At 65.5% G+C, this 56622-nt stretch carries 47 protein-coding genes and 2 tRNA genes (1 of these 49 only partly in view); 30 read left to right on the forward strand and 19 right to left on the reverse strand.

All coding sequences use genetic code 11. The features are described from left to right. Positions 1 to 225: 225 nt before the first annotated feature. From NVS32_RS10290 to NVS32_RS10305, 4 genes are all read right to left on the reverse strand, one after another. A tRNA-Phe gene (locus NVS32_RS10290) sits at positions 226 to 301 on the reverse strand. Positions 302 to 894: 593 nt separating this feature from the next. Further along, a complete protein-coding gene (locus tag NVS32_RS10295) occupies positions 895 to 1149 on the reverse strand; it encodes an RDAC family protein (protein ID WP_258499732.1) in 255 nt (84 codons plus the stop codon). Continuing rightward, positions 1146 to 1934 (reverse strand): DNA glycosylase, encoded by a 789-nt coding sequence (locus NVS32_RS10300; RefSeq protein WP_258499733.1) that lies wholly within the window; start codon positions 1932 to 1934, stop codon positions 1146 to 1148. The genes NVS32_RS10295 and NVS32_RS10300 overlap by 4 nt, the downstream gene beginning before the upstream one ends. A gap of 8 nt (positions 1935 to 1942) precedes the next feature. Next, positions 1943 to 2293 carry an acylphosphatase gene (locus NVS32_RS10305; protein WP_258499734.1) on the reverse strand — a complete coding sequence of 117 codons (351 nt, stop codon included), beginning with the start codon at positions 2291 to 2293 and terminating at the stop codon, positions 1943 to 1945. Between the two features lie 144 nt (positions 2294 to 2437). Here NVS32_RS10305 and NVS32_RS10310 point away from each other — a divergent pair, with 144 nt between their 5' ends. Further along, on the forward strand, positions 2438 to 3385 hold the full coding sequence (locus NVS32_RS10310) for a DegV family protein (protein WP_258499735.1): 948 nt from the start codon (positions 2438 to 2440) through the stop codon (positions 3383 to 3385). Between the two features lie 67 nt (positions 3386 to 3452). Beyond that, positions 3453 to 5420: a subtype A tannase gene (locus NVS32_RS10315; protein ID WP_258499736.1), complete on the forward strand. Its 1968-nt coding sequence runs from the start codon at positions 3453 to 3455 to the stop codon at positions 5418 to 5420. A gap of 146 nt (positions 5421 to 5566) precedes the next feature. Here NVS32_RS10315 and NVS32_RS10320 read toward each other — a convergent pair whose 3' ends face one another. Further along, positions 5567 to 7351 (reverse strand): beta strand repeat-containing protein, encoded by a 1785-nt coding sequence (locus NVS32_RS10320; RefSeq protein WP_258499737.1) that lies wholly within the window; start codon positions 7349 to 7351, stop codon positions 5567 to 5569. Between the two features lie 228 nt (positions 7352 to 7579). Here NVS32_RS10320 and NVS32_RS10325 point away from each other — a divergent pair, with 228 nt between their 5' ends. The 5 genes from NVS32_RS10325 (at position 7580) to NVS32_RS10345 (ending at position 11954) form a co-directional block, all read left to right on the forward strand. Beyond that, positions 7580 to 8332, forward strand: a complete 753-nt coding sequence (locus NVS32_RS10325; protein WP_303646633.1) for a peptidylprolyl isomerase — start codon at positions 7580 to 7582, stop codon at positions 8330 to 8332. A 151-nt stretch (positions 8333 to 8483) separates the two neighbouring features. Beyond that, positions 8484 to 8984: a CarD family transcriptional regulator gene (locus tag NVS32_RS10330; protein ID WP_258499738.1), complete on the forward strand. Its 501-nt coding sequence runs from the start codon at positions 8484 to 8486 to the stop codon at positions 8982 to 8984. A 202-nt stretch (positions 8985 to 9186) separates the two neighbouring features. Beyond that, positions 9187 to 9483, forward strand: a complete 297-nt coding sequence (locus NVS32_RS10335; RefSeq protein ID WP_059053440.1) for an ACT domain-containing protein — start codon at positions 9187 to 9189, stop codon at positions 9481 to 9483. Positions 9484 to 9556: 73 nt separating this feature from the next. After that, the gene (locus NVS32_RS10340) at positions 9557 to 11086 is read left to right on the forward strand and encodes a citrate synthase (protein ID WP_258499739.1); all 1530 of its coding nucleotides are present in this window, start codon (positions 9557 to 9559) and stop codon (positions 11084 to 11086) included. After that, entirely contained in the window at positions 11076 to 11954 is an 879-nt protein-coding gene (locus NVS32_RS10345; protein WP_258499740.1) for an HAD family hydrolase, read from the forward strand. Before NVS32_RS10340 ends, NVS32_RS10345 begins: the two co-directional genes overlap by 11 nt. A gap of 62 nt (positions 11955 to 12016) precedes the next feature. On the opposite strand, the gene NVS32_RS10350 is transcribed toward NVS32_RS10345, so the two are convergent. Both NVS32_RS10350 and NVS32_RS10355 read right to left on the reverse strand, forming a co-directional pair. After that, on the reverse strand, positions 12017 to 12760 hold the full coding sequence (locus tag NVS32_RS10350; RefSeq protein WP_258499741.1) for a GntR family transcriptional regulator: 744 nt from the start codon (positions 12758 to 12760) through the stop codon (positions 12017 to 12019). A gap of 209 nt (positions 12761 to 12969) precedes the next feature. After that, the gene (locus tag NVS32_RS10355; RefSeq protein WP_258499742.1) at positions 12970 to 15303 is read right to left on the reverse strand and encodes a KUP/HAK/KT family potassium transporter; all 2334 of its coding nucleotides are present in this window, start codon (positions 15301 to 15303) and stop codon (positions 12970 to 12972) included. Between the two features lie 285 nt (positions 15304 to 15588). Here NVS32_RS10355 and NVS32_RS10360 point away from each other — a divergent pair, with 285 nt between their 5' ends. Continuing rightward, positions 15589 to 17106, forward strand: a complete 1518-nt coding sequence (locus NVS32_RS10360; protein ID WP_258499743.1) for a S10 family peptidase — start codon at positions 15589 to 15591, stop codon at positions 17104 to 17106. 116 nt (positions 17107 to 17222) lie between these two features. Here the strand turns inward: NVS32_RS10360 and rlmKL are convergent, their stop codons facing one another. Further along, a complete protein-coding gene (gene rlmKL, locus NVS32_RS10365; RefSeq protein ID WP_258499744.1) occupies positions 17223 to 19493 on the reverse strand; it encodes a bifunctional 23S rRNA (guanine(2069)-N(7))-methyltransferase RlmK/23S rRNA (guanine(2445)-N(2))-methyltransferase RlmL in 2271 nt (756 codons plus the stop codon). Positions 19494 to 19765: 272 nt separating this feature from the next. On the opposite strand from rlmKL, the gene NVS32_RS10370 reads away from it, so the two are divergent. Then, complete coding sequence (locus tag NVS32_RS10370; protein ID WP_117651678.1) at positions 19766 to 21490, forward strand: phospho-sugar mutase; 1725 nt, start codon at positions 19766 to 19768, stop codon at positions 21488 to 21490. A 95-nt stretch (positions 21491 to 21585) separates the two neighbouring features. Here NVS32_RS10370 and NVS32_RS10375 read toward each other — a convergent pair whose 3' ends face one another. Together NVS32_RS10375 and NVS32_RS10380 are read right to left on the reverse strand one after the other, a co-directional pair. Further along, positions 21586 to 22374, reverse strand: coding sequence for a tyrosine-protein phosphatase (locus tag NVS32_RS10375; RefSeq protein WP_258499745.1), 789 nt, complete (start codon positions 22372 to 22374; stop codon positions 21586 to 21588). 13 nt (positions 22375 to 22387) lie between these two features. Then, positions 22388 to 22678: a hypothetical protein gene (locus tag NVS32_RS10380; protein ID WP_258499746.1), complete on the reverse strand. Its 291-nt coding sequence runs from the start codon at positions 22676 to 22678 to the stop codon at positions 22388 to 22390. Positions 22679 to 22825: 147 nt separating this feature from the next. Here NVS32_RS10380 and NVS32_RS10385 point away from each other — a divergent pair, with 147 nt between their 5' ends. The 5 genes from NVS32_RS10385 (at position 22826) to NVS32_RS10405 (ending at position 29770) form a co-directional block, all read left to right on the forward strand. Then, the gene (locus NVS32_RS10385; protein ID WP_258499747.1) at positions 22826 to 23407 is read left to right on the forward strand and encodes a low molecular weight protein-tyrosine-phosphatase; all 582 of its coding nucleotides are present in this window, start codon (positions 22826 to 22828) and stop codon (positions 23405 to 23407) included. Positions 23408 to 23409: 2 nt separating this feature from the next. Next, positions 23410 to 24591, forward strand: a complete 1182-nt coding sequence (locus NVS32_RS10390) for a U32 family peptidase (protein WP_117651682.1) — start codon at positions 23410 to 23412, stop codon at positions 24589 to 24591. Between the two features lie 186 nt (positions 24592 to 24777). Continuing rightward, a complete protein-coding gene (nox, locus tag NVS32_RS10395) occupies positions 24778 to 26130 on the forward strand; it encodes a H2O-forming NADH oxidase (protein WP_258499748.1) in 1353 nt (450 codons plus the stop codon). 164 nt (positions 26131 to 26294) lie between these two features. Continuing rightward, positions 26295 to 28841 (forward strand): ATP-dependent helicase, encoded by a 2547-nt coding sequence (locus NVS32_RS10400; RefSeq protein WP_258499749.1) that lies wholly within the window; start codon positions 26295 to 26297, stop codon positions 28839 to 28841. A 167-nt stretch (positions 28842 to 29008) separates the two neighbouring features. After that, positions 29009 to 29770, forward strand: coding sequence for an IclR family transcriptional regulator (locus NVS32_RS10405; RefSeq protein WP_258499750.1), 762 nt, complete (start codon positions 29009 to 29011; stop codon positions 29768 to 29770). A 57-nt stretch (positions 29771 to 29827) separates the two neighbouring features. On the opposite strand, the gene NVS32_RS10410 is transcribed toward NVS32_RS10405, so the two are convergent. Further along, complete coding sequence (locus NVS32_RS10410) at positions 29828 to 31261, reverse strand: aldehyde dehydrogenase family protein (protein ID WP_258499751.1); 1434 nt, start codon at positions 31259 to 31261, stop codon at positions 29828 to 29830. A gap of 53 nt (positions 31262 to 31314) precedes the next feature. Then, on the reverse strand, positions 31315 to 32493 hold the full coding sequence (locus NVS32_RS10415) for an FIST signal transduction protein (RefSeq protein ID WP_258499752.1): 1179 nt from the start codon (positions 32491 to 32493) through the stop codon (positions 31315 to 31317). Positions 32494 to 32738: 245 nt separating this feature from the next. Here NVS32_RS10415 and NVS32_RS10420 point away from each other — a divergent pair, with 245 nt between their 5' ends. From NVS32_RS10420 to NVS32_RS10430, 3 genes are read left to right on the forward strand one after another with little or no spacing between them, the layout of a single operon-like run. Further along, entirely contained in the window at positions 32739 to 33602 is an 864-nt protein-coding gene (locus NVS32_RS10420; RefSeq protein WP_258499753.1) for a mechanosensitive ion channel family protein, read from the forward strand. A gap of 12 nt (positions 33603 to 33614) precedes the next feature. Continuing rightward, a complete protein-coding gene (locus NVS32_RS10425; protein ID WP_258499754.1) occupies positions 33615 to 34139 on the forward strand; it encodes an S-ribosylhomocysteine lyase in 525 nt (174 codons plus the stop codon). Continuing rightward, positions 34132 to 34845, forward strand: coding sequence for a 5'-methylthioadenosine/adenosylhomocysteine nucleosidase (locus tag NVS32_RS10430; protein WP_258499755.1), 714 nt, complete (start codon positions 34132 to 34134; stop codon positions 34843 to 34845). The genes NVS32_RS10425 and NVS32_RS10430 overlap by 8 nt, the downstream gene beginning before the upstream one ends. A gap of 138 nt (positions 34846 to 34983) precedes the next feature. Here NVS32_RS10430 and NVS32_RS10435 read toward each other — a convergent pair whose 3' ends face one another. Beyond that, positions 34984 to 35844, reverse strand: a complete 861-nt coding sequence (locus NVS32_RS10435; RefSeq protein ID WP_258499756.1) for a DegV family protein — start codon at positions 35842 to 35844, stop codon at positions 34984 to 34986. Between the two features lie 136 nt (positions 35845 to 35980). On the opposite strand from NVS32_RS10435, the gene NVS32_RS10440 reads away from it, so the two are divergent. Together NVS32_RS10440 and nhaA are read left to right on the forward strand one after the other, a co-directional pair. Then, positions 35981 to 36661 (forward strand): DUF1836 domain-containing protein, encoded by a 681-nt coding sequence (locus NVS32_RS10440; RefSeq protein WP_258499757.1) that lies wholly within the window; start codon positions 35981 to 35983, stop codon positions 36659 to 36661. Positions 36662 to 36744: 83 nt separating this feature from the next. Continuing rightward, a complete protein-coding gene (gene nhaA / locus NVS32_RS10445; protein ID WP_258499758.1) occupies positions 36745 to 38127 on the forward strand; it encodes a Na+/H+ antiporter NhaA in 1383 nt (460 codons plus the stop codon). A gap of 448 nt (positions 38128 to 38575) precedes the next feature. On the opposite strand, the gene NVS32_RS10450 is transcribed toward nhaA, so the two are convergent. Beyond that, positions 38576 to 40015, reverse strand: coding sequence for a lipopolysaccharide biosynthesis protein (locus NVS32_RS10450; RefSeq protein WP_258499759.1), 1440 nt, complete (start codon positions 40013 to 40015; stop codon positions 38576 to 38578). A gap of 256 nt (positions 40016 to 40271) precedes the next feature. On the opposite strand from NVS32_RS10450, the gene NVS32_RS10455 reads away from it, so the two are divergent. Both NVS32_RS10455 and NVS32_RS10460 read left to right on the forward strand, forming a co-directional pair. After that, a complete protein-coding gene (locus NVS32_RS10455; RefSeq protein ID WP_258499760.1) occupies positions 40272 to 43034 on the forward strand; it encodes a phosphoenolpyruvate carboxylase in 2763 nt (920 codons plus the stop codon). 475 nt (positions 43035 to 43509) lie between these two features. Beyond that, positions 43510 to 43584, forward strand: a tRNA-Val gene (locus tag NVS32_RS10460). A gap of 165 nt (positions 43585 to 43749) precedes the next feature. On the opposite strand, the gene NVS32_RS10465 is transcribed toward NVS32_RS10460, so the two are convergent. The 3 genes from NVS32_RS10465 to NVS32_RS10475 all read right to left on the reverse strand — a co-directional run bounded on the left by NVS32_RS10465 (position 43750) and on the right by NVS32_RS10475 (position 46053). Continuing rightward, positions 43750 to 44901, reverse strand: coding sequence for a tyrosine-type recombinase/integrase (locus NVS32_RS10465; protein WP_258499761.1), 1152 nt, complete (start codon positions 44899 to 44901; stop codon positions 43750 to 43752). Positions 44902 to 44903: 2 nt separating this feature from the next. Next, entirely contained in the window at positions 44904 to 45278 is a 375-nt protein-coding gene (locus NVS32_RS10470) for a helix-turn-helix domain-containing protein (protein ID WP_258499762.1), read from the reverse strand. Positions 45279 to 45363: 85 nt separating this feature from the next. Then, positions 45364 to 46053, reverse strand: a complete 690-nt coding sequence (locus tag NVS32_RS10475; RefSeq protein ID WP_258499763.1) for a helix-turn-helix domain-containing protein — start codon at positions 46051 to 46053, stop codon at positions 45364 to 45366. Positions 46054 to 46332: 279 nt separating this feature from the next. On the opposite strand from NVS32_RS10475, the gene NVS32_RS10480 reads away from it, so the two are divergent. The 3 genes from NVS32_RS10480 to NVS32_RS10490 all read left to right on the forward strand — a co-directional run bounded on the left by NVS32_RS10480 (position 46333) and on the right by NVS32_RS10490 (position 49925). Then, the gene (locus NVS32_RS10480) at positions 46333 to 46539 is read left to right on the forward strand and encodes a helix-turn-helix domain-containing protein (RefSeq protein ID WP_258499764.1); all 207 of its coding nucleotides are present in this window, start codon (positions 46333 to 46335) and stop codon (positions 46537 to 46539) included. Then, the gene (locus tag NVS32_RS10485) at positions 46529 to 49297 is read left to right on the forward strand and encodes a phage NrS-1 polymerase family protein (protein ID WP_258499765.1); all 2769 of its coding nucleotides are present in this window, start codon (positions 46529 to 46531) and stop codon (positions 49295 to 49297) included. Before NVS32_RS10480 ends, NVS32_RS10485 begins: the two co-directional genes overlap by 11 nt. A gap of 214 nt (positions 49298 to 49511) precedes the next feature. After that, on the forward strand, positions 49512 to 49925 hold the full coding sequence (locus NVS32_RS10490) for a hypothetical protein (protein WP_258499766.1): 414 nt from the start codon (positions 49512 to 49514) through the stop codon (positions 49923 to 49925). A 3-nt stretch (positions 49926 to 49928) separates the two neighbouring features. Here NVS32_RS10490 and NVS32_RS10495 read toward each other — a convergent pair whose 3' ends face one another. Further along, complete coding sequence (locus tag NVS32_RS10495; protein ID WP_258499767.1) at positions 49929 to 50378, reverse strand: hypothetical protein; 450 nt, start codon at positions 50376 to 50378, stop codon at positions 49929 to 49931. Positions 50379 to 50469: 91 nt separating this feature from the next. Here NVS32_RS10495 and NVS32_RS10500 point away from each other — a divergent pair, with 91 nt between their 5' ends. After that, positions 50470 to 50955 carry a helix-turn-helix domain-containing protein gene (locus NVS32_RS10500; RefSeq protein WP_258499768.1) on the forward strand — a complete coding sequence of 162 codons (486 nt, stop codon included), beginning with the start codon at positions 50470 to 50472 and terminating at the stop codon, positions 50953 to 50955. Continuing rightward, positions 50945 to 52228, forward strand: coding sequence for a PBSX family phage terminase large subunit (locus tag NVS32_RS10505; protein WP_258499769.1), 1284 nt, complete (start codon positions 50945 to 50947; stop codon positions 52226 to 52228). Before NVS32_RS10500 ends, NVS32_RS10505 begins: the two co-directional genes overlap by 11 nt. Positions 52229 to 52335: 107 nt before the next feature. Here NVS32_RS10505 and NVS32_RS10510 read toward each other — a convergent pair whose 3' ends face one another. After that, on the reverse strand, positions 52336 to 53004 hold the full coding sequence (locus NVS32_RS10510) for a GIY-YIG nuclease family protein (RefSeq protein ID WP_258499770.1): 669 nt from the start codon (positions 53002 to 53004) through the stop codon (positions 52336 to 52338). Between the two features lie 426 nt (positions 53005 to 53430). On the opposite strand from NVS32_RS10510, the gene NVS32_RS10515 reads away from it, so the two are divergent. The 4 genes from NVS32_RS10515 to NVS32_RS10530 form a co-directional block, all read left to right on the forward strand. After that, a complete protein-coding gene (locus tag NVS32_RS10515; RefSeq protein WP_258499771.1) occupies positions 53431 to 54786 on the forward strand; it encodes a hypothetical protein in 1356 nt (451 codons plus the stop codon). A gap of 180 nt (positions 54787 to 54966) precedes the next feature. After that, the gene (locus tag NVS32_RS10520) at positions 54967 to 55494 is read left to right on the forward strand and encodes a hypothetical protein (protein ID WP_258499772.1); all 528 of its coding nucleotides are present in this window, start codon (positions 54967 to 54969) and stop codon (positions 55492 to 55494) included. A 531-nt stretch (positions 55495 to 56025) separates the two neighbouring features. After that, a complete protein-coding gene (locus NVS32_RS10525; RefSeq protein WP_258499773.1) occupies positions 56026 to 56322 on the forward strand; it encodes a transposase in 297 nt (98 codons plus the stop codon). Between the two features lie 35 nt (positions 56323 to 56357). Further along, positions 56358 to 56622, forward strand: the start of a protein-coding gene (locus NVS32_RS10530) for an IS3 family transposase (protein ID WP_258499776.1). 602 nt of this gene lie beyond the right edge of the window; the window shows 265 of its 867 coding nt (coding positions 1-265); it begins with the start codon at positions 56358 to 56360; the stop codon falls past the right edge of the window.

A 56622-nucleotide genomic window follows, 5' to 3' on the forward strand; every position in this document is an offset into this window, starting at 1 on the left:
CGAAGTGTCGAAAACCTGCTGAGCGTTCCGTCGACTCCTACGTTAGCGAATACACGCAACCCGGGCCAAACCCCAGTGCCGCCGTGGTTCCGCAGGGCCTCGCGCGGCTCCCTGCCAACTGGGCTTTTGCAATCCTAAGCTAACCCGTGAAGCACATTTGAAGCACATGGTGAAGCACATAACAAAGCAGGCCAGAGCAGCTAGTGCCCTGACCTGCGCGTTTACTGGTGGCGGGGAAGGGAGTCGAACCCCTGACACGGGGATTTTCAGTCCCCTGCTCTACCAACTGAGCTACCCAGCCAAAGGCTTGCTCTTGCAAGCTCGTTTACTATACCAAACCCGGAGAAAAGGTCAACGAGAATCTTTGCAATGCCGAGAAAATCACCGTGTGGAGCCGCGTTAGAAGGCAAAGCGTTGGTGGCATTGAAGGTCTGCGCTGCTTCTAGGTTGCATCGAACTGCCCCTCGTTGCACTAAATTCCTTGCGATTGCGCCGAACTGCGCCTCGTTACATGTCTTATTCGCGACCGGGGCCGCCCTCGGAAGTGGTTGCGCATTTGATTTGCTATTCTACCTGGGCGTTCGCGGCACCCTCGGACTGCCGCTAACTGGGGTGTGCCCGAATCCGTGTATAACGAAGGACAGTTCGGTGCACGAGAACCCAGAAATGTGTAACGAGGGCGAGTTCGATGCGACTTTATTGCTCCGCCACGCTCCCGTCTGGCATTGCGGACCAGAAGAGTAACAGTTAACCTGCGAGGCCAGACACGGTTGGGTTACAAAGTGCTCAGATACCACGGCGCTGCACCCGGCATGTGCGGCGAGGAGACGCCGCCCTGCTCCCACTCCCGCTTCCGCAAGCCGTAGGCCGGTATTTCTGAGACTCCGTTGGCCCCTACGCCAGGCGGAAGGACTTCCCATCCTCGTCGAACGCCACGGGCTTCGACCTTCCGGCAAAGTACGAGCTCACGACCTCGCGCGCCGCCGCCAGCACGGCGTCATCGTCCTTCGCGGCAACCGCCTCGCGGCTTACCTCCACCCATAGCGACTGTCCACCGCACGCGTCGCGCAGACGCACGCGCGCGGGCACCCTGGCATTGAGTAGAGCCTCGTTCACATCGGCAATCTCAAGGATGTTGACGACCTTCATTTTCCACGCCCCTTCTCGCGCATCCACGCGAAGAAAAACTGCTGCTGGATTCCGCCCCACCGCGAGTCCCACGTTACGTGGTGTTCGCGCTCCGCCCGCTTGATCCAGGTGTCGCGCGGCACCGCCTCGAGGTACCCCAGCCCAAAGAGGCAGATGCAGCTTGCCACCTTGGGGCCAATGCCGGGGCTCTCCTCAAGTTCCGCCATGGACTCCTCAAGCGAGACGTCCCGCCGGTCAATCCGCGCGGGATACCAGGCCTGCGCCCGCGCCGCAAGCGCCTCGAGGTAGGGCCTTCTGTACCCCAGCTTGAGTCCCGTTGCAAACGCCTCGTCGCCGAGAAGCGCCGACAGCCGGCCTGGCCCCGGTACGCATCCTCCGCCGGCGTCGAGCAGCGCGTCCATCGTCCGCTGGATGCGCACGATGTTCGAGTTTTGCGACACCACAAAGCTCACGGCCGTGTCCCACCAGTCCTGGGCGAGCACCCTAATCCCGGCACCCACCTCCATGACCTCGGCTGGCATGGCAAGCTCGTCCAGAATCTTCTGGTAGTCCACATCCAGGGCCAAGTAGTGGCGCCAATAGGCAAGCTCGTCGGCGTTGACGTCGCTTCCGTCCGCGCGCCGTACGAAGACAACGCCCTTCTCGGCATCGCCCTCCTGCGAGAGCAGACACCGCCTTCCTCCGCTGGCCACGAGCCATCCGTCCTCGGTGCGCCGCCACGTAAACACCTGGCCCGACGCGGCTATGGCGTCAAGCGAGAAGAGCGTTGTTGCAATCGCTGCCATGCGGCCGCCTAGAAGCGCACGGAGAACTCGGCCTCGTCCGGCACGGGCGGGATGTCCTCCTTGGAATCGATGGTGTAGCTGATGGGGAAGCGCCGGTAGCTCTCGAGCAGCCGCGTGAAGAACGTGGCCACGGCCTCGCTTGGACCCTGGAGCTCCATGCTTACCGAGCCGTCGGGCTCGTTTCTCACCCAGCCGGTAAGCCCCAGGTCAAAGGCCACGCGCTGGCTGGTCCACCTAAAGCCCACGCCCTGGACCTGCCCCACGAAGCGCACGTGGATCCGCCGCGTGTCGCCGCCCGCAGCCGCGCCGCCCGCAGCCGCGCCGTTTTCGACCTCGTTCCTGTTCCTTCTCGCGAACATAGCGTCTCCCTTGAGTGCTTGCCGCCATCACGCTCGCCCGGCAGTAAGCTCTCCGTTTATCGTGGTTGTTGCCTGTGCAAACGACCCCACGCGCGGGTACGCTTACAATACTACCCGGACAACAAGGGCGACCGAGGAGACCACATGGCGACCAAGTGCAACATCATGACGGACTCGTGCTGCGACTTTTCTGCCGAGGAGGTCGAGCAGGCGGGCATCACGTGCCTCTCGTTCACCTATACCGAGGCAAGCAAGCCCGACGGTGGCCTCTCCGGTGTCGATGACCTCTTCCAGTCCCGCTCGGCCCACGACTTCTACTCCGCCATCGAGAACGGCGCCTGCCCCATGACCTCGCAGCCCTCCCAGATGGTCTACGAGGAGGCGTTCGAGAAGGCCATCGCCTCCGGCGTCCCTACCGTGCATTTTGCCCTCTCGAGCGGCATCTCCGGCGCGTACAACGGTGCCGTGACGGCGCTTGACCGCGTGCGCGAGAAGCACGGCGGCACGCTTCCCACGCACATCTACGTGGTCGACTGCCTCATAGGATCCACCACGCAGAACCTCTTCATCCACGCTGCCATCGAGAAGCGCGACCAGGGCTTCACGGCCGAGGAGCTGGTTGCCTGGGCCGAGGATGCCCGCTTCCACGTCCACACCATCTTCATGGTGGACAACCTCGATGCGCTCCACCGCGGAGGCCGCATCCCCAAGTCCGTCGCCGTGGTCGGCGGCCTTCTCGACGTGAAGCCGCTCCTCACCTTCAACCTCGATGGTTCGCTGGCAATCATGGGCATGGCACGCGGCCGCAGGAAGGCCATGCGCAAGATGGCCGAGTTCTACGAGGGCTTCCACGACTCGTCCTACGAGGGCCACGTGGTGGCAATTGGCGACGCGGACTGCGTGGCCGATGGCGACTCGCTTGCCCGCATGCTCAAGCCCACCGAGCACGAGCTCAAGGTCTACCGCTCGAGCATTGGCCCCACCATCGGCTGCCACGTGGGTCCTGGCATGTACTCCTGCTGCTTCTGGGGACCGGATCGCCGCGACGACAAGTACAACGACGCCAAGAACAAGGGCAAGGCGGCCAAGTAGGCGCCATGCCTCTCACTAACGTTTTCCGGGCCGCACCGCGGCCCGTTACCATCTCAGGGGGTCAGCGATGAGCTGGACACGAAGGGAATTCCTCGAGCTTGCATCGGCCGGTGCCGCAAGCATGGGCCTTGCCGCCTGCGGCGCTCCGGCGCGACAGCAGGCCGACAACAGCTCCGACCAGTCCTCGAACACCACGACGCAGCCTGCCGACAACGTGGATCTGGGCGAGTTCAAGAGCCTGGCGCTCGACACCAACGCCTGGAAGTACGACAAGGACAACGACGTCTACTACCAGCTGGGCCTTACCTACTGCCTGAAGCCCGCCACGACGGCCTACGAGTCCCTGGCGATCTTTGTTCCCGGCAAGTTCTTCACTGCCGAGAAGAAGGGCGACACCTACTCCTGCACGGTGAACGAGAAGGCCGTGGTGGGCGGCTTCACGCCGTCCACGGCGCCGGTCCTTTTGCCCATCAACAGCGGCACGCTCTCCCCGCAGGCAAGCCCCACGAAGTACGGCTATGACGGCCTGGGGACCTTCCTCGACGCCGGCTGCATCTACGTGTACGCGGGCTTCCGCGGGAGGAGCGCTGGCTATGACTCCTCGACCGGCTCCACCGACCTCTATCCTGGTGGTGCACCCTGGCCTGTGGTCGACCTCAAGGCCGCCATCCGCTACCTGCGCTACAACAAGGACGCGCTTCCCTGCGACACCTCGCGGGTCTTCTCGTTTGGCTTCTCTGCCGGTGGCGGCGTGAGCGCGCTGCTCGGCTCTGCTGGAGATGCTGAGATTTACAAGCCCTACCTGGACTCCATTGGCGCCATCACGCACGATGCCGAGGGCAACGCCGTCTCGGACGCCGTCTTTGGCAGCGCGTCGTGGTGCCCGGTCACCTCCTTCGACACGGCCGACGCGTCCTACGAGTGGATGATGGGGCAGTTCTCGACGGCTGGGAATCGTGCGGACGGCACCTGGACGTCTGCCCTCTCGCAGGGCCTGGCCGCAGACTATGCGAGCTACATCAACGCGATGGATTTGCGTGACTCCGACGACTCCCAGCTCACGCTCGACGAGTCCGAGGGCGGCGTCTACACGCTCGGCTCCTACGCGAGCCAGCTCATCTCCATTCTTAATGACTCGGCGACCAGCTTTGTCTCGGACACCACGTTCCCGTACACGTACACGCCGCAGCACATCGACGACCCAAGCTTCCCGGGCGACCCCAACCTCGCTACCGCGCGTGCTACGGAGGCCGCCGTGGCGGCTGCCAAGCAGGAGGCGCAGTCCTCTGCTGCTGCGGATGCCCAGGGTGACGCTGCCAGCACGGACGCCACAGGCTCGACGGGCGACACCGCTACCACGACTACCACGACGCTCCCAACGGGCACCACGCAGGTGCAGTCCACCATCTACGACACCGTGCAGAACTACTTTGCGGCGCTGAACTCCGACTACTGGTGGATCAACTACAACGTGAGCCGCCAGACGGTCTCCATCTCGAGTTTGCGTGACTTCTCGACGCACCTGCGTCCCGCCGAGCTCTCGGTTCCCGCCTTCGATGCTGCCGACCGTTCCACGAAGACCAACCAGCTCTTTGGTATTGGCGAGGAGAGCACCCTGCACTTTGACGAGACGGTTGGCGAGCGCGTGGCCGCAAACGCCGACGCCTACGCCTCGCTTGAGGGCTGGGACGAGTCCTACGCCACCGCCTGGCAGGATGACCTCGAGAAGTTCGACTCCCTCGACTCGGACATCACCACGCGCGTCTCGATGTTCAACCCGCTCTACTTCCTGAGCGGCACCTACAGTGGCTATGGCACTGGCTCGGTGGCGCCGCACTGGCGCGTAAACGAGGGCGTCTTTGACACTTCGACCTCGCTTGCCACCTCCGCCAACCTGGTGCTTGCGCTGCGTCACTTCAGCGGCGTCGAGGACGTCACCTATGTGCCCGTGTGGGGCCAGGGCCATGTGATGGCCGAGCGCTCGGGCACCGCGAGCGACAACCTCCTCTCCTGGATCGCTTCCTGCTGCGAATGAGACAAAGGGACAGTCCCTTTGTCTCATTGAGACAGGGGGAGTCTTTCTCGTCTCATGAGTGCGCCCCCGGCAGTTCAATGGGATGCCGGGGGCGCTTTTGTGTGGCAGCAAGGCTGGGGGAAAGGAAGGAAAGGAAAGGGGACAGCCTACCTGCCGGTGAAGAAGTCAACGATGGCGTTCCAGATGTCGAGAAAGACGTTGCCGGTGCTGGCGCTTGTGGCGTCGTTCGTGCTCGCGGTGGCCTCCGCTGAGGAGCTCGGGGCCGTGCTTGCCTGCGCGACGTCGGACGCGCTGACGGAGGTGCTATCGCCCATGGCAAACGTGGTGCTCGTGCCGTACTCCGCGTCAAAGGCGCTGCGGTCGATGCGGTCTGGACTTACGGTCGAGGCGCCACTGCCGTCGTAGGTGGTGGAGTAGGAGCCCGTCACGGTGACGGTAAGGCTCGAGTCGCCCTGGACGACGGTCTGCCCGTTGGCCACGATGGTCACGGTTTTGCCGCTCTCGTCCACCACGCTCCCGCCAGAGGCTACGTTGAGCGCCAAGACGGTCGAGTCCGCCGTCACGACCCAGGTTGACCCGTCGTCCACGTTCACGGTGATGGGGGAGTCGCTGGTGGAGCCGTTGGCGTTCTCGGTTATGGAAGCGGCGCCGGTCCAGGTGCTGTTGCCTGTGAGGTAGAGCGCCAAAGACGAGATGGTGTCCACGCTCACGTTGCCCGTGACGTTCTCGCCCGCAAGCGTGAGCGTAGCCGTGCCGCCGTTGGAGCCGGCCGTGCCCCAGTTGTTGGAGTCGTTGCCCTCCACCTGGATGAGGTTGGCCGCCGAGGAGTCGTAGTCGAGCGTGGTGCCCTGGAGCAGGATGTTTGCCGTGGTGTTGGTCACGTAGAAGAACGACCCGGACTGGATTGCGCTCGAGAGCTTGGAGCCAACCGCCTGGAACGTCGCCGCCTCGCCGGTGGTGGACTCGGCATCGCCCGAGGTGGACTGGTAGATGATGACCGCGTTGGCAATGGGGTCAGATGCGGTCTTCTCGGTGATGGTGCTCGAGAGGGTCGAGTTGTTGATGAGGACGGTGTTGAGTCCCTCCATGCCAGCGATCTGGCTGCCGGTGGCCGTGCCCGTCACCCCCGAGACCTCGATGTCGCCGGTCGAGTAGAGCAAGGGCGAGCCGGACCCTGCGGTCGAGAGCGTGGAGTTGGTCACCGAGATGTTGCCGCCGCCGCGGTCGGTGGCGATACTCGCGCTGTGGTCGCCCTGGGTCGAGATGCCCATCTCGTTGGCGATGATGGTGCCGTCGTAGGTGGCGTCAAGCCCACGCGAGTTGCCGGCCGAGGTGGTGATGGTGTCCCCGTTTGCGTAGACGGTTGCGCCGTCGGTGGCAAAGATGGCGTTGGAGCCCTCGCTTGTGGCGTTGAGCTTGGAGTTCGAGACCTTGGCGGTGCTGTCGTCGCCTGTGGCGAGAAGGATTGAGTTCACGCCGTAGAAGTTGCAGTTGTCGCCGTTGGTGTCGTCGCCGGACTTCTCGAGCGTGACGCCGGAGAGCGCAAGTGCGCCGCCATTCTCTGCTAGGGCCGCGTTCACGTCGACGTCGGTTGCGGTGATAGTCTGGTCCGAGGCCTCCTGGCTGTCTCCGTCTGCCGTGAGCGTGCCGGAGAGCGTGCCCGTGTAGTCGTACGTCATCGTGTTGGCGCCACCAGCGCCACCAGCGCCTCCGACAGGCATGCTGCCGCCGGCGTCACCTGGGGCAGACCCGCCGCCCGAGGGAGGCTCGCCTGTGGGTTGGCTCGTCGCCGTGCTGGAGCCAGAACTGCTGCTCGAGCCCTCCGCCAGCGCGGGCAGGGGAGTCATCGAGATGAGCAGCGCTCCCGTGACAACCGCGACGCCCGCCTTGTGCATGATCGAGTCCCTGCGTTCAAATGTTTCGCTTCTCATGGTGCCCCTCCTCGTCTGGAGTAGCTGATGGCCACAGTATGTCCAGCCGAGAGGGGCCCGTTGACGTCGCGTGCGCAATGACAACAGGCTGGCATAACGTTGAACTGATGCTCAAAGCAACCTGTCGTGAGGCTGAAATGAGACAAAGGGACAGTCCCTTTGTCTCACTCTCCACATGTGGCTGGTATGGTGGAAGTGCTGACAAATCCCACGACGATTGGCGCACCCATGGACCAGGACAACCAGGACACGTTTGGCGAGAACAACGCACGCACGGCATATGCGGCCATCACACGGCGCGGCTTCATGGGGCTGGCGCTTGCTGCGGCGTCCTTCTCGCTTGCCGCCTGCGGGAGCTCCTCTAGCGCGAGCGGGGAGGGGAGCGCAAGCACCACCTCGTCCTCTTCGGACACGTCGTCTGACTCCTCGACGAGTAGCGATGCCATGGATGCCAGCGACCAGCCCACGGGCCCCTACGCCTCGGGCGTCCACCACGCGACCATCGAGGTCACGGACTACGGCACCATCTCGGTTGCCCTGAACGCCAACGTCGCGCCCATCACCGTGTCCAACTTTGCCGGCCTGGTCGAGCAGGGCTTCTACAACGGGCTCACCTTCCACCGCGTGGTGAAGGACTTCATGATTCAGGGCGGCGATCCCAACGGCGACGGTACCGGCGGCTCGGGGACCACCATCAAGGGCGAGTTCTCGGCAAACGGGGTGAAGAACGACATTGCCCACGTGCGCGGCACCATCTCGATGGCTCGCTCGTCGGACTACAACTCGGCCAGCTCGCAGTTCTTCATCGTCCAGAAGACAGCAGCCTCGCTCAACGGCCAGTACGCCTCCTTTGGCAACGTGACGGACGGCATGGACGTGGTTGACGCCATTGTGAATGCGACGGCCGACAAGGGCGACTCCAACGGGATTCTCCCCAAGGAGGACCAGCCCGTCATTGCCTCCATCACAATGGTCGACTAGGGACAATGGGACCCGCGCAGCATCCATATCACAACGAAATAAATTAACCAAGATAGTGTGCTTTGCTGCAATAGGCAAGGGCATATACCTAAACGGTATGGAAAACGCCGTTATCGTGCTAATATCATATACATGAGAAAGGAGCTTCTTCATGTATGAGATTGGTGAGTACGTTGTCCATCCGGGTCAGGGCGTGTGCCGTGTCGAGGATGTGACAGATGGCCCCACCCCTTGCTACCAGCTCATGCCTGTTGGGGAGCGTCACCCCATGCGCATCAGCTACCCCGTCTCCAGCGAGTCTCGCCTGCGCCCGGTCCTCTCGGCTGAGGAGGCCCGCGCCATCATCGACGAGTACCCCACCATGGCGGTTGAGTCCTACTCCGAGCACAGCGGAACCCTGGAGGAGCAGCACTTCAAGGACGAGATTCGCCGCGGCAGCTGCCAGGACTCCGTTCGCATCGTGAAGACCTTCCGCGAGCGCATCGACGAGGTCAAGGCACGCAACAAGAAGCCGCCCGTGGCCTTTGACCGCATCCTCAAGCTGGCAACGGCCCGTTCGCTTCAGGAGCTCTCCGTCGCGCTGGACACCACGCCCGAGGACGTCCAGGCGCTCTTCGAGGGCGCGCTTGACGCGGCGGCCGAGGAGAACTAGACCACTCGCTTGCAGGTACGCCTCGCACGCAAAGCCGGTCGCCAGCTGCGGCCGGCTTTCTTGTCGCCAGCGGAGTACTTGCCGCAGGTGTCCCACCACATTCTTTCCGCTGCGTTGCCATTCTCGCCAAAGCGCAGGCATTGCGCTCACCTTGGGTAGAATTGGACTCACTTAACCATATGGCCTCGACCAAGGAGGATTCGTGCCTACCGCAGACGAGACAGACCAGAACCGTGCAATCATCACCGTCCTGGGAGAAGACCGTCCGGGCATCGTTGCAGCAGTGTCCACGGAGCTCTCTGAGCGTTCCGCCAACATACTCGACATCTCGCAGACCATCCTCCAGGGCACGTTCACGATGACCATGCTCGTGGACCTGGCACAGGTCAAGACAGACTTCTCCGAGCTCAAGGGTGCCCTCGATGCGCTCTCGGAGCGCCTGGGCGTCCAGATTCGCATCCAGCGTGAGGAAGTTTTCCGCTACATGTACCGCCTGTAGCTCTTCTCAGCGCACACAACGGTCTTCGGCGCGTCCGTCTTGCGTTGCGGGACGGCGAGAAAGGTGTTAGGCCATGCCCCTCTTCAAGTCAAACCGCAGCAGGAACGAGGTCTTTGGGCCCATCCTCTCGACGCTCGACACCTCCGCCATGACGCACGTGGCGGACGCCTACCCCATGCCGTCCAAGGCCCTGGGCCGTCCCGCCGTCTCCGATGGCCTCTATGACGGCTATAAGGATGCTGACGTCCTGGACGGCGACCTCTACAGCCGCTACGACGTGAAGCGCGGCCTGCGCAATGCCGATGGCTCCGGCGTGCTCGTGGGTCTCACTACCATCTCGAACGTCCACGGCTACACCAAGGAGAACGGCGTGGTCGTGCCCGACAAGGGTGACCTCATCCTTCGTGGCTACCACATTGAGGACCTGGTGGCAGGACCGCAGCGCGAGGACCGCTTTGGCTACGAGGAGGTGGCCTACCTCGTGATCACCGGGCATCTGCCTACCACTGCCGAGCTGGACGACTTCCGCGCCCGCATCGACTCGCGCAGGCAGCTGCCTGACGGCTACCTCTCGATCTTCCCCCGCACCACGTACAGCCACTCGATCATGAACGTGCTACAGCGCGCCACGCTCCTGCTCTACGCCTTCGATCCCACGCCGGACGACACCTCGCCCGAGCACGAGATCGACGTTGCCCTCTCGCTGCTTGGCCGTTGGCCGCGCACGGCTGCCGTGGCGCACGCCGCAAGCGTGGCGGCGATGAACGAGGACCGTCTGGTGGTGCCGCCGGCGCGTGAGGGCTTCTCGATGGCCGAGACGGTGCTCGACGTGCTCCGCGGCGACGAGGGCTTCACGCACGACGAGGCCATGATGCTTGACGTTATGCTCATGCTCCACGTGGAGCATGGCGGCGGCAACAACTCCACCTTCACCACGCGCGTCCTTTCGTCTTCGGGGACCGACGCCTACTCCGCCTACGCGGCGGCGCTGGGATCGCTCAAGGGCCCCAAGCACGGCGGCGCCAACTTCAAGGTTGGCCAGATGATCGATGACATTGGCGCCCACGTGGCCGACTGGACCAACGACGACGAGGTGGCGGGCTATCTCGAGAAGATTGTACGTGGCGAGGCCTTCGACAAGACCGGCCTCATCTACGGCCTGGGACACGCGGTCTACACGCTCTCGGACCCCCGCGCGCAGCTGGTCAAGCGCTATGCGCGCAAGCTTGCGCACCAGAAGGGCGCCGAGGACAAGCTCGACCTCATCGAGAGCATCGAGCGCCTGGGGCCCGAGGTCATGCGCAACGTCAAGGGCACCAAGAAGCCCATCTGCGCCAACATCGACATGTACACGGGCTTTGTCTACTCCATGCTCGGCGTCCCCAAGGACCTCTACACCCCCATCTTTGCCATGGCGCGCGTTGCCGGCTGGGCGGCTCACCGCATGGAGGAGCTCTACGGCGCGGGCCGCATCATCAGGCCGGCATATCGCTCTGTCTTCGACATGCGCGAGTACGTGCCGCTTGAGGAGCGCGATGCCGCCGCCGTGGGCGAGAAGGGCGCCGCAGGCGAGAAGGACGCTGGCGTGACAGATGGGCAGTAGCTCTCGCACTGATGCGCAGGGCGCCCCCGTGCGCCCGCGCATCGTCTTCTCGGACATGGACGACACCTTCCTTGCACCTGACAAGTCGCTGCTGCCGCGCAACATGGCTATGCTCGACCGCCTGGCCGAGGAAGGCATCGAGTTTGTGCCCTGCACGGGACGCGCGTGGCACGCGATTCCGCCCGAGGTCCGCCGCCATCCGGCGACGCACTACGGCGTGCCTTCGGACGGCTCCGTGGTGATCGATGCCGCGTCCGAGAAGGTCCTTCTCGACCAGAGCCTGGGCGCTCGGCGCGCGCTGGCGCTGCTCTCGCGCGTGGGCGGGCTTCTCGACCGCATGACCTTCGAGGTGTTTGCCGACGGCCGCGTGCTTACCAACAGGGCGAGCTGGGGGCTTATCGGGAAGCTGGGGCTGTCCGCGGCCCAGACTGCGTACATGCAGGCGTCGCGCACGCTGGTGGACAAGCCACTCGAGCAGGTGATCCTCGACGTTCGCACGGTCGAGCGCGTAGGCATGTGCTGGGGCATTGGCGCTGGCGCGCGCGAGGTCGCCTGTGCTGCGCGCATGGCCGTGGAGGAGGACCCCACGCTGCGGCACACGGGTTCCTACGGGAGCGCCATCGAGGTGGTGGACGCGCAGGCGTCGAAGGGCTCCGCGCTGGCGTGGCTCTGCGACAGGCTTGGCATTGCGCGCGAGCAGAGCGTGGCGTTTGGCGACTCGCCCAACGACCTTGAGATGATTCGCGCTGCGGGCGACGGCGTGGCCGTGGGCAACGCGTGCGAGGCGCTGCTCGCCGAGGCGGACCACGTGACGGCGACCAACGCCGAGAGCGGCTTTGCCACGTACCTGGAGGCGCTTCTCGGCTAAGGGGCGTCATTCCTGCCCATGCCGCCATCTTGTACCCAGGCTCGCGACCGTTCCGCGCGCCCCTAGCACACGTCCTTCACGCGGAGCAGCTCGAACTTTACGATGCTCGTGTCATAGATCTCTGTGTTAACCATCACGGGAACGTTGTCACGGTTGTAGTTGATGCCGTTGAACGTGAGTGCCGTCTCGCAGCGCAGCTGCGCCCCTGCCTTGGCAAGCTGGCAGGCCCTGAGGTGCGTGATGGACTCGAGCTCAATCTTGTCTCGCACGATGGCGACGCCCGCCTCGTCTCGGAGGAAGTCGAAGATGGGGTGGGCTGAGAGGTACTCTGCGGTGGGGAGGTTCTTGACAAGCGAGGTGGGGAACCTGTCTACGCTGATGATTGCTGGCGTGCCATCCGCAAAGTAGAGCTTCTCGACTGAGCAGAGCTTGGTACCTGGCGCAACGCCAAGGCGCTCCGCCTCGTCCAGCACGGCGGGCCTGGTGGAGATGTCTACGACCGTGATGGTTGCTTGGTGCCCACTTTCGGCGATGAGCTTGGTGAACTCCTCGCCGGGGACAAGGTTGATTTTGATGCTGGCGGAGGCGGGGTTGATGAAGGTGCCACGCCCCTGCTCCCTGAGGACGAGACCCTCTCGCTCGAGCTCTCCAAGCGCACGACGGATGGTGATTCTGCTTACGCCAAAGAGCTTGGCGAGGTCGTTCTCGGGCGGGAGCTTTGTCTGGCCCTTGCGGTAGAGGAACATGACATAGGTCGTGAGCTGCTGCTTTGCGGTTCCGCTGAGGTTTGTCCGAACGAGTTCCACGCTCGCCTCCGTGCGCTTGGTGTCTGGTGGTAGCGACATCAGATTATCTACCCAGGTGTTGGAGAAAACCGGCGAGGAAAAGCGGCGCGGATGGGCAAGGGCTGGAGCGGGTCCCGCGCGGGTGCCGTAGAGGCGTACAAAGTTGCGGCTCCGGCGTCGCATTGACGCCGGAGCCGTGTTTTTCTCGCATGTGGCAACAGGACTGCAGGCTACCTGTTGTCGCCCTGGTCCTGCTCGCCGATCTTCTCCTCGGCTGCCTTGACGGCGTACTCGAGCTCTTCCTCCTCGGAGTCCTCGTCGTCCTCGTCCTCCTCGTCGATGCGCAGCGGCTTGAAGCTTGCCGTGTCGCCGCCCACCAGGGTCTTCTCGGCGTCGCTGGCATTCTCCTCGCGCTCGTTGTGCATGGAGGCAGAGAAGATGTCCTCGTCGTCTGAGTCCTCGTCGCCTTCGGCGGGCTTTGCGACGACCTTCTTGGGTGCCGCTGCCAGCACCGCATTGGCGTCGATGGGGATGCGCGTGAGCTTGTGCTGGCGCTTGGCCTTGGCGAACAGTGGCACGTACTCAAAGATCACCGAGGAGTTCTCCAGGCCGTACCAGCGCATGGGCGTGCCGCACAGGCGGCGGATGAAGTACTTGGCTTCGATGGTGCGCGAGTCCGCCCCGGAGATATCCGTCTCGGGCGAGAGGACCTTGCGAATCAGGCAGAAGCGGAAGTCGCCCACGATGCTGTGCTTGCGGTAGATCGAGTACTTGTGGTTCTGCGGAGCAAGCTGGTTATGCTCCACCAGGTCCTCGACAATCTGGTAGAGGTAGGTGTTCACGCGCTGGTTCACGCGGAAGCCCAGGCGCAGCTGCACCTTGAACACGAAGTCGGTGTCAAAGGTGTTGACCATGTACTCGTGGGTGTAGGGCTCGTCGGTAACCTGGACGTTGAGGAAGTAGTACGCCCTCGCGCGCTTGGGGCGCTTGTCCAGGATCGAGTAGAGGATGTCGCGGTCGAGCTTGTCGAGCGAAGAGTCGTTGGTGAGGAACACCAGGTTGTCGGCAAGCAGCGGGTAGGACTCGTCGTGCGAGAGGTCGAAGAGCTGGTCGAGGTACTCACGGACGGGCAGGTAGACGGACTGCGTGCGCTCGATGGCCGTTCCGCGGCGCCAGATGTACATCACGAGGAAGAGCACGGTGGCGAGAAGCACGGTGACGTAGCCGCCGTGGAAGAACTTGGTGAGGCTCGAGAAGAAGAACATGAGCTCGATGGCGCCAAAGAAGACGAGGAACACCACGGCCGCCGCGGGCTTGCGGCGAATGCGCGAGAGGTACGAGAACAGCAGGAGCGTGGTCATAAGCATGGTGCAGGTGATGGCCAGGCCGTAGGCGGCCTCCATGTGCTTGGAGCTCTGGAAGAGCAGCACCACGCCCATGCAGCCAATCCACATGATGTTGTTTACCAGCGGGATGTAGATCTGGCCGCGCGTCTCGGAGGGGTAGTTGATTTTCATGTGGGGCATGAGGTCGAGGCGAATGGCCTCGGAAACAATGGAGTAGGAGCCCGTGATGAGCGCCTGCGACGCGATGATGGCCGCAAAGGTGGAGAGAATCACGGCAAAGACGCGGAACTCCTCGGGCAGCATCTGGAAGAAGGGGTTGAGGTCCGTGATGGCCGCAAGCTCGCCGCTGCCGTGGTTGGCGATAATCCAGGCGCCCTGGCCCAGGTAGTTGAGGATGAGGCAGAGCTTCACGAACGGCCAGGAGAAGTAGATGTTTGCCTTGCCCACGTGGCCCATGTCGGAGTAGAGGGCCTCGGCGCCGGTGGTGCACAGGAAGACGTTGCCCAGCACCATGAGGCCGGCGGCGTTGAGGTTGTGGTTAAAGAGAAACATGATGCCGCGCAGCGGGTTGAGCGCGCGGAAGACGTTGAGGTCGAGTCCCACGTTGAGGAGGCCGGTGATGCCCAGGAAGAGGAACCACACGGTCATGACCGGGCCAAACGCCTTGCCGATGGTGGAGGTGCCCGCCTTCTGCATGGCAAAGAGGATGCAGAGAATAACGAGGGTGATGCCAACCACGATGGCCTGGTTGTCGCCGATGATGCCGTAGAAGAAGTCGATGGTGCGCAGGCCCTCGATGGCGGTGGTCACGGTGACGGCGGGGGTCAGGATTCCGTCGGCGAGAAGTGCCGCGCCGCCGACCATGGCGGGGATGATGAGCCACTTGCCGCAGCGCTTGACGAGGCTGTACAGCGCAAAGATGCCGCCCTCGTTGTGGTTGTCGGCCTTCATGGCCACTAGCACGTACTTGACCGTGGTGATGAGCGTGATGGTCCAGATGAGCAGCGACAGCGCGCCGAGAACCACGTCCTCGCTCATGGTGCCTAGGCCGCCGTTGCCGGTCATGATGGCCTTGAGGGTGTACATGGGGCTGGTGCCGATGTCGCCGTAGACGACGCCCAGCGTTACAAGCACCATACCTGCTGAGAGTGGAATGCCGCCCTTCTTGATGGGCTTCCTGGCTCGCTTGGTTGGGGCCGGTGCGTTGGATGTAACCATGACGCTCCAATTTCCGTGGGTTCTACCTGCGAATCCGTGGTTATTCCAAATACCAATCGTTGAATATAGCACTCTCCTTAAAGAAAGGTGAATGCTTCACTCTTCTATATGCAGTTAAAGCGGGGTTTGCCTGCGGCTCCTCTCGGCGGAAATCGTGCTGTCTCGCCGGGGGGCCGGCGGGGAGCGGGGGACAGCGGGGAGCGAGTAGAATGGTGCACGTTGCCGCTATCCTCGGCTGGGTGGTCTTGTACAACTGGTCGAGGCTCTACAAGGGAAGGGGTTCTTATGGCAGACGAGAACACGCAAGCGCCTCAGACGGCGCCCGCCTCGGAGGCGCCGCGCCGCCCGTATGAGAACGTGCCCGCAAACGTGGTGAGGAGCGTGCCCAACCCGGCGAGCGCGCGCCTCTCGTGGACTGACGGCGAGAGGACCATCGACTACGTGTCCACTGCCGCCCACCTTGACGTCCGCGATGACTCTGGCCGCCTTGAGGGCAAGATGTTCTCGCTCTCCTATGTGGCAGTGGACGAGGAGGGCCAGCCCAACTCCGCCCGCCCGGTGACCTTTGCCTACAACGGCGGCCCTGGCTCGGCATCGGTGCCAATCAACTTTGGCGGCATTGGGCCTCGCCGCGTTGAGACCGACGGCACCAATCACCTGGCGGCATCCGCGCGGGTGGCCGACAACCCTCATACGCTGCTCAAGGACTCTGACCTCGTGTTTCTCGACGCCCTAGGCACCGGCTGGTCAGTGGTTGCAGACGACTGCGACCCTGCGACGGTCTTCTCGGTCGACGGCGACGCTGACGCCTTTGCGCGCGCGATCATGGACTGGCTCGAGAAGAACCACCGCTGGTCAAGCCCCATCTACCTCTATGGCGAGTCCTACGGCACCTTTAGGAACGCCGTGCTCATGAGGCTTCTGGGCGAGAGGTCCGTCAAGCTCACCGGCGTGGTGATGCTCTCGGCCATCTGGGACTGGGTGCAGACGCTCCCCGGCGAGGACCTCTACTACCTGGGCATGATGCCCACCTACGCGGCTGCGGCGCAGTTCTTTGGCCGCACGGGCGAGGGCGTGGACCCCAACGAGTGGTTTGATCGCGCGATGGACTTTGCCGATGACACGCTGGCGCCGGCGCTTCTCCGCGGCGACCGCCTGGGCGCCGAGCGCGAGCGCGACGTGGCGCGCCAGCTCTCGCAGTTCGTGGGGCTGCCCGTCGACTTCCTTGCGCGTCATCACCTGCGCGTGGAGCTCACGGAGTTCCGCCGCGAGCTGCTGCGCGACGAGGGGCGCGTGTGCGGCCGCCTGGACATGCGCTTCTGCTCGGACGAGCCGTCGCCCATGCAGGCGAGCCTCGACTGGCTGGGTGGCGAGGATGCCGCCGACGACGCCGTGGAGGCCAACTGGACCAACGCCTTCCGCGCGTTCTGCGCGGATGAGCTGGGCTACCAGGGCCCCTCGGTCTACCTGGGGCAGAACTGGGAGCGCGTGGGTCACAAGTGGATTTGGCAGCACGAGGTTCCCGGTACGGGCGAGAAGGTCGGCGCGCCCAACGTGACCGGCGACGTTGCGCTTGCGCTGCGCCGCAACCCTGCGATGAAGCTCGCAATCATCGGCGGCCGCTACGACGCCGCCACCACGTTCTGGAACGTGCGCCACGACCTGAGCTGCCAGTTCCTCTCGCCTGCGCTCAAGGAGCGCGTGACCTGGCTGCGCTACGGCTGCGGCCACATGGCCTACGTGGATGAGCCCACGCTTGCCGCGATGGACCGCGACATCCACGACTTCTACCAGAAGGCATGAGACACATGAGACAGAGGGACAGTCCCTTTGTCTCATAACGATGCCGGGAAGTCTCGCATGAGGCCTCCCGGCGTTTTCTTTACCTGCGCATGAGACAAAGGGACTGTCCCTTTGTCTCATCCACGGCGCGAGACGAGGTAGGCGTGGTGGATTTTAGGGTTGCGCGAGAAGTCCTCGGGGATGGTCTTGGCGGTGATGTCTTCGAGCTCCACGCCGGCCTTCTCGAGGGCCTCGACATCGGGCTTGAAGCTTCGCAGGTTGCACGAGAAGATCGCGCAGCCGCCGCGCGAGAGCAGCCTGGACACAGAGATGATGAGGTCCGCGTGGTCGCGCTGCACGTCCCACGAGCTGGCGTGCATGCGGTTGGAGTTTGAGAACGTGGGCACGTCGCAGAAGATGAGGTCCCAGGTGTAGCGGTGCTCGTGGCGGCGATCGGCCACCCACTGCAGCACGTCTGCCTGGATGAACTCGTAGTTGCGGCCGACAAACCCGTTTCGCTCCATGTTGCGACGCGCCCAGTCGAGCGACGGCCGTGAGAGGTCCACCGTGGTGGTGAGCCCCGCACCGCCGTCCGCCGCGTAGCAGCTTGCCGTGCCGGTGTAGGCAAAGAGGTTGAGGAAGCTTCCGCCCGGCGTGCGCTTCATGAGCTCGCGCACCATGGAGCGGGTCTCGCGGTGGTCCAGGAAGAGCCCGCAGTCCAGGCGCTCGGAGAAGTTGACCTCAAAGGTGAGGCCGCCCTCGTCCACGAGGTGCGCCCCGCGGGGCAGCTCCACGCGTCCGTCACGCCTGCGCGCGGGACGTTCGTCGCGAGCAGATCCGCCGCGTCCCTCTCGCCCGCCGTCTGCGTACTGCGAGCCGCCGCGCGCCCGCGTGCGCACACGCACGTGCACGTTGGCGGGGTCCACGTCCAGAACGCGCGGCGCTATGGCCAGCACGTCGAGAAGGCGCCTGCGCGCAAGGCCCGCGTCCACGTCGCGCGGCGCGGCGTACTCGGAGACGTAGAGCCAGCGGCCCGGCGTGGCCGACCCGCGGTACAGGTCAATCGAGACGGCGTAGTCCGGCAGGTCGGCGTCGTAGACGCGGTAGCAGCTCACATCCTCGCGCGCAGCCCACTTGGCGCGGAGCTTGGCCACCTTGGCGAGGCGAGCGGCAAACTGGTCCGATGCCCCCACCAGCACGGGAACGCTGCCCGCGTCTCCGCGCAGCTGCACCAGCGGGTGCTCCGCCGAGAGTGACATGGGGTCGTAGCAGCGGATGGTTGCGTCGTCTCGGCCCAAGATCACGGGGATCGCCTCCGCGGGCTCGCCGCCTGCGGCCGCGTCCGCCGCGTCGTCGGGGGAGAGCGCTGCCACGCCGGCGCCCTCGTGCCCCGCCACGGCTCCAGCCCCTGCCGAGAAGAGCGAGAGCGCCTCGGCCTCGCTGACAAGGTCGTCCGGCTGCGGCCACGCGAGGTCTGCCACCAGGAGCGGCGAGCCGTCGCCCACGGCGGCCGCAAGTTCGCCTGCGGCGAGGAAGCGCGGCTCCACGTCCATGCCAGCGGCGCGAAGTGCCCTTCTCGCCGCGCCCTCCGCGCCTGGCCGCGTGTCGCAGAGCAGAAGCTCCACGCCGTTCTCGGCACCCGCCGCCGCTCGGTCTGCGGCCTCGGTCGCAAGGGCGTCCCAGGCCTCGGCGTCGTGGCCGGCCCAGTGCGAAAAGCCCCAGCGCGTGCGCAGAAGCCCCGGCGCGCGGTCGAGGGCCTGGCTCGCCGCCTCCACGGCCACGCTGCCGGTGCCGGGGAAGAGGTTCACCAGTACGGGAGAACCGTGTCGCACGTCGCGGAACCAGCAGCCGGCCTCCAGAAGCGCCGCAGCGTAGTCCGCCCGGCGTGGAGCAAGGCGCCCGTGGCCCAGGGGTGCCTCCCAGCCGCGGTTGAAGAGCGGCTCTCCCGTAAGATCTATGCCCACGAGCGCGCGCTCGCGCGAGAGGCGCACCACAATGCCCACGTCCGGCGCGTCCGTGTTCACCAGGGGCCGAGCGCCCCGGCGCGAGAGAAGCCTGTCTGCCACGGCGTCCTTCGAGCGCAGGGCCACAAACTGCGTGTTTCTCAGCTGGTCGTTTGTGCCGCGCGCCTCGATGGCCATGGTTGCGCCGGGCGCCACGTGGTCTTCCCAGGGGATGCCCGAGAGGCCCTCGTAGAGCTGGTCCGCATTGGCCGCCCCCACGCGCGCCAGCACAAGCGTCACGTTTGACGCCAGGCGAGACCACAGACAGCAGCGATAGGCGTCCGCAAGGCCTCCCGTGAACGAGACCTGGCCCACAAGCGGGCGCACTCCCTCGGCGCCAAGCGCGTGCAGCTCTCCTGCCAGCAGAGACTCGAAGCCCTTGGGACACGTTGCGACAAACTCCATCGGGACACCTTTCGCCCGTGACCTGCGCGCCAGTCGGCGCGCCAAGCGGCGCCCACGCGCCGAGAAAACCATTGCGACCATGATACGTGTGCCGGTCTCGCGCGGCGGGCGGCACCCGCCCATCCGCTCACAGCTCCACAAAGTCGTTCGTCCGCATGAGCGCTCCGCGCCGCGCCGTCACGGATAGAATCTAAGGTGCATTGTTCGTGCTTGTTCGTAGACAGCCGCGGCGCACCACGCGTGTTCGTGCGGCGGGAAGCAAGGGGGGAACCATGGACGCAGGCGTGAAGGAAACCATCAAGCTTTGGCAGGACAACGTCACCGAGCCAGACCTCAAGGCCGAGCTTGACGCCCTTGTCAGCGCTGGCGATGAGGATGCGCTCAACGACGCCTTCTATCGCACGCTCGAGTTTGGCACTGCGGGCCTGCGCGGCACGCTCGGCGTGGGCACCAACCGCATGAACGTCTACGTGGTTGCCCAGGCAACCCAGGGCGTGGCCAACTACTTGAACGCCCACTATGACCACCCCACCATTGCCATCGCGCGCGATTCTCGCCTCAAGGGCGAGGACTTCCAGCGCGTGGCGGCCGGCGTCCTTGCCGCCAACGGCGTGCACGTCTACGTCTACCCGCGCATCGAGCCCGTCCCCACACTCTCCTTTGCGGTGCGTTACCTGCACACCTCCGCAGGCATCGTGCTTACGGCGTCGCACAACCCGGCACAGTACAACGGCTACAAGGTCTACAACGACAACGGCGGCCAGATCGCCAATGAGGCCGCGGATGAGATCAGCGCCTCCATCGCGCAGACGCCCGTCTTTGGCGGCGTCAAGATGATGGACTTCGACGAGGGCCTCAAACAGGGCCTCATCGAGTGGACGCCCGAGGAGGTTCTCGACGCCTTCATCGACGCCGTCAAGAAGGTCTCGGTCCCCGGCTTCAAGGCGCCCGAGGGCTACAAGGTTGTCTACACGCCGCTCAACGGCACCGGCATGGAGTGCGTCACGCGCATCCTCAAGGAGATTGGCGTGAACGACGTCACTGTCGTGCCCGAGCAGGCCAACCCCGACGGCAACTTCCCCACGTGCAAGTACCCCAACCCCGAGTTCCGCGAGGCGCTGCAGATGGCGCTTGACCTTGCCGAGAAGGTCAAGCCCAACCTGGTCGTGGCTACTGATCCTGACGCCGACCGCATGGGCACCGCCATCCCGCACAACGGCGAGTACAAGCTGCTCACCGGCAACGAGATGGGCGTCCTCATGATGGACTGGCTCATCAAGATGGCAATCGACCGCGGCGAGGACCCCAAGCGCAAGGTCGCCGTGTCCACGATCGTCTCGTCCGTGATGCCTGACGCCTTGGCCAAGCACTACGGCTTTGAGATGCGCCGCGTGCTCACCGGCTTCAAGTACATTGGCGACCAGATTGACCAGCTCAAGGACGAGGGCGAGGAGGACCGCTTCCTCATGGGCTTCGAGGAGTCCTACGGCTACCTCGTGGGCACGCACGCGCGCGACAAGGACGCCATTGTGGCCGTGGAGATGTGCGTCGAGATGGCGGCGTACTATGCCGAGCGTGGCATGGACCTCTACGAGGCCATGGAGGAGCTCTACAAGCAGTATGGCTACTACCTCAACGGCACCGTGAACGCGCAGTTCCCGGGTGAGGCCGGCGCCAAGCGCATGGCGCAGATTATGACCGGCCTGCGCGAGAACCCCCTCACCGAGATTGGCGGCTACAAGGTTGTGGGCATGACCGACTTTGGCAAGGGCGCCGAGATGCCGCGTGTCTCCGGCCTGCAGAAGGAGCCTGCGCAGGAGCTGCCCGCGGCCAACGTGATTGAGTACCGCCTGGAGGACGACAACAAGGTGATCTTCCGTCCGTCCGGCACCGAGCCCAAGGTCAAGGCGTACCTGTTCGCCAAGGGCGCCACGCGCGCCGAGGCCGAGGCCGTGCGCGCCAAGCTGCAGGCGGCCGCCGAGAAGGCCCTCTCGTGAGACAAAGGGACAGTCCCTTTGTCTCATTAGAAGATTGATGAAGCCCCGGCGCCGATGCGCCGGGGCTTTTCGTTGCTCCTGTCGGCCGGGGCGCGCTACTTCGCCAGGTGATCGCGCACGCGTGTGAGCTGCGACTTGCTGACGCCGCAGGCGAGAAGGTACGCCTCGACCGAGCCGTAGCTCTCGAGGAGGCCGTCGTACACGCGGCCCATGAGCTTGGCCAGCACGTCCACAGTGGTGAAGCTGGGAGATACGCCCTGGTAGATGTAGGCGTCGACCTCCTCGCGCGAGGCAAACGAGTAGGTGTAGTCCGCCACGATGCTCGTGCGATCCACACCGCACAGACCCAGAAGCAGCAGCGACGTGATGCCGGTGCGGTCCATCCCGGCAGCGCAGTGATAGAGCACGCACTCCTCGGGCGCCGCCTCGGCAAAGGCCGAGAAGATCTGGCGCACGGCGTCGTGGTTGTCGAGCATCCTGAGGTAGCCGGTCGCAAGGTAGTCGCGCGCTTCCCCGGGCAGGTGCAGCTTGGGGTCGTGCAGGTTGACGCCAAAGAGCGGCACGTTTGTGTAGGCGACGCCGGGGTAGGAGGCAAAGACGTCCGGCGAGCTTGTGCACTCCAAGGTGCTTCGCAGGTCAACTACCCGCGTGACGCCGTATTCGCGCAGGTAGTGAGCCTCTTTGCGCGAGAGCGTCGAGGTGGAGCCAGAGCGCAGGAAGCGATGCGCAAGCGTGGTTGCTCCATCAACGCGGCCGTGGCCCGCCGGCAGGGGATAGCCGCCCAGGTCGCGGCAGTTGTCGCCCACGGGAAGGAGCTGTCCGCCCTTGGTGGGCTTTAGCCCGGCGGGACCCCCGTTTCCTTGCTTGCGGAACCAGCCCAGCATGCCCGTGCCTTCTCTACTCGTCGCGCTCGCGGTTGTAGAGCTCGGTGATCTTGGCGTTATAGTACTCGCCCTTCTTCCGCTCTATCCACGCATCGCGCTGCTCGACGATGGCAACGGCCTCGTCGGCGGCCTCTTCCATCGACTGGGGCCGCGCCTGCGCAAGGTAGGCCGCCATGCGTTCCATCGCACCAACGGAGCCCAGGTAGAGGGCGAGAGCCTCGCCAAACTCCGCGGGCCAGCCGCAGCGCTGCGCCGCACGTGCGAGCGCCTGCCTCGCCCGGTCCTTGTTGTCTGTCTCGTCCACCGCGGCCTCCCTTCGCTGTGTTCTTCTGCAATCCTAGCAGTGCGCGGCGGTCGGGCGAGCTTGCGGGGACGTTGCGCGGACCACGCGGCGCGGTCCATACTCTTAACCTGCGAGTTGTTGGGCGCTTGTGACGGAATCGGGGAATGCATGGCGAGAAACCAGTACGGGGAGCCGCGGACAAACGATAAGACAGGCATTCTCTTTGTATGCCACGGCAACATCTGCCGATCGACCATGGCACAGTTCGTGATGGAGGAGCTGGTACTCCGCGCCGGCTGCGAAGGCGACTTCGAGATCGACTCGGCCGCGACCAGCCGAGAGGAGCTGGGTAACGACGTCCACCCCGGCACGCGCGAGCGACTTCGCCGCGCGAGCATCCCCTGTGGTCACCATGCCGCCCGTCAGATGGGGCCAAGGGACTACGACCGCTTCGACTACATCGTTGGCATGGACAAAGACAACTACGACGGCATGTACCGGTTGCTTCTGGGCGAGAGGGGCATGGGCTTCTCGTGGCCGCCCGTCTCGGCGCAGCTTGTGCGCGAGGCGGATCCGTTGCACAAGGTCTCGCTGCTCATGGACTGGACCGGCCACCCGCGCGACGTGGCGGACCCCTGGTACACGGGCAACTTCGATGCCACCTTTGACGACGTGATGGCCGGCTGCACGGCGATGCTCGACAAGCTGCTGGACAAGGCCAAGGGCAAGGCCGAGGACAAGGTCCGCTAGCGATGGGCGAGCAGATTCCCATGGAGCTCCTGGCGCCTGCGGGTGGCCCGGAGCAGCTGCGCGAGGCTATCCACTTTGGCGCAGATGCGGTCTATCTGGCTGGCCAGCACTGGGGTATGCGTGCCGGAAGCCGGAACTTCTCGGACGAGGAGCTGGTCCAGGCGGTGGCCTACGCGCACGCGCGGGGCGTTGCGGTCCACGTGACCGTGAACACGGTCATGACCGACAAGGACGCAGACGCGCTGCCGGCGTTCTTCTCGCTTCTGGTAGAGGCCGGCGTAGACGCGGTGATCGTGGCCGACCTCGGTGCCATTGCGCTGGCGCGCAGGTTTGCGCCGCGGGTGGCGGTGCACGTCTCCACGCAAGCGTCGGTCATGAGCGCGGCGGCCGCCGAGGAGTACGCGCGACTGGGGGCCACGCGGGTGGTTCTCGCCCGCGAGATGACGCTTGCGCAGATTGCCGAGCTGAGGCGCCGCGTGACGGGGGAGCTTGAGCTGGAGGCCTTCGCGCACGGCTCGATGTGCATAGCGTACTCTGGGCGGTGCCTGCTCTCGGCGGGCCTTATGGGACCGGGGCGCTCTGCCAGCAACGGAGCCTGCGCGCAGCCGTGCCGCTGGGCGTGGTCGCTTACGGAGGAGAAGTCTGGCGCCGTGCTGCCAGTGGAGCAGGACGGCAGCGCGAGCTATTTGCTCTCGTCGAACGACCTCTGCATGATCGAGCACCTTCGCGACCTGCGCGCGGCTGGCGTCGACGCCATCAAGCTGGAGGGTCGCTCGAAGGGCGCCTACTACGCGGCTGCCGTGACCAACGCCTACCGCCACGTGCTGGACGGCGAGGACGCGGGACCATGGCGCCGGGAGCTTGACCTCGTGAGCCACCGCCCGTACTCCACGGGCTTCTACCTGGGAGAACCCCAGCAGAACCCAGGCAGGGTGGACTACCAGCGCGAGAGGTGCCTTGTTGGCGTGGTGGAGCAGGTCTCGGCTGGCGTGGACGGAGCGTGCGTCGCTTGCGTCCGCTGCCGCAACCGTGCGGACGCCGGCGGCGAGCTAGAGGTGCTCTCGCCAGGCCAGCCGGTGCGGAACTTCGAGCTGCATGTGCCTCTCGTCACCAATGGAGAGCTCTACCAGGTGAGGCTTCCCTTTGCCGTGGAGCCGCTCGACCTGCTCTGCGCGCGGGGATAGGGGGCACCCCACCGCGTATATGTGTCACTTGCCGAATAGCAATTAGAAGCCGGCTGTACTGCTCGGGGAATATGTTATATAGAAGATAACATTAGCCCAAGGGACCGCTGGCGGCTGCACCTCGCCCGCCCGCTGCGTCCCTCTCGTCCACCCGCACGGCACGTCCGCGGGAGGGAAGGGGAGCACATGAGCAGGATCGTGATCGTCGGCGCCAACCACGCGGGGACCGCGGCGGCCAACGCCATTCTCGACAACCACCCCGGCAACGAGGTCGTAATCATCGACCAGAATAGCAACATCAGCTTTTTGGGGTGCGGCATGGCGCTGTGGATTGGTCGGCAGATCTCTGGTCCGGATGGCCTCTTCTATCAGACCAAGGAGGGTTTCGAAGCCAAGGGCGCAACGGTCCTCATGGAGACACGCGTCGAGAGCATCGACTACGACGCGCAGGTGGTCCACGCCGTTGCGGCGGACGGCACGCGCGTTGACCAGCCCTACGACAAGCTCATCCTGGCCACGGGTTCGCTGCCCATCATCCCGCCCATCGAGGGCGTAGACCTCCAGAACGTCCAGCGCGTGAAGCTCTTCCAGGACGCGCAGGCAGTGGTCGAGAAGCTCAAGGACCCCGCCATCCGCCGCGTGACCGTGGTTGGCGCGGGCTACATTGGCGTCGAGCTGGCGGAGGCATTCCAGCGAAACGGCCGCGAGGTAACGCTCGTCGACATGGCGCCCACCTGCGTCTCGGGCAACTTTGACGAGGAGTTTTGCGACCTCATGGCCGAGAACCTCCGCAGCCACGGCATCGAGCTCGCCTTTGGCGAGAAGGTCCTGCGTCTTGAGGGCGAGGACGGCAAGGTGGCCCGCGTGGTCACCGACAAGGGCACCCACCAGGCGGACCTCGTGTGCCTGTGCATTGGCTTCAAGCCAAACACCGCGCTTTTCGCCGGAGCGGGCTTTGACACGCTGCGGAACGGCGCGCTTCTCGTCGACCACCACCAGGAGACCAGCCGCCGTGGCGTGTACGCGGTGGGGGACTGCTCCAGCTGCTATAGCAACGCCAAGGACGGCGAGCCCGCCTATATTGCGCTGGCGACAAACGCCGTGCGCTCGGGCATCGTGGCTGGCCACAACGCCTGCGGCATGGCCATCGAGGGTGTGGGCGTGCAGGGCTCCTCGGGCATCTGCATCTACGACCTCAAGATGGTGGCCACTGGCCTCACCGAGGCGGCCGCGCGCAAAGCCGGCTACGATGCCTGCGTGAGCGACTTCTCGCAGGTGCAGAAGGCGACCTTTGTGGAGACCGAGAACCCCGAGGTCAAGATTCGCGTGGTCTTCGACGGCACCACGCGCAGGGTCCTTGGCGCGCAGATGGCCTCGACCTACGACATGAGCGCGGGCATCCACATGTTTTCGCTGGCGATCCAGGAGGGGCTGACCATCGATCGCCTGGCGCTGCTCGACGTCTTCTTCCTTCCGCACTTCAACCAGCCGTACAACTACTACACCATGGCGGCGTACTCCGCGGTCCTGGGCGCCTAGGGCTCGCGGCGGCGCCTGCGGGATTTTTATACCTGGCAACGGGATCCCATTACCGGGCAACGGGATTCCATTGCCGGGCAATGGGATTCCATTGGAGGTTCCTATTACTGTCGTCTCCGGGCGTTAGACTCTTGTGAGTCAACTCGATACCACAGGAGACATGCATGCCCTCTGACCAGCAGTTCTCGTTCTTCTCCGCAGCTAGCGGCCAGCAGGCGGCGCCTGCCGCGCAGCCGGCGCCCGCCGCGCGCTCCGCCGCCAACCGCCCCTCCGCCGTCGACATCGACGGCCTCAACCCCGCGCAGCGCGACGCCGTGCTCTGCACGCACGGCCCGCTCCTGGTGCTCGCCGGCGCGGGCTCGGGCAAGACGCGCGTGCTCACGTACCGCATCGCGCACATGGTGGCCGACGAGGGCGTGCGCCCGTGGCAGGTGCTCGCCATCACGTTCACCAACAAGGCGGCCGCCGAGATGCGCGAGCGCCTCAACGCGCTTCTCCCCGGCGGCACCCGCGGCATGTGGGTGTGCACCTTCCACGCCATGTGCGTTCGCATGCTGCGCGACGACCCTGAGCTGGTGGGCTACCAGCCAAACTTCACCATCTATGACGACGATGACTCGAAGCGCCTGTTCAAGACCATCATGTCCGAGCTCGACGTGGACCCCAAGCAGTTCCCCATCCAGGCAATCCGCTCGCAGATCTCTGGCGCCAAGAACGCGCTCGTCTCGCCCGATGAGATGCAAGGCCAGGCCCAGACCCCGCTTGAGCGCAAGGCGGCGCAGGTCTATCGCGTGCTACAGGGCCGCCTCGAGCGCGCCAACGCCATGGACTTCGATGACCTCCTGGTAAAGGCCTTCGAGCTTCTCGCCAAGAACCCGCAGGTGCTCGACGCCTACCAGGAGCGCTTCCGTCAGATCAGCGTGGACGAGTACCAGGACACCAACGGCGTCCAGTACGCCATCACCAACCTGTTGGCTCGCAAGTACAGAAACCTCATGGTCGTGGGTGACGACGACCAGTCCATCTACTCCTGGCGTGGTGCCGACATCAAGAACATCCTCTCGTTCGAGAAGGACTACCCCGACGCCCACGTGGTCAAGCTCGAGCAGAACTACCGCTCCACCGGCCACATCCTCAACGCGGCCAACGCCGTGGTGGCCCACAACTCGCACCGCAAGGCCAAGCGCCTCTTCACCGATGCGGGCGATGGCGAGAAGATCCGCGTGTACCAGGCCGCGGACGAGCGCGACGAGGGCCGCTGGATTGGCTCGGAGATCGAGAAGCTGCACGACAAGGGCACCAGCTACGACGACGTTGCCGTCTTCTACCGCACCAACGCGCAGTCGCGCATCCTCGAAGACATGTTCCTGCGCGCCGGCGTGCCCTACAAGATCGTGGGCGGCACGCGCTTCTTCGACCGCCAGGAGGTCCGTGACGTGATGGCCTACCTCAAGGTCGTCGTGAACCCGGATGACGACGTGGCTGCGCTGCGCGTGGTCAACACGCCGCGCCGCGGCATTGGTTCCACGTCCATCAACAAGATTCGCGCGTACGCCGCCGAGAACCGTATCTCGTTCTTCTCCGCGTGCGAGGCGTGCATCGCCGAGCAGGGCCTGCTCTCGCCCAAGGTGCGGGGCGCGCTCTCCGAGTTCACGGGCACCATCGAGGCCGGCCGCCACATGACGGGCGAGCTCTCGGACGTGGTGGAGGCCATCATCGATCGCTCCGGCCTCATCCGCGCCCTGGAAGCCGAGCACTCCGTCGAGGCAGACAGCCGCATCGAGAACATCAAGGAGTTCTACGGCGTCGCGGCCGAGTTCGACGAGACCCACGATGACGCAGTCGAGACGCTCGAGAGCCTGGAGCAGCTCAGGGCCGCAGGCAGCTTGGTTCCTCCTGCCGGCTCAGCGCTCGCGTCTGACGACGCTCGCTCGCTCGCTTCGCTCACGAAATCGCCTGCAGAAGGAACCAAGCTGCCCGACGTCGCGGCGCAGAAGCTTCCTGCACTTCTCGAGTGGCTTGCGCTGCGCTCGGACCTGGATTCGCTCGCGGGCTCGGCGAGCGCCGTCACCATGATGACGGTGCACTCGGCGAAGGGCTTGGAGTTCCCGGTGGTCTTCGTTGCCGGCATGGAGGAGGGGATCTTCCCGCACTCGGCGCATGAGGGCGATCCGGCGTCGATCGAGGAGGAGCGCCGCCTGGCGTACGTGGCCATCACGCGCGCCCGCAAGCGGCTCTACCTCACCTATGCCCTCACGCGCCGCACCTTTGGCTCGGTGCAGGCAAACCCGCGCAGCCGCTTTGTGAACGAGATTCCCGCGGCAGACGTCGAGGCCGTGGGCGTAGGCTCGTCGGGCTTCTCGGGCGTGGGCTGGGAGAAGCGCGGAGACAGGCACGGCACCTTTGGCAGCGGCCGCGGCTCCGAGGTCTACGGCGGCCACGTCTTTGGCTCGCGCACGCGCTCGACAGGCGGCTCTGCCGCTCCCAGCGCCGCGGCTTCCGCGCCCCTGCCACGCCCGCAGGCCCCGCGTCGCGATGCGGCGAAGGCGGCGGAGTCCTTCTCGGCAGGAGATCACGTCTCGCACAAGACGTTTGGTCCCGGCGTGGTCATTGCCGCCAAGGGCGACACCATTGAGGTGCGCTTCTCTCGCACGGGCAAGACCAAGAAGCTCATGAAGGGCTTTGCTCCCATCGTGAAGATCGAGGGGTAACACCGCTGGCCCTCAATGAGACAAAGGGACTGTCCCTTTGTCTCACGCTCGCGGACGAGAGGTGCCGCATACCGTCTGGTGGAACGCGCCTCGCTCTGGATGTCCTATGCTCTTCTCGCCGGTGTGCACCGGCGTGCCGGCGAGAAGAGCGACGGTGAGGAGCAGCTATGCCCGAGTCGATACGCGTGGTGGACCGTGCCTTTGACATCCTCGAGGCGCTCTCGGGCAGCCGCGACCCGCTCTCGCTGGCCGACATCTCAAAGGCGACGGGCCTCAGCAAGAGCACCGCGCACCGCATCCTCGCCTCGATGGTGGCGCGCCAGTACGTGGAGCACGACGAGAACGGCGGCTACCGCCTGGGCTACAAGTTCATCGAGATCGCCAGCTCGCGCATAAACAGCCTAGAGCTTCTCGCCGAGGCAAAGCCCTGCCTCTCGCGCATGCTCTGGGACCTCAACCTCACCACGCACATGGGCGTGCTCGAGGGCGCCGACGTGGTCTACATGGAGAAGATGGACGTCTACCCGCACACGCGCCTCTACACACAGGTTGGGTACCGCTCGCCCGCGTTCTGCTCGTCGATGGGCAAGTGCCTGCTCTCCTGCCTCTCCGGCGACGAATTGTCGCGCGTCCTGGACTGCTGCGACTTCAAGCGCTACACCCCATACACCATCTGCTCGCGGCAGGACCTCATCGAGCAGCTGCGCAAGGTGCGCGCCCAGGGCTGGGCAATGGACAACGAGGAGTACCAGCTGGGGCACCGCTGCATTGGCGCGCCCGTGTTTGACTACCGCGGCGAGGCCGTGGCCGCCATCAGCGCCAGCGGCACCGTGGCGGAACTCACGGACGACCGCATCGACATGGTTGCCGCCGAGGTCATGAGTGCCGCGCGGCATCTCTCGCGCCGCATGGGGTATCAGGCCGCGTAGACGAGACGGGCCCGCACCAAGCGATGCGGGCCCGTTGCCATACATTCTCGGCAGCCGCTACACGATGCCCTTGAGCACCACGGTCTTGGTGTGCGTGACCTCGTCGAACGTGGACATGACGCCCTCGGTGCCAATGCCGGAGTACTTGTAGCCGCCAAACGGCATCTCAAAGCTGCGGAAGAAGCTCGCGCCGTTGATCACGGCACCGCCGCATTCCAGGCGCTCGGCGACGCTCGTAGCAAGCTTCATGTCGCGCGTGAAGACGCATCCGCAGAGGCCGAACTTGGAGTCGTTGGCAATCTCCACGGCCTCGTCCACGGTGTCGAACGTGATGATGGGCACTACGGGGGCAAAGATCTCCATGTCCTTGGCCACGTCGGCGGTGGCAGGGACATCGGCGATCACCGTGGGCTCGAGGAATGCGCCGTTACGGTGCCCGCCGAGAATGACCTTGCCGCCCTGCTCCACGGTGAGCTTGATCTGCTCCTCCGCCTTGACGGCGGCCTTCTCCGAGATGAGGCAGCCAATCTGGGTGGACTCATCGGCGGGATTGCCCTGCTTGAGCGCCGAGATGCGCGCAACGGCCTTGCTCGTGAACTCGTCCACGAGGCTCCGGTGGATGAGGAAGCGCTTGGAGGCGCAGCATACCTGGCCGGTGTTGTACATGCGGCCCCACATGAGCTCGTCCACGGCAAGGTCCACGTCGCCATCGGGCAGGAGGATGAAGGCGTCATTGCCGCCCAGCTCAAGGGCAGTGTGAGCAAGGTGGTCCGCCGCGTGGTGGGCCGTCTCGATGCCAACCTCGGTTGAGCCGGTGAGGGTGATGGCGTCGACGTCGGGGTTGGTGCAGAGCCAGTTGCCCACCTTGGAGCCGCGGCCGGTTACGATCTGGATGGCGCCCGGCGTGACGCCGGCCTCGCCGAGAAGCGCCGTGAGGCGGCAGAGCGTGAGTGGGTTGTCGGTCGACGGCTTCACAATCACCGCGTTGCCGGCGAGAAGGGCGGGCGCGACCTTCTGGTCGAAGAGATCGCACGGAAAGTTGAAGGGGATGACAGCGGCGATGACGCCCAGGGGCTCGCGGCGGGTGATGAGGATGTGGTGCTCCTGGCCCGCCTCCATGCCTGCGGGGATGGTCTCGCCGTAGAGATGCTTCGCACGCTCGGCAAAGGCGCGGAACGCGATGGGTATATTCGAGATTTCCGCGCGCGCCTCGACGATGGGCTTGCCCGTCTCGGCGCAGAGGGTCTGCGCCAGGGACTCGTGGTCGCGGGCAACGAGGTCGAGGAACTTCATGAGGATGTCGGCCTTCTCGTGCACCGGCACCTTTGCCCAGGTGGGCTGGGCTGCCTTGGCGTACTGGACGGCGGCCTTGATGTCGTCCTCGGTCGCGGAGGGGATGGTCTCGATGAGGGAGCCGTTTGCGGGGTTGGTGACCTCGATGGTCGCACCGTCGGACGCGTCGGCCGGCTGGCCGTTCAGAAACATCTTCATAGCAGATTGCCTTCCTTTCTTGGGGGCTTGGTGTTGCGCCGCTGGGTGTTGCGCTACTTGGAGAAGCCGGTGAACGAGAGCATCAGGCCGCCGCAGGTGTTGGCACCATCGTCTACCTGGCCATACTCGCCAAAGGTGAACTCGGTGAGGAACGGCACACCGTCCGCCTCCTTGGCGAGAAGCTCCGCCACCTCGCCAATGCGGTCGCCAATGCCTGCGCGGCGTCCGCCGCAGTGGACCAGCAGGTAGGCGGCGGGGTCTGCGACCTCAGCCCTGAGCTCGCCGAGCGTCTTGCCGGTGGAGGAGACAAGCTCGTCCACGCTGGCCTCCATGCGGATGACCGCAGTGTTCTTGGCAATCTTGTTGCCCAGGCTTATTGAGCCGTCGTTGTTGCCGGCCATGGGGTGGCGGATTGCGACCAGGTCGCCCAGGCGGTCCTTCACGCCGAGCGGGGACACCACAGACTTGCCGAGAAGCTCGCCGCCGCGCAGGCCGTCGACGTCCATGCCGCGCCACGCGGCGTACTTCTCGAGTGCGGGCACGCCGTCAATCTCGGCGAGGATGCGGTTGCCAACGGTCTTGGTGACAATGCCCACGTCCTCGGTCTCGTGGTAGGCGCCGGTGTAGACGTTTGCCATTGTCGGCGCGCCATAGAAGAAGGCAACCGCAACGCCGTCAGCAAAGGCGCCCTCGGAGGTGTAGAGCTTCCAGTCGCCGGTGATGGCGTTGTCCGCCGCGCTGCCGCCAAAGAACGGGACGCGGCCAATCACGTGCGTGATGCCCTTGACGTAGTACTCCTCCTCGGCGGGGGAGGCGGCCATGAAGTAGTAGAGCGGTGCCTCGTCCTTGTCTGCGGCCTCCATGGCCTTGCGCGCGACCTTCTCGCCAAGCTCGACGGCGTCCTGGGAGGCATCCGTCTTGGGGCAGGCGGCAACGCCCACGGTCATCGCGGGGTCATCGAAGGCCATCGCGCCCAGAAAGCCGTCGCCGCCGGTGAAGCCTGCCGGCGTGATGACGCCCGTGAAGGAGGTGTTGCCAATCACCGGCACGCCCGGGAGCTCCTGCGCAAACTCGTCGAGCATCGCAGGAAGGTCATAGGCGCAGCTTGCATAGGCAAAAAGCACCTTGGCGCCTGCCACGTTATTGTCCTGTGTGCGGAGCTCGCCCACGGTCTCCTTGACTGCCTCACGCGGATCCAGATTGCTGCTTTCCCCGACACTTGCCTTGAACATAACGTCCTCCCAACACTTGATAAGGAACCGAACCCAAACCTCATACCAGATGGTACGAAGCTGCGTTTTATTGCGGGACGAGGCCGTGCCACAGTGCGGAAAGGGTGGTTCCGTCAGGCGGGAACGCGCTGGTAAATACCATGAAAAGTGGGCGTACGTCCAGCCGTTTGGCGCCGCTAGCCATACCGCTTGCGGCGCGCGATGAGACAAAGGGACAGTCCCTTTGTCTCATTCGGGAGAGTATCATGGCTTCCCACGAACCGTTTGGCCACCTGGAGGGCGTGATGGGGGACATTCTCGCGGACATTGATACGTCGGCGCTCATAGGGAAGATTGTCTTTCTCGCCGTTGTCATTGGCGTCGCGCTGCTCGTGCAGCGCGTTGTGGTGCATGGCCTCAAGCGCGCGCTGGACGCGGCGGGCGTGCCCAAGGCGTCGATCTTCGTGAACATCGTGCGCGCCGTCATCTGGGTGTTTGCGCTGCTCGCCGTGCTCGAGCCTGTCTTTGGCGTTCAGCCCACGGCGTTTGTGGCCGCCCTGGGCGTGACCTCCGTGGTCATCTCCTTTGGCCTGCAGGACACGGTGTCAAACATCATCGCCGGCCTGGGTCTCATGATGGGGCGCGTGGTGCGCCCCGGCGACCAGGTCACCATTGGCGGCTTTACCGGCGAGGTGGTGGACGTCACGTGGCGCTCGACTATGGTGCGCGACAAGGGCGGCAAGGTCGAGGTCATCCCCAACTCCGTCCTCAACAAGACTGCCCTTACGCGCGAGACGGACTGGTCGGTCACGGACTGCCCGGTCGAGTTCTACGCCGAGCCGGGAAGCGACCTGGACGCTGTGACCCGCGAGGTGCAGGACCTTGCGAGCAAGGCTTGCAGCGCCGCGCTTGCCCCCGACTACACGACTGAGGTCCTTTTCGATGCCCTTGGCCCCCTGGGAATACACGGTACCGCCCACCTGCATCTTGTTGCCGGTTCCAACTACTCCGTGCAGGCCGACGCCCTTGTGCGTGCCATCTCTCGCGCGCCGTGGATCGCGCGGCCGGCGTCTGCCGCGGCCGGTGCAGCGGCTAACGCGTCGGGTGCCACCTCAAACGCAACCAACTGAAAGGCAACGACTATGAAGACCATCGCAAGCTTCACCGTGAACCACCTCGTGCTCGAGCCCGGCGTCTACGTGAGCCGCGTGGACGAGGACCCCGCCACCGGCGCCGTGGTCACCACGTTTGACCTGCGCCTCACGGCGCCTAACCGCGAGCCCGTCATGGACACGGCGGCGGTCCACGCCATCGAACATCTGGGCGCGACCTTCCTGAGAAACGACCCCGAGTGGTCAAGCCGCGTGGTCTACTTTGGCCCCATGGGTTGCCGCACGGGCTTCTACCTGGTGGTGTTTGGCCAGTGCACCTCGTGCGAGGTGCTGCCGCTCGTGCGTCGCTGCTTTGAGTTCGTGCGCGACTTCGAGGGCGAGATCCCGGGCGCCCGCCCCGAGGCCTGCGGCAACTGGCACGATGCCGACCTCAACCTGGCGCACTGGTGGGCGCGCCGCTACCTCGCCAACACGCTCGAGGTCATCGATGACGTGCATCTCGCGTACCCGGCCCTGCTCGACGGCGAGAACAACGAGGAGTCCCACAATGCGTAGCGATATCAAGGTTGGCATCATCGGCGCCATGGAGGTCGAGGTTGCGCACCTCGTGGCAAGCCTTGAGGACGAGTCCGTCTCGACCGTGGCCGGCATGGAGTTCCACGCGGGTACCCTGGGCGGCGTGCCGGTGGTCGTGGTGCGCTCCGGCGTTGGCAAGGTCAACGCCGGCGTGTGCGTGCAGGTGCTGGTAGACCGCTACGGCGTGACGCACGTGGTGAACACCGGCGTCGCCGGGTCCCTCGATGCGCGCATCGACGTGGGCGACATCGTGGTCTCGACCGACTGCCGCTACCACGACGTGGACGCTACGGTCTTTGGCTACGAGCCGGGAGAGATTCCGCAGCTGGGATGTGTGAGCTTCTCGGCGGACGAGGGACTTCGTGCGCAGGCCGTGGCTGCCGTGCACGACGTGGCGGGTGACGTGCGGGCCTTCGAGGGGCGCGTGGTCTCGGGCGACGTCTTTGTGACCGACGCGCACGACAAGGAGCGCCTGGCCCACGACTTTGGCGGCATATGCTGCGAGATGGAAGGCACTGCTGTTGCCCAGACGGCATGGCTCAACCGCGTGCCGTTCGTGGTGGTGCGGGCGATCTCGGACAAGCCGGGGTCGACGACGCCCGTGGAGTATGCCGCGTTCGAGACGGCTGCGGCCGAGCACTGCGCCGCCATCGTCGCGCGCATGGTGTCGCGCCTGGGCGAGTAGGGCGAGGGCACCGGGGCCGCCGCCGGCGGCTGTCGCCGGAGGCGCCTAAATGTTGCAAATCTCTCCAAAAGCGGCTCTCCGGCGACAACGTCCTGCCTGTCGCTGCCGCTACGCCCCGCCGCGCCGGCCCCCGCGGCGCTACACCCCCTGGATCGCGATCCCCACGATCTCCGGGCCGGTGTGCACGAGAAGGTCCGCCGAGATTCCCGAGCGAATGACCTCCACCGCGTTGTCCACCTGCGCCAGCACGCGCTCCTCAAGTTCGTCGAACATGTCGACGCACGCGCTCGAGCAGCAGATGGCCACGCGCACCTTGTCATACTTTCTCGCCTGCTCCTCGACAAGGGCAATCTCGGTGTCGATGGAGCGCTCCCAGCCGCGCGCCTTGCGCGCCACCACGTAGGCGCCCTCCTCGTTGCAGGTGATTACAGGCTTGATGTTTAGCGCGGTGCCCAGGCGATACACGGCAGCGCTAATGCGCCCGCCCTTGCGCAGGTAGTCCAGGCACTTCACCGAGAAGAACACCGAGTTCTCATGCGACACCAGCTCGAGCATCGCACCAATGTGCTGCAGCGTGATGCCCTCCTCGACCATGCGCACGGCCTCCATAACCACGAGTCCGGCGGCAATGCCAATGGTCTTTGTGTCCACGACCTCAACGGGGAAGTCGTCGAGCTGGTCGGCGACCATGCGCACGGTGTCGCAGGTGGCCGAGAGGCCCGAGGAGATGCTCACAAAGATTGCGGCTACGTAGCCGTCGTCATGCGCGCGCTCGAACTCGCGGCGGATGGTCGCGGGCGAGGGCAGCGAGGTCGAGGGCACCTCGGTTGCCATGCGCTCGACAAGCTGCTCGGGCGTGATGGTGACGCCACTCTCGTACGTCGAGCCGTCCGAGAAGTTGATGCGCAGCGGGACAATGCGCACGTCATGCTCGCGCGCAAAGGCGGCAGGCGTGTCCGTGCCCGTGTCGGTGATGACTGCGATTCTCTGGCTGTTCAACGTTTCCCCCAATGGACATCGGAGAAGGAAAGCGCGTCCGATTTTTTCGTTGTCATAACTATAGCCATTGCATCTGGTTTTTAATACTAGATAATCTAATCACACAGAATTCAAGTGTTTGCGAGAGGGGGGCGCTATGGCGGACGAGCAGGACCAGGGGCGTGCCCAGCGCACGTGCGTTGCCTACCGCACGCTCGCCGAGCGCATGACGAGCATCCACATCTCGCGCTTCTCGGAGCTCCCGCGCATCGAGCTCTACCTGGACCAGCTTCTCTCCCTGGTGGACGACGAGCTCTCGTTCATGTGCCTCCCGGAAGAAGGGCCGCTGGTCACGGGCTCCATGGTGAACAACTACGTGAAGCGCCACGTGGTGCCGGCGCCCGTTAAGCACCGCTACACCAGGCGCCACGTCTGCTATGTGGTCTGCGTGTGTCTCTTCAAGCGCGTACTCTCGATTGAGCAGGTCACGCGCCTCATTCGCCACGTGGAGGAGGAGAACCTCGACCTTCGCCACACCTACGACGAGCTCTGCGCGGCGCTGGAGTGCGCACTTGCCGAGCAGTTCGCGGTGGGGCCGGACTTTGTTGCCCCGGCGGTGGAGCCGGTGATCGACCTGCGTGACACCAATGGCGAGAAGGTCGACTCTCCGCTTGACCGGACCATCGAAGCCGCGGTGGTGAGCCTTGCGGCGAAGATCTACGTGGAGCAGGTGCTGGCGCTGGGGGAGGTGGCCGCCGCCGGGCAGCCCGGCGCGCACGTGGACAGCGACAGCCACGCAGCAGCAACCACGCCGCCTGCCGTAACAACGATAAAATAACTTTGCGGCATTGGTTGGGTAGGATAAGAGGGTAACGAAGGGCCCCAGGCGGCCTCTCCTCAAGGAAACGGACAACACAACCAATGGCAAGCATCTACGGTGAGCCCGCAGTCATCAGGCGCATCGAGCAGCGCAGCACTGTCCACAAGGTGACCTCCAACGGCACCATAGCCGCTGCGGTCATGGTGTTCGCCGCCATCGCGGCGGTCATCACGGCCAACTCGCCCGCCTACGAGGTGATTGAGGAGGTGCTCCACGCGCCCCTCTCGCTGGGCATTGGCCCCGCGACCTTTTCGATAACCATCGAGGCCTTTGTGAACGACTTCCTCATGGCCATCTTCTTCTTGCTGGTGGGCATTGAGCTCAAGTACGAGATGACCGTGGGACAGCTGAGAAAGCCCAGGCAGGCCGCACTTCCCATGCTCGCCGCCGTTGGCGGCGTGGCGGCACCTGCGATGATCTACCTCATCCTCAACGCCGGTGGTGCCGTGCACGGCTGGGCCACCCCCATCGCCACCGACATCGCCTTTGCACTGGGCGTCATGTCGCTTCTCGGTGACCGCATTGCGCCCGCGACCAAGGTCTTCTTCCAGACCCTGGCCATCGCCGACGACATCCTGGCCATCGTGGTCATCGCCCTCTTCTATGGGCAGACGCCCAACGTGGCCTGGTGCGCCGCGTCTCTCGGCGTGATTGTGGTGTTGTGGATCATCTCGCGCATGAAGGTCTACTCGGCCAAGCCCTACATGCTGGTTGGTCTGGTGCTGTGGGTGTGCATGTACAACTCTGGCATCCACGCCACGCTGGCCGGCGTCATCTTGGCGTTCTTCCTGCCCGCGCGCTCTGACGTGCGCCTTTCAAAGCTGGGCAACTGGCTTGACGCCCGCGCCCGCGAGCTGGACGACACGTATGACGACGAGAGCCACGTCCTGGGCCAGCACGACTTCACCACCGCCGCCGTGCGCGTGGAGCGCGTGATGCACCACGTCACGCCGCCGCTGGAGCGCATGGAGCGCTACATCTCGGTGCCGGTGAACTTTGTGATTCTGCCCATCTTCGCGTTTGTGAACGCGCAGGTGAGGATTGTGGACATGGACCTTGCTACGATCATCGCGGACCCGGTTACCAAGGGCGTCTACTTTGGCGCCGTGCTGGGAAAGCCCATCGGCATCATCCTGGTGACATGGCTTCTCGTGCACATTGGCTTTGCCAAGCTGCCCAAGCACGTGGACTGGCTGCAGATCATTGCGGTGGGCATCATGGGCGGCCTGGGCTTCACGATGTCTATTCTCATCTCGGGCCTGGCATTTACCGACCCCAGTGAGGTCATGGCTGCCAAATGCGCCATTCTCGCCGGCTCGGTTACCTCGGCCATCCTGGGGCTGCTCTTCGTGCACGTGGCGAGCGCCATAAAGGAACGGCGAGAATCCCGCGAGAACGCCCTCGAGATGGACGACGAGTCGTAGCTGCTAGACGCCGCCGGCCACCGGCGCCGGCGGCCGTCTTTCGTCGACTCTTGTATAGGATCAGGCCTCAAAAATAGGGCTCTGCACAAAAATCGACATTGACGGCCCTTTTTGGGCGAATCGCCGAGTACGAAGACTCTAACTTTTTGCGGAGCCGCAGGTAGTGAAATGGCACTCGCGGGGTGATACTAAGCGGAACCCCTAATTTGTACCGTCAATGTCGATTTTTGTGCACGCAAGCCGCTTTCTTTGCCCCTCGACTCGCCGACTGAACTTCTCTCTGGCATGCACACCGACACTCATCTTCGTTCTTTAGCGGTTTCTGAGAAACGGCCGCTGCATTTGCCCAGTTGGCGAGCAACGCGATTCTCAAATACCGCTAAAGAATGCGGGGGAGAGGAAAGGACGGGGCGAGAGAGGCCGAAGAGGGGCCAGGGCCCAGCCCCTCCTAGTAGCGCTCGAGGCGCTTGCGGATGGCGAAGTACTCGGAGAGCAGCAGCACCAGAAGGATGCTCATCACCACCACGGCGCCCACCACGGCGCCGGAGAGCCCCGAGAACCCCACGAGCAGCCACAGCACAGGCACGGAGAAGGCAAACGCAATGAGGTAGAGCCTGCTCACGGCCTGCTGCTCGCGCAGCACGGTGATGATCTGGTACAGAAAGTCGATCGCCGCGCAGATGCCCCCGTTTACCACCATCACGTAGACCAGAGGCCTAAACTGCTCGAAGTCCAGCCCGTACAGGAAGCTCATGATGGGGATGCCCAGCCACCCCATGAAGAGCCCCACAATCACGGTGATGCCCGCAATCACGCCCATCATCGCAAGGATGATGAGGTCAAAGCGCTTGTGCTGCTCGGGGTCGTCCCAGATGCTGGCCAGGCGCAGCAGCTGCGGCTTGTAGATCATGGCTGCGGCCATGAGAATGGCGTGCGCGGGGAAGTACATGGCATTGTAGTAGAGCTGGTTGTCGTACGAGAGCACGCCCTCGATGGCAAACTTGGGCATCGAGTCGATGAGGTTGTAGAGAAACGCCGCCAGGAACAGCGGGAAGCAGTTGACAAAGATCTCCTTCACTCCGCGCCACGTGAGCGGCAGCGAGCGCTCGGTCTCCATGAGCGCCAGCGGCAGCGTGAGCAGCACAAACGACGCCGCTGCGCCCACAGCCATGCCAATGCTCGCGGCCACCATGTTGCGCGTGATAAAGAGCAGCACCGTGAAGACCACAAACGAGAGCGCGCAGCGGACCGCCTGAGAGATGCCGGCCAGGTACAGCTTGTCCTTCTGCTGCAGCCTGCCCTCGTAGACGTCGCCCAGCGCGTCGAAGAAGCGGAATCCCATCACGCCGCACACGATGGCCGTCATGTCGCCGTCGTAGCCGCGGATGCGGCAGTACAGAAGGCCGATAAGCACCATGGCAACGCAGGTCGCAATGCGGTTGACCTGGTAGTCGTAGAACGAGTCCATCTCGTCGATGTCCGAGACCTGGTACGTGCGCACGCCGTAGTTGCCCACAAAGAACAGGAGCGTGCCCACGACCATGGCCATCGAGAAGAGGCCGGCGTTCTCGGCGCCCACAAACTGCGTGGCCACAATGGTGAGTAGCGGGAAGAACCCTCCCCAGCACGCCTGGCCAATGGAGTTGCACACGTAGTCTCGCGTGGTCTGGTGCGAGAGGTACTGCTCGGACTGCTGAGAGATTCTGCCCGAGAAAACCGAGGAGATCAGGCGGTCCCACCAGTGGTTGGTGACGCGTCGGAGGAAGCCCTCCTTCTTGGGCTTGGCCGCGCGGCTGGAGCGGCTCTCGTGCCTGCCGGCGCGCGAGCCAACGAGCGAGCTCAGACCCGTCTCTTGGGCTCTCCCGCGCCGCCTGCTCGTTCGTGCCATGCGCCGACCATCCTCTCACAGCCACTGGGGCCAAGCATCTCTCGTCCGCCGGTCAACTATAAGGGCCATTGTATCGCGCCGCGTGAAAGCGGTCTTGCACCTGGCCCCATCGTGTACGTTGCGTTTCGCCTTTGCGGACGCTCGGTGGGATTGGTACCTAACGTGGGTTGGCTTGCTAAGGTTGTCCTGCATGCAGCGACATGCGGCACACGTGCAAGCCCGTCGGCGGGACCGGCGGGAGCTTGAGGGAGGACACATGACAACAACCGAGGCTTCGAGCCAAGGGGAGGGACGCGCGCTCGTGAGGGCAAGCGAGGCGGAGCAGGCAAAGTCTGCCCTTGCGCTGGTCGACGTGCCCGAGGAGCTCCGTGACAACCTGGCGCTCTTCCTGCGCCTTGTTCGCAAGGTGCTCAAGGAGAACGACCCGGACCTTCTCGCCACCTTCGACCTGCTGCTGGGTGACGCCATCCGCGTGACGTACGCCGACGGCGTGGCGCGCACTGACGACAAGGCCGCCCTGGCCGAGCAGGCGTTCCAGGAGTTTGTCTCCACCATCGACGGACTTTCCATGGACAGGGCAACGCTGCTCATGCGTGCCTTTGTCACCTACTTCCACCTGGCAAACATCTGCGAGGAGAACTACCGCGTGTCCTCGCTGCGCCGCCGCGAGAGCGAGGTGCCCACCACCGAGACGGCCGATCCCATCAACGACCTCACGGTGGCCTATGGCCAGCTGGTAGACGAGTGCGGTCGCGCCAAGGCAACGGCGCTTCTCAACCGCCTGGAGTTCCACCCCGTCTTTACCGCGCACCCCACCGAGGCGCGGCGCAAGGCGGTCGAGGGCAAGATCCGCCGCATCTCCGAGCTTCTCGCCAAGCGCTCTACGCTCGCCGGCGTTGAGCTGGTGGAGAACGAGCGCCTCATGCTGCAGGAGATCGACGCGCTGGTGCGCACCTCGCCCATCGCGTACAAGAAGCCCACGCCCGTCGAGGAGGCCGACACCGTCATCGACATCTTCGACGCCACGCTCTTCGACATGGTGCCCGAGGTTTATCGCCGCTTTGACGACTGGGAGCTGGGCGAGCGCGCCGGCACTGTGCCGCCCGTGTGCCCGGCGTTCTTCCATCCCGGCAGCTGGATTGGCTCCGACCGCGACGGCAACCCCAACGTCACCGCAAAGGTGAGCCGCAAGGTGGCCGAGAAGTTCCGCGTGCACGTGCTTGAGGCCCTGGCCGACAGGACCTACTACGTGGGCCGCAACCTCACGCTGGACGCGCGCTTCACCAAGCCCTCAGATGCGCTTGTGAACCTGTGGAACCACCAGGTCGAGATGAGCGAGGTCCTCTCGCAGCGCGCACTGGAGGTCTCCGCCTCCGAGCTGCACCGCGCCGTCATGATCGTGATCTCCGACCGCCTGCGCGCCACCATCCAGCGCACGGCTGACATCATGTACGCCTCGGCCGACGACTACATTGCCGACCTGCGCATTGTTCAGCGCTCGCTGGCGGCGGCCGGTGCCGTGCGCACGGCGTACGGCCCGCTGCAGAAGCTCATCTGGCAGGCGGAGACCTTTGGGTTCCACCTGGTTGAGATGGAGTTCCGCCAGCACTCGCTCGTGCACGCCCGCGCGCTCGAGGACATCCGCGAGCACGGGCGCTGGGGCGAGAGGGGCGAGCTGCAGCCCATGACGCGCGAGGTTCTCGACACCTTCCGCGCCATCGGCAGCATCCAGCGCATCAACGGCGTGAAGGCCGCGCGGCGCTACATCATCTCGTTCACGCAGTCGGCGCAGAACGTGGCTGACGTCTACGAGCTGGCCCGCCTTGCCTTTGCGCACGAGGCGGACGTCCCCGTGCTCGACGTGATCCCGCTCTTCGAGCAGGTGGAGGACCTGGAAAACGCCGTCGACACGCTGGACCAGATCATCAAGCTTGAGCCCGTGCAGAGGCGCCTTGCCCAGACCGGCAGGCGCATGGAGGTCATGCTCGGCTACTCCGACTCCTCCAAGGACGCCGGCCCTACCTCGGCCACGCTGGTGCTGCACGCGGCGCAGGCGGCTATCGCTCAGTGGGCCGAGAGGAACGACATCGACCTGGTGCTCATGCACGGCCGCGGCGGCGCGGTGGGACGCGGCGGCGGCCCGGCAAACCGCGCGGTTCTCTCGCAGCCCAAGGGCTCGGTCAACTGCCGCTTCAAGCTCACCGAGCAGGGCGAGGTCATCTTTGCTCGCTACGGCGATCCCACGCTGGCCAGGCGCCACGTGGAGTCCGTTGCCGGCGCCACGCTGCTGCAGTCCTCGCCGTCCATCGAGTACGTGAACACCGAGACCACGGCCAAGTACGCCGACCTGGCCGCCAAGCTGGACAGCGCCTCTCGCCGTCGCTACCGCGAGCTCTTGGAGACCGAGGGCTTTGCGGAGTGGTTCTCCACGGTCACGCCGCTTACCGAGATTGGCCTCATGCCCATTGGCTCGCGTCCCGCAAAGCGCGGCCTGGGCGCCAAGTCCTTGGACGACCTGCGCACCATTCCGTGGATCTTCTCGTGGTCGCAGGCGCGCATCAACCTGGCCGCGTGGTACGGGCTGGGCACGGCGTGCGAGGAGCTGGGTGACCTCGACCTTCTCCGCCAGGCCTACGCGGAGTGGCCGCTCTTTACCACGTTCATCGACAACATCGAGATGTCGCTCTCCAAGACCGACGAGCGCATTGGCCGCATGTACCTGGCGCTGGGCTCGCGCGACGACCTGGCCAAGAAGGTCCTGGAGGAGATGCGCCTCACGCGCAAGTGGGTGCTGGCCATTGTGGGTGACGCGTGGCCGCTGGAGCACCGTCGCGTGCTGGGGCCGGTGATTCGCGCAAGGCTGCCGTTCGTGAACGTGCTCTCCGTGACGCAGGTGCGCGCGCTGCGCGAGATGCGCACCCGCGGCGATCACCTCACGCCGGAGGAGCGCGAGCGGTTCATCTACCTCATCCTGTGCACCGTGTCCGGCGTTGCCGCCGGGCTGCAGAACACGGGGTGACGGCCGCGGGCTGCGGGCGGCGACGCGCGGGCGACGGTGACGGTGACGCCCGAAGGCGCGTTTCCGATGACATAACGTACGAAAGCCCCTCTCCGGCGTCATTTTGGCGCCGGAGAGGGGCTTTGTGTCCTGAGCTTGCCTTGCCTTTAGTTCCCAGCCACGGCTCTTCCCGTCTCTTCTTCGGAAGGAAACCTGCGGATCAATAGCACCCTTGGGGTGACCGTGCCGAGAAGAACCGCAGGTAGACGGCTTTGCCCTTCTCGGCGCACTGCAACTAACCCGCAGGTTTGGTTTGGGGGGCGCTGGGAGGGCCTTGTTTGTCGCCGCCGGAGCCCCGCCTGCCGCCGGGAGCCTTCCCCTTGCGCCTCTCGCTGAGCAGTATTTGTGATGCGAGAAAAACTTGCGATTGACGGTTGCGTTACATGAGCGTTTTCGCGTAAGATACTCCTCGCTGCAACCCCAGCAGCAGAGATTCGGGCGTTTAGCTCAGGGGGAGAGCGCTTCCCTGACACGGAAGAGGTCAGAAGTTCAAATCTTCTAACGCCCACCACAAAGTCGCAGGTCAGAGGCTCAAGTCTCTGACCTGTTTTCGTATCTATGGCTTGGGTGGTACGAATTTGGTACGAATCGTTCCGCGACTTTGAACTTCCTCGGAGGCACCGAATCGGGATGCCCGGGCGTTCGCTCTCACTGGGTGAGCTTGCACTAGAGCAGCTCAGAATATCTTGCTCACTGCCGCCACGGCGTCACGCTTGGCGGTCATGTTCACGTGGGTGTAGATGTCCATCGTGACCCTCGAGCTGCTGTGCCCGGCGAGCTCCTGCATGACCTTGGGGTGGACGCCGCTCTCGGCGAGCAGGGTGAGATACGTGTGCCTAAGCTCGTGAAGCGTGAACTCCGCAAGCCCGTATCCCTCGCGGTTCCGCTCCCACCATCTCCCGAGGACCGCTGGGTTCATCCGCTTGCCGTCACCAGTGACAACGATCGGATCGTCGTCTCTGCGCCGGCCCATCTCCTCCTCCTGCCCGGCCTTCGCCCTGGCGAGAGCGTCTTGCGTGACCTCCGAGAGGGGGAGCATGCGCATCCCCGCTCTCGTCTTGGTGGGTCCGAGATTGCCGTGCTTGTCTAGGGAGTGCCTGACCTCCACTATCCGGCGGTCGAGGTCGACGTCTCCCCAGGACAGGCCACACACCTCGCCTCGCCTGAGCCCCATCGTCACCGCGAGCATCAGCGCGAGCTCGTGGGGGTCGACCGGGTCCAGGGAGGCGATGAACTCGTGAGCCCTCGCGGGGTCGATTGCCTTCTTTGGCCTCGTGTCGACGCGCGGAGGGTTCGCCTTGTCGCAGGGGTTCTCAGTGACGAGGCCCTCTCTCTTGGCAGCCTCGAACATGGTGTGGATGACACGATGGGTCTGGTTCACGCTCGTCCCGCTCGCCGGCCTTCCGGAGAGCGTGTCGCCGTTCATCATCGAGACGTACATCTCGTCGAGCATGTCGGGGGTGACTGCCGCCATCCTCACGCCGCCGATGTGACGGCACGCGGAGCGCAGCTGGCTCTCTATGCGCTCCCTTGTGTTCTCGGCGATTTCGGCACGCGCCACCCGGGCGTCGAGGTAGCGCTCGCAGTACTCGGCGAAGGTCTCGCCCGCCCTTCCCTGGACGCGGTCGCCCTCGATCTCGTCTATGAATTCCCTCAGCGCCGCCTTTGCCTGGGTGTACGTCCCCCCGAACCTGCGGGTCCTCGTCTTGTACTTGCCGGAGCGCGGGTCCAGGCCGACGGGCACCCTGAGCTGCCACTTGCGACACTTGCTCCTGGGCTTGTCCTTCTCCAGCTGGACTATGGTGCCCTCTCCTGTGACCTTCGCCATGGCTATCGCCTGGCCTGGGCGTCATCTGCCTCACGCCGCTCGAGGTACTCGAGGTAGTCCTCGAGCATGCGGCGCCCCTCGCGCGAAAGGGCGCGGGAGCGCTCGTCGATGGTCGCCTCGTGTGCCGCGTCGATGTCCTCGCGGCCGACCACGAGGTCGATGCTCACGCCGAGCTCGTCGGCGATGGACCAGGCGCTGGAGAGGGGGATGCCGCACTGCGGGCCCTCCTCGGCCCGCTCGTAGCGGCTGTAGGTGGATGCCGGTATGCCCAGGACCGCGGCGAAGTCCTTCGCATTGCGGTAGCCTGCCTCGCGCCGGAGGCGCTGGAGGGTTCTCTTTGCGCTGGTAGGTGTGTACGAACTGGCGGGTGATGACATATACTGTCACCGTCCTTCCTGACTTGCCTCTGGATTGGACACAGGGCCCGCAGGAGTGCCAGCTCCGTACGGGCCCTCGTTTATCTCACTGCCTTATCCCGACACTGCCTCCCTTCCCGGCGCCCCCGCGGGCGCCGTCGCGCCCGTGCGCACCCCCTGCATACTCCCTTGACCAAGACACCGTGAAGCCGTCCACCACCATGTGGCCGTGCGTCCTGTCGTAGGCCGCCATGACCTCGGCGAGCGCGTCCTCGTCGCGCACCCCTGGCGCATAGGGGTTGAGCGGTCCCTCGCTGCCGACGACCCAGTTCCGCGCGAAGGCCTCGAAGCGGTCGCGCAGCTGCTCGTCGCTCCCCGTGAGCAGGACCTCGTCCACGCGCTCGCCGTCGGTGAGCCGGGCAAGGAACGCCCGCTCGATGCGCGAGGAGATGGATTCCCACACCCTCATCGCCTCGCGCCTGGTTCCCTCTCGGTCGCGCTCGTCCCTCGCGGAGAGCACCTCGATGAGGTCCCTCAGCTCCTCCTGGGAGCGCGGCGTGAGCCGGTCGTAGGCGCGCTGCACCTCGCCGCGCGGGTCGCCCTCGCCGCGCCCGACCACCTGGTCGATGGTGGCGTCGAGCGCGTCGGCGAGCGTCCATGCGGCCTTGAGCGGAATCTTCTCCGGGCTCGACTCGTAGCGCGTGTAGGTGGTCGGAGGGATTCCCAGCGCCTCCGCGAAGTCCTTGGCGGTGGCGTAGCCGGCACCCTTCCTGAGCTCGAGCAGCTTGCTGGTCATGGTCTGGTCCCTTCAGATGTGGGCGCCCCGTGGAGGCCGCCTCGCCGTTCGCCGATTATGCGCTACGACACTTCGCTACAGAACATAGCAGAATATGACTATTTGTACAACGTCTACGCCACGTATTCTAGCAAAATATGGGTTCACACTCAATTAATGGTTCCAACCTATGATATTCTCCACTTGCGTCGCATCGCAAATGCCATCCGGTGGGATTCGGGTTCCGCGCCATGCGATGGGGCACTCCGATCCAGAGGCAAATCGACAGGAAGGCAGATCATGGGAATCAGGGAAATCCCCACCTTCATCACCCCCGCCGACTTGGCGAGGCTCACGGGAGAGAACGTCGGCTCGGTGACGCGTGGCATCAGGGAAGGCCGCATACCGGCGGACAAGGTCAACGGGCGCTGGCGCATCGCGAGCGAGCTCGTGTTCCCGAACGCGCACCGCGAGGCGCAGAGGCGCGAGGACACCCATGCCGACTAGCTCGAGGTCGCTGTCACGCGTTCCCGAGGAGCTCAGGGCAGAGCCGCGCTGGGTCTGCTGGAAGCGGGCGCGGCGCGACGGCGGGAAGGTCACCAAGCTCCCCGTCGACCCGCGCACCGGCCGCATGGCAAAGTCGACCGACCCCGCTACCTGGGCGGACTTCAGGACCGCCCTCGACGCCGTCTCGCGCTGGCACGCGGATGGCGTCGGCTTCGTCTTCGGGCCCGACCGCGCCTACACCGGCCTCGACCTCGACCACGTGATCAGCGGCGGCAGGCTCGCGGACGCCTACCGCTGGGTCGTGAGCCAGGCGCACACCTACGTCGAGGTCTCGCCCTCCGGCGAGGGCCTCCACCTGATCTTCCGCGGGTCGAAGCCCGAGGGCGCGACGCGCTGCAGGCGCGGGCCGGTCGAGATGTACGACCACGAGCGCTTCTTCACCGTCACCGGCGACGTCTACGAGGGGCATGACGCCATCGGCGCCAACCCCGTCGTCGTGGAGCGGGCATACCGCTCATGGATCGACCCCGACTACGGTAGGTCCCCTCAGCCCTCGCTCGCCGACGCGGACTCGACTTCCAAGGGCACCGGCAAGGTCGGCTCGCGCGTCTCGTCCGGCGACCTCTCCGATGACGAGCTGGTCTCGCGCATGCGCTCGTCCAGGAACGGCGCCGCGATCGGGGCACTGCTCGACGGCGACCTCTCCGCCTACGGCGGCGACCACTCTGCTGCCGACATGGCGCTTTGCTCCTCGCTCGCCTTCTGGTGCGCGGGGGACGCATCCCGCATGGACAGGATCTTCCGCGCGAGCGGGCTCATGCGGGACAAGTGGGACTCAAGGCGCGGCGGTACTACCTACGGCGCGCAGACCATCGGGCGCGCCCTGGAGGGTTGCACGGAGTTCTACATGCCGCGGGGCGGGCGGTCCGAGCGGAAGGCCTCCCGTGCGTCCGCGACGCCGGGAGCCATCGGGGCACCGGCATGTGGCGAGGAGCCCGGCTTCGACCCCGACCACGCGCCCTCGGTCGCGGGATGGCTCGTCTCGCGCGATGGCAGGCTCTGGGCCGCCGACCAGGACGGCGAGCTCAGGCGCTCCGTCACCGCGACGCCGCCCTGGGTTGCGTGCGACCTCGTTGACGTCGACACCCGCGCGGTCTCCGCGCTCGTGCGCGTGAGGGTCCCCGGCCAGGGGATGCGCGAGCGTGCCCTGCCGCGCGAGGCCCTGCTCAACCAGTCGAAGGTGATCGGCGCTCTCGCGCCCATGGGCGCCAACGTCAGCTCCGCGAACTGCCGAGACGTGATCCGCTACCTCTCCGCCTGCGAGGACGCCTTCTGCGGGGTACGGCCGAGCTTCGAGAGCACCACGCACCTCGGCTGGGCCGATGGGCCGCTCGGCGCATTCATGCCCTACGACGCCGGCGAGGGAGGGATCCGCTTCGACCCGAGCCCCGACGAGGCGCTGAAGGCCCGCCCCTTCATGGAACCCGCCGGGACGCTCGAGGGCTGGGTTACGGGCGTTGCGCCCGCGCGCGACTCCTCTCCGGCCTTCCGCTGCGTGCTCGACGCCTCGTTCGCCTCGCCGCTCCTCTCGGTCGTCGGCGCCCAGGCGTTCATCGTCTACCTCTGGGGCCGCTCCCGCTCGGGGAAGACCCCGACCCTCAAGGCGGCGGGCTCCGTGTGGGGCGACCCCACCGAGGGCGCCGACGGCTACTTCCGCACCTTCTCCGATACTCCCAAGTCGATCGTGCGCGCGGCTGCGCTCCTGCACGACATCCCGCTCATCGTGGACGAGCTGCAGAGCAAGGGCAGCGCGGGCGGACAGCAGGGCAAGCGCCAGTACGTCGAGGACCTCCTCTACTCGCTCTCCATCGGCCACGAGAGGGGCGCCCTCAACTCTGACCGCTCCATGATGCGCTCCGGATCGTGGCGCTGCCTCACCATCGCCACCGGCGAGATCCCCATCGTGGGCGGGTCCACGCAGCAGGGCGCGGCAAACAGGACGCTGGAGCTCAACGCCGAGCCCTTCTCGGACGTGCGCGCGGCCCAGGCGATGCACCACCTCGTCTCAGGGCAGCACGGGACCGCTGGGAGAACGTATGTTCGACTTCTTCGGCAGATCACGGAGGAGTGGCTGAGGGGCGAGTACGACCGCCTGCGCGACGCGCTCGCCCAGGCCGCGCCGGGGCACCCGCAGTCCGACAACGTGGCTCTGCTCGCCCTCGCCGACGAGCTCTCCTCCTACTACGTCTTCGGCGTCGCCGACTGGGACACGTGCTCTGAGGCGGCCATGGCCATGGCGTCGTGGGCGCTCGGCAACGCGGCCGGCGCCTCCGAGATAGATACCGACCTCAAGGCGATCCAGTTCGTGGCGGAGTGGCTGGAGGGCCACCGCCTGCACTTCGAGTCCACCGCCGAGATGGACCGCATCGACCGCTGGGGCGAGATTGAGCAGAGGCCGGGGGACTCCGACTTCACCTGGTGCGTCTTCTCGAGCGTGCTCGACCGGGCGCTCGCCCAGGAGAACTACGACCGCCAGAAGACGCTGCGGCGCATGGCTGACGAGGGGCTGCTCGTCACGACGAGCGGCGGGCGAAGGTTCACCCGCCAGCGCCGCATCAAGGGCGGCAACCGCATCTGGTGCGTCTGCATCGACAACGACGCGATGGCGGCGCTGCTCGACCGGGCGATGGCGGCGCCGGTGTCATCGCCGTCACGTGGCGTCGCCCCCTCGGGTGACGCGGGTGGTGACGGTAGATGACGTGGGCCCTTCTTAGCCATTCCTCTCCTGTCACCAATGTCACCAGGGAGGTACGTATGGCAGGAACGCCCGCGCGCGCCCGCACGCGCGGGGAGGGGCTGCGGCGCGCGGTGCCCGGTGACGCGGTGACGAGTTGCGTTTGCGCTGGTAGCCGGTGCCCGTATCGTCACCAGGGGCACCCCTGCGGGCGTGGCGACGGGACGGGTGACCGGCGATGAGGTGGGACGAGGAGCAGGACGACGTCCTGCGCGAGTGCTCCTACCGGGGCGCCCAGTACGCCCGCGACGAGATCGAGCGGCGCTGCGGCGCGAGCCACTCCGTCGCCGCCGTCGAGATGCGAGCGAGTCGGATCCACTGCAGCCTGGCGGTGCAGACCGTGTGCCCCTCCTGTGGTGCCGTGGGCGTGAACCTCAACAGGGCGACCGGCATGTGCCGGCTGTGCTCGGAGCGCTACCACCTCGAGCAGGAGCGGGCTTTCAACGAGCTCCTGGAGAAGGAGCGCGCGGAGGCCGAGGATTCCGCTGCGGTCGAGGCGGCGAGGCGCGAGCGCGACCGGCTGCGCCAGGCGAACTCCAGGCTGTGCAGGAAGTACGGGCTCAGGAGCAGGCGCGAGAGGGGAATGGGGTGAGCTCTAGTTGAGGAATCCGTCCTCCTCGGGAAGCTCCCCGTTAATCATGTAGAGCACGAACACGCGGAAGATTAGACCCTCTGCCCAAGAGCCATGACCTCCGGCTTCCCTCTCCATGGCATCGATTCCGCAGAGTTTATCAACGGTCACTTCTCCCGCCTCGATGTGTGCCGATATGTCCGGGCAACGGGGCACTCTCTTCTCCACGAAGCCCTTCCGGTGCGCCGATATCTTCCTCCTCTCGATGCGGATTTCAGGCTCCTCGAGTGCGGACTTCTGGATGGTGAACATGCCCTCGAGTGCGGACTTCTGGATGGTGAACATGCCCTCGACTTGTTCCACCTCCGACCTCACCTCGTCTGGGAGGCCCCAGCCCTCGACACGATACGAGTAGATGACGGTCTCCTCGTCCTCAAGCTCCTTGTGACACTCCCCGTAACGGCCGATGCTCATGGCGTCCCTCCTCGGCTCATTATCTTCCCCCTTGTGACGCCACTTGATGATTCGGCTTGACATTCCCTGCGATTTCGAGGAGGTGGCCTGCATGGCAAGGAGGGCGAAGCTCACCCAGGAGATGGTCGACCAGGCCATCCAGCTCAAGGCGGACGGCCTTTCCAACGGCGACATCGTGTGCGCGCTGGGCATCCACGAGTCCACGTTCTACCGGTGGATTGGCGATCCCAAGAACAGGCTGCAGCGCGAGTTAAGCGAGGGACTAAAAAAGGAAGAGGCCGAGTTCAAGCACACGCTCCTGACGACGATCCGAGCGGCGGCGCTGGCGCGCAACCAGTACTGGACCGCGGCGGCGTGGCTGCTCGAGCGCAAGTACCCCGACGAGTACGGCAAGGCCGACCGCCGGCGCGACGAGGACGAGGGCGGCGACGCGCCGCGCATTGTGCTCGGCGTCGTGGCAAAGCCCGTGCAGGGGCGGTTGGACTTCTCCGCAGCCGGGGGCGACGGCGAAGGCGACGGTTCTTCTCGCCCAAGCGATGACGCGGAAGACGGAGAGGGCGCCGGGGATGGCGACTGACGCGAGCGAGCTGGTGATTCCGGCGTTCCACGACGTGCTGGGCGACGTCATGTGCCACGGGCACACGCACTACTGGCTGCACGGGGGGCGCGGGAGCACGAAGTCGAGCTTCGTGAGCGTGGCCATCGTGCTGCTGGTGCTGGCGCGGCCGGACGCGAACGCCGTGGTGGTGCGCAGGTTTTCCAACACGCTGAGGGACAGCGTGTTCGAGCAGGTGCAGTGGGCCATCGGGGCGCTGGGGCTCACGCGGTGGTTCCGCGCGCGGGTGAGCCCGATGGAGCTGACGTACCTGCCGACGGGGCAGCGCATCGTGTTCCGCGGCGCCGACGACCCGCTGAAGCTGAAGGGCACGAAGTTCGGGCGCGGCTACGCGGCCGTGGTGTGGTTCGAGGAGCTGGACCAGTTCGACGGGATTGACGCCGTGAGGAGCATCCTGAACAGCCTGCGGCGCGGCGGGGACGACTTCTGGATCTTCTATACCTACAACCCGCCGCGGACGCTGTGGAGCTGGGTGAACCGCGAGGAGCTGGAGCGGGAGCGCCGGGCCGACACGCTGGTGCGGAGGTCGAGCTACCTGGACGTGGTGGGCTCGCACCCCGAGTGGCTGGGCGCGCCCTTCGTGGAGGAGGCCGAGTGGCTGCGCGAGAGCGACGAGCGCGCGTGGCGGAGCGAGTACCTGGGCGAGGTGACGGGCACCGGCGGAAGCGTGTTTGGCAACGTCGTCGGGCGGCGGCTGACCGACGCGCAGTGCCGCGGCTTTGCCCGCACGCGCACGGGCGTGGACTGGGGGTGGTTCCCCGACCCGTGGCGGTTCGTGCGGTGCGGGTGGGTCCCCGGCGAGCGGAGGCTGTTCCTGTTCGAGGAGCTGACGGCGAATCGCAAGACGCCGGCCGAGACGGGCGCCATGGCCGCCGACGCCCTGACGTACGCCGACGCCCCCGGCGAGGAGCCGTACCGGCACGACGAGCTGATCTGGTGCGACGACACGCCGGACGGGAAGCAGTCCATGGCGGTGTGGAGGCGGGACCTGGGGCTGCGGGTGCGGCCGGCGCGGAAGAGCAACATGCGGAGGCTGTCGTACGAGTGGCTGGCGGGACTGCGGGAGATAGCCATCGACCCGGTGCGGTGCCCGCTGGCCTACGAGGAGTTCCGGCTGAAGGAGTTCGAGCGGGGCCGCGACGGCGAGTGGGTGGACGAGATCCCCGACGGGAACGACCACAGTATCGACGCGGTGCGCTACGCCATGATGGACGACGTGCTGAGAGGGGCATAGAGCAATGAGGGAACGTTCTTCTCGACAGCGCTCTTGTCGACCGTTCAATTAGCTGGCAGCTAAGAGAGGGCACTCGTTAGGCAGTACGTATTTCTCGATAGCTTTGTCTATGATGCGTTACCACCTGTACGGTTGTAGCCCTTGTCATATGCGTCGTATGCCTGTATGGCATCGCGCTCCAGATCGTTGAGGTTTGCATAGCCGCTGTCCACCAACTTGCAGACCCTGATGGTGAAGGAATCACCGTACTTCCAGTCGGAGTAGACGTCGCCGTTGCCGTGACCCGTGAAGTGCTGCCGGACGCGCTTGAGCACGTGCACGCTCTGCCCGACGTAGTACTTGTCCTTCGAGGCGTTGTAGAGGACGTAGATGCCCGTGAAGTCCTCGTCCTCGTAGAGCTTGCTCTTGAGGAACTCCGCTGGCGTGACGTCGCTTCCTGCGTGCGTGAGGGCGTCCATGCGCTCGCAGCGCTTGCGCTTCGCCCTTCTCACCAGGAAGACCTCGAGAATCGCCCACACCACCGTGATCGCCACCAGCGGGATGATGAGGCCGTTCCTGAGGAGCTCGTCCTCGCCCGGGCGATAGGTCGTGTAGTCGCCTCGTACCACTATGGGGAGCTTTAAGTAGGCGTACATGTAGTTGCAGAGGATTGCGCAAGCGACGAGGAACCATACAATCCACGCCGCACGCGCGCCCGCCCCGTACTTTGCGAAGTAGCGGTCCACCTGAACGGTGACCTTGCCTGCCGCATAACCGTTTCTAGACGCCCTGGACATCCATTCATCCCCATCTACCACGAATCGCAGGAGCGCGACCATCGATGCCGGAGCGCACAACCGATTACGCACCCGAAATCCGCCCTTCTCGCCTAGCCGCATTGAATACTCGCCCGCACATTTTACATGTAGGAGATGGCCGAACGTTTTCGCGATATTGGATATGAGACGCGGCGGATACTCTCGCCCTCCTCTCCCATACGCCTAACCGGCCTCCATAGGGAAGGCGAAAGCCCGCTGTACTTATCGCCCGCACATTTGTCGACCGATTCGTTAGCTGGCAGCTAAGGGGGCGGCATGGGCACGATGGCGTGTTCTTCTCGCCCAGCGCTTTTCTCGACGATGCATTTAGCTGGCAGCTGAGAGGCGTCTCCTGTGACGGGAGCGGATGCTCTTCTCGACTTGTTGACGAGGAGCGGAGGCGGCATGGGGACGGACCTGCTGGCGGGTGACGCGTACTGGATCCCGGAGTGCGCGAGGGACTGGCTGAGAAGGCTGAGCTACTCGACTCGCGCGCTGGAGGACATGGAGCCGCACGTGCGGGAGTGGGACTCGTGGATGCGGGCCGAGGGCGAGTTCTACGACTACCGGGACACGGACGGGTTCGGCAGGGTGTACGAGGTGCACCGGCGCTCGATAATGCCGGCGATGCGAGTGTGCCGGGAGTGGGGGTCACTGCTGTTGGACGAGAAGACCACGCTGGCGTGCGGGGAGCAGGCGTGCACCGACTGGCTGGGCTCGTTCCTCTCGTCCGCGAACTTCTGGGGAAGGGCGCAGGACACGGTCGTGAGGGCGTTCGGGCTGGGGACGGGCGCGTTCGCGCTCTGGCTCGACGCGGGGCGGCGCGAGGCGCGCGTGAGGCACTACGACGCGCGTATGGTGGTGCCGCTCGCGTGGGACGCCGAGGGCGTGCGGGAGTGCGCGTTCGTGACGAGGGCCTTCTCGCCCGCGGGACCTATTGACCAGGTGCAGTGCCACGTCGTGGGCGAGAGCGGCGAGTACGAGATCCGCACCGCGTGCTTCGACGGCGAGGGGCGGGAGGTCGCCGTGCCGGGCGTGGCGCCGGTGGTGGCGACGGGATCCACATGGCCGACGTTCGCGATCGTGAGGCCGGCCGTCCCCAACACGCGCGTGGACTTCTCGCCCTACGGGCAGTCCGTGTTCGCCGACGCCGTGGACGCGGTGCAGAGCGTGGACCTGGCGTTTGACGCGCTCATCAACGAGGTGGACGCGGGCAAGATGCGGGTGTTCCTCTCGGACGTGATGTTCGACCAGGAGCGGACCGCCGACGGCAGGCGCGTGCCGATACCGTTCGGGCGCGGGGACTGCACGGTGTTCCGCAAGGTCATGAGCACCGAGGACACGATCCAGGAGTTCGCGCCGGCACTCAGGACCGAGGCGCAGGGGAAGGCGTTCCGCCTGGCGCTGCAGGTCCTGGGCGACCTCTGCGGGCTGGGCACCAACTACTTCGACCTCGACAACGTGGGCTATGTGAAGACCGCCACGGAGGTCTCGAGCGACAACAGCGCGCTCATGAGGAACATCCGCAAGAACGAGAACGCGCTCTCCGGGGCGCTCGCGGGCGTGGCGCACGCCCTTCTCGCCTGCGAACGGAACTTCGGGAGGGACCTCCCCGATGAGGGCGACGTGACCGTCATCTACGACGACTCCATCGTGCAGGACACGGCCTCCGAGAAGCGGCAGGACATGGAGGAGGTCGCGGCCGGGCTCATGACGCGGGAGGAGTACCGCGCGAGGTGGTACGGGGAGAGCGAGGGCTAGGGCAGGGGGCGGAGGTCCTTCTCGCCCTGCCGGGCGTCTTCTGGCACCGGCCGTGCCGCCGTGGAGCGCTGCGCCCTTCTCGCCCATGGAAGGGGAAGGGGCACCGAGGATCACCGAACGGGAGGCCGGCGCGTCGGCACGTATACTAGTTCCCGACACGGAGCCAGGAGGAGGAACGGCATGGACGACGGGACCAGGACGAGGGAGATCAACCGGTTCGCGCGCGAGCTCGGCGCACGCATCGACGACGGCGACCGCACCGTGTGCGAAGGCCCCGAGTGGGGCAAGCGCATGCGGGGCCTCGGCTTCGAGATGGACTGCTGGGAGTCGTTCGACAGGGCCTACGGCAGGGGCGACGGGCCCGACGGGTTCGCGCACGCGGTCGGGCGCACCGACGACGTGCAGGTGCTCGGCAACGGCATCTACTCCTACTGGTGCTACATCAACCACTGGGCCGAGGGCGGCACGGAGGACGACTACCGGGGCCTGAGGATGATGCTGTCTCGTCTGGTGAAATCTATCTTGACTTCAACATGGAGGAGCTCACGAGGCCGTAGCGGGTGCGACGGCGCGGCCGTGGGCCCTCGTCCGGACGCGGGCGACCCGCGCCGGGGACGCGTCGCAGGTTCGGCGGGAACGCGCGGGACCGCTGGGACGTGCAAGTTCGCGCACGGCCAGCTGGCGGCAGTCTGCCGCGAGCCCATATGACCTGCCCCACCGCCCCACGCGCCGCGCGGCGACGGAAAGGCCTGCGCCGCTGGCGCGGGAGTGGAGGGCGTGGAGCCGACGGGCGGGAGTGACGCGGGCCGCAGCGCGCCAAGCGTGGGAGCCGCGACAGGCCGGGGCGACGGAGCGGGCGTGGCCGAGCGCGGTGCCGGAGGCAGACGGCCGGAGCATGCGGGCCGAGCGCGGCGCCGGAGGCAGACGGGCGCAGCGTGGTGGCCGAGCGCGCGGCCGTAGGCAGACGCGCAGCGGCTGCCGGAGGCGCGTACGCGAGCGCCGCCGCGCGGAGCCTGGCTGCCGCAGGCCCGCACGCGAGCGCCCGCATGCGGAGGACGGCTGCCGCAGGCCCGCACGCGAGGACATGCCCGCGGAGGAGTCCCCGGCCGCCCCGTGCGACTCCCCGGCGCGCGGAGGCCCGTGGCACGCACGCCCCGGCGGAATGAATTTCCCCCATTCTTGTTGACAGTCGCAAATCCGCTCACAATAAGGTGGCGGACCGAGTGATTGGGGACGGGAATGGCATCGAGCCCAAGGAAGTACACCGCAGAGTTCAAGCAGAGGGCCGTCCAGCTGTGGCGGGAGTCCGGAACCTCCTACGCGGAGGTGGCGCGCGGGCTGGGGATCGACGAGAGCTCGCTGAGGGCGTGGGTCAAGAAGGCCGGCGAGTCGGGCGGCGGCGCCGGGGCGCCCGGCCAGAACCCCTTCCAGTTGGAGGAGGAGCTCAAGAGGCTCAGGCGCGAGAACGCCCAGCTCAGGAGGGACAACGAGATCCTTTTAAAAGCAAGTGCCTTCTTCGCCAGCAGGAATCTGTAGGCGCCTCGGCGAAGAGGGCGAGGTTCGCGTTCGCGCTGCTCCACGAGCACGAGTACACGGTGAGCGAGATGTGCCGCGTGCTGGGCGTCAGCAGGCAGGGCTACTACCAGTGGAGGAGGAGGCCCGCGAGCGGGCACGCGCTGCGCGACGCGGAGCTCGCCGGCGAGATAAGGCGCGTCTGGGAGGGGAGCAGGAGAATCTACGGGTCCCCCAAGGTCTTCGTGCAGCTCTCGAGGGAGGGCGTGGCCACCTCCGAGAAGCGCGTGGCGCGCATCATGCGCGAGCGCGGCTGGGCCGGCG

Source organism: Tractidigestivibacter montrealensis (assembly GCF_024741235.1).
GTDB classification, from domain to species: Bacteria; Actinomycetota; Coriobacteriia; order Coriobacteriales; family Atopobiaceae; genus Tractidigestivibacter; species Tractidigestivibacter montrealensis.

What these genes read in the sequence shown, in the direction of transcription:
- NVS32_RS10420 (WP_258499753.1), top strand. Translation starts at nt 32,739, where the DNA reads ATGGCTTCCCACGAACCGTTTGGCCACCTGGAGGGCGTGATGGGGGAC.
- NVS32_RS10405 (WP_258499750.1), top strand. Translation starts at nt 29,009, where the DNA reads ATGCCCGAGTCGATACGCGTGGTGGACCGTGCCTTTGACATCCTCGAG.
- NVS32_RS10385 (WP_258499747.1), top strand. Translation starts at nt 22,826, where the DNA reads ATGGCGAGAAACCAGTACGGGGAGCCGCGGACAAACGATAAGACAGGC.
- rlmKL (WP_258499744.1), bottom strand. Translation starts at nt 19,493, where the DNA reads ATGGAGTTTGTCGCAACGTGTCCCAAGGGCTTCGAGTCTCTGCTGGCA.
- NVS32_RS10450 (WP_258499759.1), bottom strand. Translation starts at nt 40,015, where the DNA reads ATGGCACGAACGAGCAGGCGGCGCGGGAGAGCCCAAGAGACGGGTCTG.
- NVS32_RS10455 (WP_258499760.1), top strand. Translation starts at nt 40,272, where the DNA reads ATGACAACAACCGAGGCTTCGAGCCAAGGGGAGGGACGCGCGCTCGTG.
- NVS32_RS10440 (WP_258499757.1), top strand. Translation starts at nt 35,981, where the DNA reads ATGGCGGACGAGCAGGACCAGGGGCGTGCCCAGCGCACGTGCGTTGCC.
- NVS32_RS10355 (WP_258499742.1), bottom strand. Translation starts at nt 15,303, where the DNA reads ATGGTTACATCCAACGCACCGGCCCCAACCAAGCGAGCCAGGAAGCCC.
- nox (WP_258499748.1), top strand. Translation starts at nt 24,778, where the DNA reads ATGAGCAGGATCGTGATCGTCGGCGCCAACCACGCGGGGACCGCGGCG.
- NVS32_RS10465 (WP_258499761.1), bottom strand. Translation starts at nt 44,901, where the DNA reads ATGGCGAAGGTCACAGGAGAGGGCACCATAGTCCAGCTGGAGAAGGAC.
- NVS32_RS10295 (WP_258499732.1), bottom strand. Translation starts at nt 1,149, where the DNA reads ATGAAGGTCGTCAACATCCTTGAGATTGCCGATGTGAACGAGGCTCTA.
- NVS32_RS10370 (WP_117651678.1), top strand. Translation starts at nt 19,766, where the DNA reads ATGGACGCAGGCGTGAAGGAAACCATCAAGCTTTGGCAGGACAACGTC.
- NVS32_RS10320 (WP_258499737.1), bottom strand. Translation starts at nt 7,351, where the DNA reads ATGAGAAGCGAAACATTTGAACGCAGGGACTCGATCATGCACAAGGCG.
- NVS32_RS10505 (WP_258499769.1), top strand. Translation starts at nt 50,945, where the DNA reads ATGGCGACTGACGCGAGCGAGCTGGTGATTCCGGCGTTCCACGACGTG.
- NVS32_RS10425 (WP_258499754.1), top strand. Translation starts at nt 33,615, where the DNA reads ATGAAGACCATCGCAAGCTTCACCGTGAACCACCTCGTGCTCGAGCCC.
- NVS32_RS10515 (WP_258499771.1), top strand. Translation starts at nt 53,431, where the DNA reads ATGGGGACGGACCTGCTGGCGGGTGACGCGTACTGGATCCCGGAGTGC.
- NVS32_RS10340 (WP_258499739.1), top strand. Translation starts at nt 9,557, where the DNA reads ATGCCCCTCTTCAAGTCAAACCGCAGCAGGAACGAGGTCTTTGGGCCC.
- NVS32_RS10525 (WP_258499773.1), top strand. Translation starts at nt 56,026, where the DNA reads ATGGCATCGAGCCCAAGGAAGTACACCGCAGAGTTCAAGCAGAGGGCC.
- NVS32_RS10490 (WP_258499766.1), top strand. Translation starts at nt 49,512, where the DNA reads ATGAGGTGGGACGAGGAGCAGGACGACGTCCTGCGCGAGTGCTCCTAC.
- NVS32_RS10415 (WP_258499752.1), bottom strand. Translation starts at nt 32,493, where the DNA reads ATGTTCAAGGCAAGTGTCGGGGAAAGCAGCAATCTGGATCCGCGTGAG.
- NVS32_RS10400 (WP_258499749.1), top strand. Translation starts at nt 26,295, where the DNA reads ATGCCCTCTGACCAGCAGTTCTCGTTCTTCTCCGCAGCTAGCGGCCAG.
- NVS32_RS10430 (WP_258499755.1), top strand. Translation starts at nt 34,132, where the DNA reads ATGCGTAGCGATATCAAGGTTGGCATCATCGGCGCCATGGAGGTCGAG.
- NVS32_RS10305 (WP_258499734.1), bottom strand. Translation starts at nt 2,293, where the DNA reads ATGTTCGCGAGAAGGAACAGGAACGAGGTCGAAAACGGCGCGGCTGCG.
- NVS32_RS10520 (WP_258499772.1), top strand. Translation starts at nt 54,967, where the DNA reads ATGGACGACGGGACCAGGACGAGGGAGATCAACCGGTTCGCGCGCGAG.
- NVS32_RS10330 (WP_258499738.1), top strand. Translation starts at nt 8,484, where the DNA reads ATGTATGAGATTGGTGAGTACGTTGTCCATCCGGGTCAGGGCGTGTGC.
- NVS32_RS10510 (WP_258499770.1), bottom strand. Translation starts at nt 53,004, where the DNA reads ATGTCCAGGGCGTCTAGAAACGGTTATGCGGCAGGCAAGGTCACCGTT.
- NVS32_RS10360 (WP_258499743.1), top strand. Translation starts at nt 15,589, where the DNA reads ATGGCAGACGAGAACACGCAAGCGCCTCAGACGGCGCCCGCCTCGGAG.
- NVS32_RS10300 (WP_258499733.1), bottom strand. Translation starts at nt 1,934, where the DNA reads ATGGCAGCGATTGCAACAACGCTCTTCTCGCTTGACGCCATAGCCGCG.
- NVS32_RS10310 (WP_258499735.1), top strand. Translation starts at nt 2,438, where the DNA reads ATGGCGACCAAGTGCAACATCATGACGGACTCGTGCTGCGACTTTTCT.
- NVS32_RS10480 (WP_258499764.1), top strand. Translation starts at nt 46,333, where the DNA reads ATGGGAATCAGGGAAATCCCCACCTTCATCACCCCCGCCGACTTGGCG.
- NVS32_RS10485 (WP_258499765.1), top strand. Translation starts at nt 46,529, where the DNA reads ATGCCGACTAGCTCGAGGTCGCTGTCACGCGTTCCCGAGGAGCTCAGG.
- NVS32_RS10500 (WP_258499768.1), top strand. Translation starts at nt 50,470, where the DNA reads ATGGCAAGGAGGGCGAAGCTCACCCAGGAGATGGTCGACCAGGCCATC.
- NVS32_RS10375 (WP_258499745.1), bottom strand. Translation starts at nt 22,374, where the DNA reads ATGCTGGGCTGGTTCCGCAAGCAAGGAAACGGGGGTCCCGCCGGGCTA.
- NVS32_RS10315 (WP_258499736.1), top strand. Translation starts at nt 3,453, where the DNA reads ATGAGCTGGACACGAAGGGAATTCCTCGAGCTTGCATCGGCCGGTGCC.
- nhaA (WP_258499758.1), top strand. Translation starts at nt 36,745, where the DNA reads ATGGCAAGCATCTACGGTGAGCCCGCAGTCATCAGGCGCATCGAGCAG.
- NVS32_RS10345 (WP_258499740.1), top strand. Translation starts at nt 11,076, where the DNA reads ATGGGCAGTAGCTCTCGCACTGATGCGCAGGGCGCCCCCGTGCGCCCG.
- NVS32_RS10325 (WP_303646633.1), top strand. Translation starts at nt 7,580, where the DNA reads ATGGACCAGGACAACCAGGACACGTTTGGCGAGAACAACGCACGCACG.
- NVS32_RS10495 (WP_258499767.1), bottom strand. Translation starts at nt 50,378, where the DNA reads ATGAGCATCGGCCGTTACGGGGAGTGTCACAAGGAGCTTGAGGACGAG.
- NVS32_RS10390 (WP_117651682.1), top strand. Translation starts at nt 23,410, where the DNA reads ATGGGCGAGCAGATTCCCATGGAGCTCCTGGCGCCTGCGGGTGGCCCG.
- NVS32_RS10470 (WP_258499762.1), bottom strand. Translation starts at nt 45,278, where the DNA reads ATGTCATCACCCGCCAGTTCGTACACACCTACCAGCGCAAAGAGAACC.
- NVS32_RS10475 (WP_258499763.1), bottom strand. Translation starts at nt 46,053, where the DNA reads ATGACCAGCAAGCTGCTCGAGCTCAGGAAGGGTGCCGGCTACGCCACC.
- NVS32_RS10410 (WP_258499751.1), bottom strand. Translation starts at nt 31,261, where the DNA reads ATGAAGATGTTTCTGAACGGCCAGCCGGCCGACGCGTCCGACGGTGCG.